This is a genomic window from Streptococcus oralis (genome assembly GCF_019929345.1).
Classification (GTDB): Bacteria; Bacillota; Bacilli; order Lactobacillales; family Streptococcaceae; genus Streptococcus.
Genome location: NZ_JAHZPJ010000003.1, coordinates 57,672 through 115,342, shown reverse-complemented (window position 1 = coordinate 115,342; position 57,671 = coordinate 57,672). Strand labels below are relative to the sequence as shown.

The window sequence follows — 57,671 nt, the reverse complement described above, 5'->3', positions numbered from 1 at the left end:
AAGCGATTGTTTCCTTCACAATCGCCTCTTTCATTATTGGACCCATTCGCCATTATAGTTGACGTAGTAGCCATCTACTCTTGTACTAACTGCTAAAGCACCTGAACTATAAGCATAGTACCATTTGCCATTGACCTGGAACCAACCAGTCTTCATATCACCATTACTTGCATTTAGATAATACCAAGTCGAACCTTCCTGATACCAACCGGTATCCATGGCTCCTGATGAACGGAGATAGTACCACTTGTTACCAACATAAGCCCAGCCTGTCTTCATATCTCCATTTTGAGCATCTAGATAATACCAAGTTGAACCATCTTGATACCAGCCAGTCTCCATAGCTCCTGAGGAACGGAGGTAGTACCACTTATTACTTAGATATTTCCAACCAGTTTGCATAATGCCAGTTGCTGGATCTAAGTAGTACCAAGTCGAATCATCGTTTATCCAGCCTGCACGTCTTTCACCACCAATATAGTTTTCTCCATTAATTTCCGTTTTAGCTAGATAATACCAATTAGATTGATCATAAAGCCAACCTGTCTCTAAAGAATGATTTTGATTAAAGTAATAGTTCGTGTAAAAACTCTTCTCTTCTTTATCTTCCGGATTTGTACGTTTTTCCCCGTACTTTCTTCCAACACTGTCTTTAGTTTTAATCTCTAATGCTTTCCAACCAACAAACTCTTGTAGCACTCCATTTTTATCGAAGTAGTACCACTCTGACATCGGGAAACCTTCTAATCTGATACCATTTGGGTAAGGACCAATTGTACTACCTTTAGATGGAAACGGAATATATTGCCAGCCGACAACCATCTCTCCAGATAAAGGATCAAAGTAATAGTACTTCCCATCAATCACTCGCCAGTAGGTTTCTTTGAGGTCCCCCTTCTTGTAGTAAGTTCTACCATTTTCTTGGACAAATTGCCAGCCTTCTGAATCAGAATCATCTGCCAATACGGTACTTGTCGCTAGCAAAGCAAAGAAAAAGACTGCGAGTAGAACTTGCATCATTTTTTTCAAAAATTTCATTTTAGTATCCTCCATGATTAATTGTAGCAAAGACCTGACTGTATGTCAATATAGAGGAATTCACAAAAAAGCAGTTACACAACTGCAACTGCTTTTCTATTCTTGCATGGTGTACCCAACACCACGCACGGTTTTAATGTAGCTTTTTTGACCTTTTACATCAAGCTTGCTACGTAGATAACGGATATAAACATCCACGATATTGGTTTCTGTCGCACTTTCGTACTTCCAAACACTTTCCAACAACTGCTCACGAGTCAAGACCTTCTTGCTTCCCATGAGAGTGGCCAAAAGGTCATACTCACGGCGCGTCAGAGCAATCATCTCCTCGCCACGATAAACGGTATGATGTTCTACATCCATACGCAAATTGCGGTAAGACGTTGGGACCTTCATCTGACTACAGTGTTGGTCGATAAAGTCCCGACCTCGGAAAATCGCTGAAATACGAGCCACCAGCTGATCAATAATCACTGGCTTATAGATGTAAGAAACGGCGAAGCGCTGGATTGTCTCAATCTGGTCTTGCAATTCTTCGCGATGGTCCAAGACCATGATTACTGAGGCAGGTTTTGTCCGACTTAGCCTCTCTGCAAAATCCTGGGCCGTCATATCCCCCAGACGAGCATTCAGTAAAATCAAGTCATAATCTGTCTGGAGAGCCATGGAGAGGGCTTTTTGCCCCTCCTCTACCAGATCAACACGGTATTGCTCTTTTTGGAGTTCCAGACTGAGAAAATGAGCGAGATTTCGTTCTTTCTCAAGTAATAAAATCCGTTTCCCCATGGCAGACCTACTTATTTTTCGTCATACCAAGAGTAGTGGAATGTTCCTTCTTTGTCTTTACGTTGGTAAGTGTGGGCACCAAAGTAGTCACGTTGCGCTTGGATCAAGTTAGCAGGAAGGTCAGCTGAACGGTAGCTATCAAAGTAAGTAATAGCTGCTGAGAAAGTTGGCACTGGTACACCAGCTTGAACAGCAAGAGCTACGATATCACGCACTGCTTGTTGGTACTTAGCAGTAACATCCAAGAAGTACTCATCCAAAAGAAGGTTAGGAAGATCTGCATCACGGTTGTATGCATCTGTAATCTTTTGCAAGAAACGAGAACGGATGATACAGCCATCACGCCAGATAGATGCGATGTCCGCAAATGGCAAGTTCCAGTTATTTTCTTTAGAAGCTACACGCAATTGCGCAAAACCTTGTGCATATGAGATGATTTTTGAGAAGTAAAGGGCTTGACGGATCTTTTCGATCAACTCAGCCTTGTCTCCTTCAAATTTGAAAGTAGCTGGTTTTGGTAGCACCTTGCTAGCATGTACACGCTCTTCTTTGTATGTAGAGATGTAACGCGCAAATACTGACTCAGTGATAAGTGACAATGGCACACCAAGGTCAAGTGCTGATTGGCTAGTCCATTTACCAGTTCCCTTGTTACCTGCAGCATCAAGGATGTAGTCTACGATTGGGCCATCTTGACCTTCATCGTCTTTACGGCTCAAGATATCAGCTGTGATTTCGATCAAGTAGCTGTCCAACTCACCCTTGTTCCACTCAGTAAAGATTTCGGCCATGTCTTCTGCAGAAAGGCCAAGCAAGTGTTGCATCAAGTCATAGCTTTCTGCGATCAATTGCATGTCACCATACTCGATACCGTTGTGGACCATTTTCACATAGTGACCAGCTCCGTCAGGACCGATGTAAGTCACACATGGTTTGCCATCTTCAGGTGCTTTAGCTGAGATTTCCTCAAGAACATCAGCAACCAATTCGTAGGCTTCTTTTTGGCCACCAGGCATGATAGAAGGACCTTCAAGGGCACCTTTTTCACCACCAGAAACACCAGTTCCGATAAAGTTGATACCTGAGTTTGCCAATTCTTCGTTACGACGGATCGTATCTTTGTAGAAAGTGTTTCCGCCGTCAATCAAGATATCACCCTTGTCAAGGTGTGGAAGAAGGGCTTGGATAGTTGCATCTGTACCAGGTCCGGCTTGAACCATCAGCATGATACGACGAGGTTTTTCGATAGATTGAACGAAAGACTCTACATCGTAGCTTGGAACAAAGTTCTTGTCTGGATGGCAAGCGATTACGTCTTCTGTTTTTTCTTTACTACGGTTGTAAATGGCAACTGTATAGCCACGAGATTCGATATTTAGGGCAAGGTTACGACCCATTACGGCCATACCAACGACACCAAAGTTAGCTTTTGTCATGTGACACTCCTCTTGTTTAATATGTTTTATTTTATCATTTTTACCTATGAAAGGAAAGAATTTTGTAACGGAGTCCTAGTAGTCCAAGTCATCTGCATGACCAGAAGCATTTCCTACAAAGTAACCAGTCTTACAGTTGAGGGTGAAGAGATAGGTTCCATCTGGTTTATAGAGGTTGTAATAACCATTTCCGTTTACGATATTGACTCGTTCTAGGATATATTGATTTCCAGTGATATAGCCACGAGCACGCGATGTTGCTAGGACTTGTTCCAATACACCATCTGCAAACGTCCAAGCAGGGTTGTTGCTATCGTCTACAGCTGATTGGTTGTACGGTACACGACTAGCACTTCTTTGAAGATTAACCCCATCGCCAGACAAACCACCATTTGTGTCATTGCTTGCTGGGGCAGTTGGAGCACTTGATGCAGAACTAGATGATGCAGACGAACTGCTCGTGCTACTATCAGTCGTTGCGCTTGAGCTTTCCTGACTACTGCTACTTGAACTTGAGCTAGAGGCGCTTGTTTGCTGACTCTTACCAAGACTAATGGCCTTATCTAACAGTTTGTCTAGCTCTGTATTTCCTGTTTTAATTTCTGTAAATTTAGCATCTGCCTTGATTTTTGCATTGGTATCTAAGACACCGTCAGTAATTGCTGGAGTCTCAAACTGGGCATTGACATCTTGGATAGCCTTAATTTGAGTTGCTAGGCTATCATACTTAGATTTTACAAGTGTATGCTCTCGGCTGCCTTCAAGTTTATCTAACAAGGTCTTTAGCTGATCCAACTTATCAAACTGACTATTTTTCAGAGCTGTTTTATTAGCATCCGTATAAAAAGCATCATAGAGGGTATTAAACTCTTGTAGGACCGTTTGTGTTTCTTGATTGTTAGAAGACGATTGAGAAGACTGGATGGCTTGGTTGGAACGAGTTACTTGGCGATAGACATAGTAACTTCCTGCCAATACAAGGGCTGCCATCAAGGCTGATCCCGCAACAACCCACTTTCTCTTCTTCGAATCACTTTCAGGCTCTGACTGGGCTAAACGAGAAAGAACAGGTGTCTCCTCTTCTTTCTCATCAGCAACCTCTGCTGGCTCTTGCTTTTCCAACACAAGCGATTCCAAGCCTTTGTTTTTCTCTCCTAAAGGAGCTAAAATCTCATCAGAATTTATTGACTCCACTGAGCTCGATATGGTTTCTTCCGAAACTGTCCCGGATGCCTCCACATTCAGAGCTGAATCTTCATTTGTCCCATTGACATCCTGTGTTAATTCCTCTTGGGTCTGAGTCGCTAGCAATTCTTCTTTTTTTAATTGACGTGTTTCAAACTTGTCCGCCTCGATTTCCTCGCGGTGCCGTTTGATATATTTGTCTAGAATACTGTCTTCTGGCAGTACGCCAGCTTCAACCTCTTCATTTTTACGGATGGCTTGACCAACTGTCAAATCTTTCGCCTCGCCAAAATCAAATTGGGCTTCGTGTTGCTCATTATTGCTCTTATTGCTCATTTCTCTCCCTTTCTACTTTACCTCTTGGCGTTTCACACGCTGACCAAAGTATTGATACAAATCTACTTTTAAGGTCCCATTATACAGTTTGCGTTTTTTATCAGCTAGACTTCCGTACTTGCTTTCAAAAGCCTCGTCACTCGTCAGGATAAACTTACTCCAGGTTTTCAGCGGTGCAAAGACCTGCCCCATCTCAGCATAGAGCTTTGTGACTCCTGCATCATCAGATAAACGCTCACCATATGGCGGATTGGAAATGATGACACCATTTACCTTGTCTGAGCGCAAATCCTGTACCCGCATTTGCTTAAAGGTGATATCACCTGCGACGCCTGCTGCTTGAGCATTTGTCTTGGCAATCTCCACCATGCGAGCATCAATATCACAGCCCATAATATCCAATTCTATCTCACGATTGATTTTCTTAGCCGCCTCTGTGCGAACTTCTTGGATTAACCGATCGCTAACCCAATTCCATTCCTCAAAAGCAAAGGAACGGCGAAGACCTGGCGCCATCTTTCTAGCAATCATAGCCGCCTCAATACAGAAAGTTCCTGAACCACAGGTCGGATCAATCAAGGGCTTATCTGGATACCAGTTAGAGAGTTGTAAAATGGCCGCTGCCATATTTTCCTTGATAGGAGCTCCACCTTTTTCCGTACGATATCCACGTTTAAAAAGGCTAGAACCTGTCGTGTCAATCATGACAGTTACCACATCTTTCAGGATGGACACCTCAATCTTAAACTCAGGACCAGTTTCCATCAAGGGAATTCCTTCTGGACGGGCATAGTGTTTTTGTAATTTCTTCACAACAGCCTTCTTAGAAATGGCCTGAACACTGGGCTCATTATGAAGTTTAGACTTAACACATTTTGCCTTTGAGATAGGGAAACGTGCCCCGAGCGGGAGATAGTTTTCCCAATCTAGAGCAAAAACGCCTTGAAAAAGCTCTTCAAAGGTCTTAGCTGGAAAACTCCCGACCACAATCTTGATGCGATCCGCTGCACGAAGCCAAAGATTGGTCTCGATGATTGCCTTCACATCTCCTTGAAAACGAACACGGCCATTTTCAACCTGGCAATCATAGCCTAACTCTCGCATCTCACGTCCAACGACAGCCTCGAGACCCGCAGCAGCAGTTGCGATTAAATTAAATTGTTCTTTCATTTCTAGTCTTGCAAGACCTTTCTCTTGTTCACTTTAAAAAATGAGGTTGAGAAAGATTTCTCAGCCCCAACCTATATGCAATTTTCTATAAGCCATGTTTTGTTCCAGAAGTGACTAGGACCACTTCCTTCGATAATCATCTGTCTACCGCTAACAGCCCACGACTGCTAGCAGTCAGAGTACTACGTTCGTTTCCGTGCACTCCATGCCCCGACCAAAATTTGGGTTGCTAGCTTGAGGGGTTTACCGCGTTCCACTCTCTCTGTTTCCAGAAAGACTCCGTCACTGTGGCACTTTCAAGCCTATTCTGACCTATCCTAAGACTTAGCCATTTCGACTGCCGTAACGATTTCTCGTTCCTAGGCTTATGGATTCGCCTAGCACAAACACTACAGGCATCACAGCCTGTGCTAGCATGGACTTTCCTCATGAAAAGAGATTCTCTTCACGCGATTATCCAAAAATTGCACACATCAGTCACTCAATTATCAATCTTGATTGTCTAAAATTTGCTTGCCAAAGACTTCTTTTTCGAGACGATTTAAGCGTTTCAAGATATCAAAATTTGTCATCGAGGTAGTGCTCGCCATTTCGATAGAATCTGGCTGAGTCGGCGTTGTCTGTGATTTATGAGACAACTCCTCCTTCAAATCAGCAATCTCCTGACGAAGAGATTTAACCAAAGCCGCATAGGTTTCATAGTCCTTAATCACATCGTCCAAGAACTCGTCCACCTCTGCCTTACTATACCCACGAACTTCACGTCCAAAGTCCTGTTCAAAAATGTCTTTCGCTGAAAAAATAATACTTGCCATCTCTATCTCCATTATCAGTTGCTAGTATTATTATATAAAAAAACAAACAAAAATCAAGGTCAAAGCCTCAATTTTCGGGAAAATTTTCTACCAATTCATTCAGGTCCTCAAACGTTAATCTTCTTGTAACATAGTTCTCTTGATTTTTCATCATTTGGTAAAAATAGCCTAACTTGCTTTCCTTTTCTTCGTCATAAAAGAGATAGCACCCATCCGTATTTTCCAGTAAAAATTTCTGATAATCACGCAGTTGCCTCTTATGTTCATAGTGTGGATAGGCATATTTAACGAAATCAACTTGTTTAAATTCACTTAATTTGACCTGATTGGCTTCATTCCAATTACTGCCATGAGTTTCAAAATCAAAAATCGTTGCTAACTGAAATCCATAGTCCGCCTTCATGTCCTGAGCTACTTGAAGTACCCAGTATTCAAAGCCCAAAGTTCCCGTAAAAACGAGCCAATTCAGCCCTTCCTCTGCTAGACGTTCTAGGTCTCTTCGAATGGCTGTTTTAATGATTCCAATGCGGATATCCTTATCATTAAATAAGCCCAGATCAAAGGCGGAATAGCCCAAAACTAAAACCGTTGCCATTTTTAACCTTTCTTTGTAATTTTATGATATAATAGAGTGATGTTATTGTACCAATAAGGAGAATTATGGTCAACTATCCATATAAAATTTCATCACAAAAAAGACAGACTCCCTTGTCACAAACAAAAAATTTCGCAAATCGGGGAATGTCTTTTGAAAAGATGATCAATGCTACTAACGACTACTATTTGTCGCATGGACTGGCTGTTATCCACAAGAAACCGACACCCATCCAAATCGTACGTGTTGATTATCCCCAACGAAGTCGTGCCAAGATTGTTGAAGCCTACTTTAGACAGGCCTCAACCACGGACTATTCAGGAGTTTATGATGGATACTACATCGACTTTGAAGCCAAGGAAACCAGACAAAAATATGCAATTCCAATGAAGAATTTTCATCCTCATCAGATTCAGCATATGGAACAAGTCCTTGCCCAGCAAGGAATCTGTTTTGTCCTCCTTCACTTTTCTTCTCAGCAAGAAACCTACTTATTGCCGGCTATTGATTTGATTCGTTTCTATCATCAAGATAGAGGACAAAAGTCAATGCCACTTGGATATATTCGAGAAAATGGATATAAGATTGAGCCTGGTGCTTTTCCTCAAATTCCCTATCTCGACGTTATCAAAGAACATTTACTAGGTGGTAAAACAAGATGAACAAACAAACTTTCCTGCGAATAGCTAAGTATGTCAGTATCTGCCTTTTGACCTTATTTATCGCAGCTATTATGCTAGGCGGAGGCCTCTTTCTCTACTATGTAAGCAAGGCTCCAGCTCTATCTGAAAGCAAGCTAGTCGCAACGACTTCTAGTAAGATTTATGACAGCAATGACGAGCTTATTGCCGACCTTGGATCAGAACGTCGTGTCAATGCACAAGCAAATGAGATTCCAACTGAGTTGGTCAATGCCATCGTCTCAATTGAGGATCATCGTTTCTTTAATCACCGTGGAGTAGATACTATTCGTATCCTCGGTGCTTCCTTACGAAATCTTCGTGGTGGCGGTGGCCTTCAAGGTGCTTCAACCCTGACACAGCAGTTGATTAAATTGACCTATTTCTCTACATCAACTTCTGATCAGACCCTTTCTCGTAAGGCTCAGGAAGCTTGGTTGGCCATTCAGCTAGAACAAAAAGCAACCAAACAAGAGATTCTAACTTACTACATCAATAAGGTCTACATGTCAAATGGTAACTACGGAATGCAGACAGCTGCTCAAAATTACTATGGCAAAGACCTCAAAGATTTAAGTTTGCCACAATTGGCCCTTCTAGCCGGAATGCCTCAGGCTCCAAATCAATATGATCCGTACTCCCATCCAGAAGCAGCACAAGAGCGTAGAAATCTAGTTCTCTCTGAGATGAAAGGGCAAGGCTACATTACAGCTGAGCAATACGAAAAAGCGATTAATACTCCGATTACAGACGGACTTCAAAGCTTGAAATCTGCCAATAGCTATCCTCCGTATATGGACAATTACCTCAAAGAAGTGATTGATCAAGTCGAACAAGAAACAGGCTACAACCTTTTGACAACGGGAATGGAAGTTTATACTAATGTTGATCCTAAAGTTCAACAACGTCTCTGGGATATCTACAATACTGACGAGTATGTCAACTATCCAGACGATGAATTGCAGGTAGCTTCAACTATCGTAGATGTGACAAACGGGAAAGTCATCGCTCAATTAGGTGCCCGTCACCAATCAAGCAATGTTTCCTTTGGAATCAATCAAGCCGTAGAAACCAATCGTGACTGGGGATCTACCATGAAGCCAATCACAGACTATGCTCCTGCTTTAGAGTATGGCATTTATGACTCAACTGCTGCGATTGTCCACGATGTTCCATACAATTATCCCGGAACCAACACCCCTGTCTACAACTGGGATAAGAGTTACTTTGGAAGTATTACACTCCAATATGCTCTACAGCAATCACGGAATGTGCCAGCTGTAGAAACACTTGATAAGGTGGGATTAGATCGTGCCAAGACGTTTCTAAATGGAATCGGTATTGACTACCCAAGCATACACTATGCTAATGCTATTTCAAGTAATACAACCGAATCTGACAAAAGGTATGGAGCTAGCAGTGAAAAAATGGCTGCTGCTTATGCTGCTTTTGCTAATGGCGGTATCTACCATAAACCGATGTATGTTAATAAGGTCGTCTTTAGTGATGGTAGCTTGAAAGTATTCTCCGATCCTGGTACTCGGGCAATGAAAGAAACTACTGCCTACATGATGACGGAAATGATGAAAACAGTCCTAACCTATGGAACCGGTCGTGGTGCCTACCTATCATGGCTACCACAAGCTGGTAAGACTGGTACATCAAACTATACAGATGACGAGATTGAAAAATACATTAAGAACTCTGGTTATGTAGCTCCAGACGAAATGTTTGTTGGCTATACGCGTAAATACTCGATGGCTGTCTGGACTGGTTATTCTAACCGCCTCACTCCAATCGTTGGTGACGGTTTCTATGTTGCGGCTAAGGTCTATCGTTCAATGATGACTTATCTTTCTGAAGATAACCATCCTGGTGACTGGACCATGCCTGAAGGTCTCTATAGAAGCGGGGACTTCATCTTTAAAAATGGAACACGCTCTACATGGACAAATCCATCTACCCAGCAGCGTTCTATACCTGAAACCTCAACTTCAACTTCTGGAAGCACATCTCAAACTACTACTCCAAATACAACCCCAAATACGGGGAACAGTCAGCAACCAAGCTCACCTCAACAAAATACAAATCCAAATCAACAAAACCAGGCTCCTCAAACAGGACAGCCATAATAACAAAATTAACCTCCTGAGAAATAAAATCTCAGGAGGTTTTACAATAGTAACTTATTACAGCTTAATATACTTCTGTGGTAATAAAACAATATTCAAAAATGGAATTTTTTTCAATATATAAGTTGCCAGTATGGATAAATACCAACCTAGCACAATTCCAACAACAACGTGAAGAAAAACTGAGTTTATTCCCATTTTCAACATTAGAATCCGAATCATACTACAAATTGGTGCATGAAGAATATAGATACCTAAACTATCTTTTCCGTATTTAGTGAAATATAGGAAAGTTTTAGGGAAATTTTTCTCCATTTTAGGAAAAATCACAAAAGCGGCTAAAACACAGACAATAAAAGCAACCCCCCACAAACCTGGGTTACTATAGCTTACATAATCCTTCTTAGATCCTAATTCATAAAACAAGAACCAAGCGAACATATAAATAAAATCAAATACTACAAAGAAAAAAAGAAATTTTTTCAGACTAATTTTATTAAATTGAATTTCACTCAATACACTTCCAAGAAAGAAACAAATGCCCCAAACTAACGTTCTTTGAATAATATAAATATCTGTTTGAACAAATAGGGTTAAACAATAAGCAGAAATACTTATAAAAAATAAAGTTCTACGATTTTTAATTAAAATAGACACTAATCCATAGATTATCAAAATAGCCCAGAGTGCGTATAAATACCATGAGACTCCAAGAGGATTTTTATAGATATTTAGTAAATCAGACATGGTTGTTGAAACACGAACAGATGCCCCCGCAATTTTTTGAAGACCAAAGTGAATGATCGAATAAAAAATATATGGCAGGCCAAAAATAATTGTCTTCTTTTTAGCATATTGCCAAAACTCTTTCAAATCAGATATGGGTTTGAAAAAGTATCCTGATAGGGCAAAAAATACTGGTATATGAAATATATAGACTTGTGCTACCAACAATGATAGTATGTTGTCTGCTGCGGGGAATTTTTCTGATTGATACAATCCAAGTAGCACGTGTCCTACTAAGACTAAAAAGATGGCAAAACCTTTTCCAAAATCTATCCAATTGATTCTACTTTTTGTCATAGCCAAACTCTTTCTCCACAACCTGCAATGCTCGCTCAATAACCACATGCATATCATAATATTTATAGTCCGCTAAACGCCCACAGAAGATAACCTTATCATTCTTTGAAGCCTCCTCTTGGTACTTAGCAAACATAGTATTATTTTTCTCATCGTTGATCGGATAGTAGGGCTCGTCCCCACGCTTCCATTCGGCTGGATATTCACGCGTGATAACTGTCTTTGGTTGCGTTCCATATTCGAAATGCTTATGTTCGATAATACGAGTATAAGGAATCTCACGCTCTGTATAGTTCACTACAGCGTTCCCTTGATAATTTTCCTCGTCCAAGGTTTCATGCTCAAAACGAAGGCTACGATATTCTAGCTCTCCGTGTTTGTAGTCAAAATACTGGTCGATCATTCCTGTGAAAACAACTTTGTTAGCAGATGCTTCCAACTCTTCACGATGAGCAAAGAAATCTACTCCAAGTTCAACTTCTACATCTTTCAGCATATTTTCGATGATGACATTGTAACCACCAATAGGAATTCCTTGGTAACGGTCGTTAAAATAGTTATTATCAAATGTTAGACGAACTGGAAGGCGTTTGATGATAAATGGTGGAAGGTCTGTCGCAGAACGTCCCCATTGTTTTTCAGTATAACCCTTGATCAATTTTTCATAGATATCCGGACCAATCAACTTGATAGCTTGTTCTTCCAGATTTTTCGGCTCAACATCCTTCATATCAGCTGTCTGCTCAGCAATCTTATCTTTCACTTCCTGTGGAGTTTTTGTCCCCCACATAGCATAGAAAGTATTCATATTGAAAGGAAGATTATAAAGACTTCCTTTATAGTTTGCGACAGGTGAGTTGATATAGTTGTTAAACTCAGCAAATTGATTGACATAGTCCCAAACTTTTTTATTAGACGTATGGAAAATATGAGCGCCATATTTATGAACATTGATACCTTCAACATTCTGACAGTAGATATTTCCACCGATGTGATCACGTTTATCAATCACTTTTACTTTTTTACCACGTTTTGTAGCTTCGTGTGCAAAGATTGCTCCAGACAAACCCGCACCGACGATTAGATAGTCGTACATTTTAAATCTCCCTTACTTTTTAATGATTCTCACCATTACATAGAAAAACTAGGGGGTTTTTCTTATCATAGAAATCTCTTTCTGAGTTATTGTTCTTGTCAGTAATAATAGAATACCATATATTACTGAATAAACTATTATCTTTAATAATAAACTAAGCAAGCTATCATAAATAGGCCAAATATAAGAAAACATCAAATGCACTATAATAACAGTCACTACACTCGTAACCAGTGGTTTAATTGCTATTCTGAGTAAAGCTAAAATATCTAAATATTTACGAGCATAATATGACATTAATGCGCATACAATAATCTCAACGAGTACATGTACAAGCGCCGCTCCTTTGTATCCCCCGAAAGGTATGACAATAAAATTTAATAAAATGCTAACTATCGCACCTGACATTACTGAAATCGTAAAGTATCTAACATTATCCGTCGGAATCAGAGTTTGACGCCCCACAATCTCTGAAAAAGCAATTGGAATTAGAGAGAAGACAACAATATTGAGAGCAATAAATGTTTCAGCATACTCTTTTCCCAAAAACATATGAACAAATTCTTGGCTAACAAGTAATATTCCAACTACTACCGGAAAGGTTAGTATGCTATTAAATAACATCGACGCGGACATTACCCTGCGAACTTCCTCCTTTTTACCTTGAGCATGCAAATTGGTCATTCTAGGTTGAAGTACAGCACTTAGAGTCACTACTAAACTAACTAAAACAGAGTTTATATTCACAGCTTGGGTATAAATTCCAACATCAAATACACTGCCTAAAGAGCCCAAAATTATTTTATCTAGCGTATTGTAAATCGAAATTGAAATTTGGGGAAGAAAGAAAGATAAGTTAGGTTTAAAGTTTGATAGTATCTCTTTTACTCCAACTCGAACCAAATTGACATAGTTCTTTACACTTAACCACATAATACCTTGCGAAATTAACGTAGAAAAACTAATGATAAATACATACAAATAGATATCTGACTGGGATTTTATCAATGTAAATATAGAAACGACACCAATTAGCTTGACTACTGTATTTCGCATAACAATTCGCTTAAAATCTTCTAATCCTTGGAATAGCCAACTAATATCAAACATTATTGCAATGAGAGAAAAGATTTGTACTATAAAATATTGTTGGTATTGACTTGGAAAGAGAAAGATATAAGCTAGATATACCAGTATCGTTAGAGTTGTTGAAAATAGCTGAAAATAATAGACTGAAGAAAAAACATGAGATATTTCTTCTTTTCCCTTATGACTCACTTTTGCAATTTGGTTACTTCCATAAATAACAATTCCTAACATACCAAATGTTGAAAAATAGGCGACTATAGAGGCGGTATAATTATATTCACCCATCAATGTTGGATTAAAAACTCTAGTTACATAGGGAACCGTTACAAAAGGAAGAATCATCGTTAAGATTTTATATGAAAAATTATATAAAAAATTTTTCAAAACTTTCATGATGATAACCTTTCTTTCATTTTAATTAAATAATACGCAACGACATATGACTCATGCTTTAGAAAAAACGCTAGTATTTTATGTGACAATTTTTTAGGATATCCTAATGAGTAGGCTCTGCGGAATCCTACATCACTACCAATTGTTTGAAGATACTCACTGCCCTCTCTAACAGAGCTTGCACCTCTACACCCTGCGAATGCATAAGAAATAACATCATTCATAATATGTTCATGAAAATCATTTTGTAGTTCTTCCTCACCCCATAGTTGTATATATTGTTCAATTACCTTATGATTTTCAATTGCTTGGAGATATCTATCTTTTCTTAATACTTTACTCCTTGTTGCTGAATCAGGATTGTAAACCATTATATAGATTCCCTCTATAATGTATAAAATCCTTTTTGCATGTGTCAACAAAGGAAGGCTTTGCAATAAATCCTCACCAAGCCAAATCTCTTTCAATTCATTAGCAATGTCATATTGCACAGCTAACTCTCTATTAATAGCAGCGCATCCAATTACAAAGTAACTATAACTTAAAAAGCCTTTATATAGTTCTTTTTTATCTTCCTCAAAGAGCATTTCCTTTGAGAAGTATGGATTCACATGTTTCACACCGTTTCTCTCCTTAATTTTAGGAAAAATTACAATGTCTGGATTTTGTGAATCAATTTTAGTAGCTAAAATTTTTAACGCTTCTGGAATTAGTTGATCATCTCCATCCAAATAAACAACGTAATCTCCTTTAGCATTTGCTAAGCCAGATGATCTTGCTAACGCCACACCTTCATTCTTCTCTTTGTCTATAATTACAATGCGTGAATCCTTTTCAGCTATTTTTGTAATAATATCAAGCGAATGATCTGGAGAGGCATCATTCACTAAAATAAGTTCAAAATTATTATATGTCTGTCTCAATACAGAATATACACATTCCTCAATATACTTTTCAACATTGTAAATAGGTACAATGACAGAAAACTTTAGCATTTACTTCCTCCATTTTATTAGTCTAAGTTTCATAGATATACTGGATAATCAAACTGAAAGTTCAACCTTAAATCTAAAAAAACTCATGAAGATCATTCTTACGAAAATTTCATAGACATTTTCATCATATAAAACATAGATTTATTTACTCTTTTTTAATAAATCCTTTACTTTTCCCATTGCTACAATAATACCGACTGCTATATATGAAATATGTAAATCTCTAGCTGTCTCTTGAACAGAATTCTGTTGGATCTGATGATACTTATAAATATGTCCAAATTTGTTTTTTAAAGGATAATCAATCTGTAATAACTCTTTTGTCATCATTTTATGAGCAATTGGATTTTTTTTTAAAATAGTCGTACTATTTTTCGTCAAGCCGTCCTCTAGGTAATCAGATATGTAAATAATCTCATTGAACCATCGTAATTTGTGTCCTCTCCTTGCTACTTCATTCCACAAAACTACTTCACTCATAAAATTTTCTCCCTCAATTTCTGGGAATTTTATTTCTTTTAAAATTTCTGTTCTGTAGACCTCAGCTTTATCACCAAGAATATTATATTTTACTCGATGCAAATTATCACAATCTATAAATTCCCCTTCAAACGTTTCCCCAACGATTACTGTCTCTGAATATCCTCGATTAAAAGCGACGCCTGCATATTTGGGATTATCTTGAATAGTTGTGAATCTATCAATAACGGTGGCTATAGCTTTCGGAAGGAGAGCATCATCTGAGTCGACTATAAAAAACAATTGTCCCTTAGCTCTGTCCAATCCCTCATTAACCGCTCTATGCTTCCCACCATTTTCTTGATAAATATAACTTATATCCAATTTATTTTCTGATAAAAATTTCTGAACTACCGTTGAGGTATCATCCGTTGAACCATCATCTACAATTATCCACTCAAAATCTTTACTAGTTTGCTTCACTAGAGAGTCATACAATTTTTTTAACAAGTTCATCCTATTATATGTAGCTGTAAATACTGTAACTTTTAAACTCATTATAATTCCTTTCTTTTACCTACAAAATCCACAAATAAAACTGGGAAAATAAAACCAGAAAACCCATAGGATTCAAACATTAATGAAATAAAGACACTGCTAATCAAGATTGCTTCCTTCAATAAAAAAATATTTTGTTTTATTCTTAACAACATAAACAACAAGTAGCCTATAAAAAATAATACACCTAAACGAAGAATTAAACCCACATAGCCACTATCAATAATTACATCTCCTGCTAAAGTAGGTAGTGTTCCCTCTATAAAATTCCCAAAAAGATTATATCCATATTCAGCTACAAAAACATTACCACTGTAAATTCTATTGGTAAAAAGTTTATTCAAAAAAATGAAAGGTTCCCTCACTTCAAAATAGGTAGTTGCTAAAATAATAAATAGCGAACTTACTACAATTACTATATAAATAAATGAATTTTTAACAACCTTGTATAGAATACCTCTAAAATCAAAAATAAAACAACTTAAAATAATCAATAAACTTATTAAGAAAGAAGTTCTAGAGTCCGTTATGGCAAATATAAAATAATTAAATATAAGAAGACCGCAGTAGAAAATAATTTTGTATCTATTGGGGTTAAAGACGTACAATGTATTTAATGTAATTGCATAAGCCATGAGACCTAGTGAATTCGGATGGACAAACCCTAATGTTCCTCTTACTAGCCCTCCAGTTCGAAAAATGAATACACTTTTAATAATTCCTGCATTAGCAAATAAAACTACTAATATAAAAAAAATAAAAAACACTAACCAATGAGTCTTGTTAAATTGAATATTACTCACTCTTAGAGTTGAGTAAATCAGAAAAAAATTAAGCAATTCCAGATAAACTAATCCTTGAAAATAAATTAGAAAACATAAAAATAATACGAAGGATAGACAAAATAGCTTCAATTTATTAAAGCCGTAAATCACTGTGTGAAGTAGCAATAAAAATACTGAACTAGCTAAAATTAAGATATTTAAACTACCACTTTTCGCAATATTTACAAATTTCAGCATATACAAAACTGTTGATACAGAGAACAATATATTAAAAATCAGATTATATACTCTATCATATTTCACAAATTATTTCTCCTTTATTTTTGAAAATATTGCTTCAAACTTATTTATTGCTTCCTCATTGAAATCCGTCTTTTTCTCAAAAATTTCCTTCTGGAGAATAAATTCCATTCCCTTAGCCAGTGCCGCACTATCATGATCAACTTCTATAACATCAAAATATTTCATCATTAATTCTGACCCTTGAGTTCTAGTAGAAATCGTGGGAACTCCCAATATTGACGCTTCAGCTAGAACATAACTAAATGATTCTGAAATTGAGCTTTGAATCAGCCCTTTGCTTTGTCTTATATAGGAGTATGGGTTACTTTGAAAACCGACTAATTGAATGTAATTTTGCTCACCTAGAATCTCAATCTGATTTTGCAGTGTTTGCCGTAGCTCTCCTTCACCTAAAATTAATAAATGAAATTCAGGATATTTTTTTCTAAATTGGTGAAATGCATTTATTAATAATGAATAATTTTTCACTTCTGCCAATCTTCCTACTGCACAAAAATAAGGAAATGTCTTTTGCACATTTGATTCTTTGCTTAATCTTTCTATTTCATTTAGATTGATTAAATTTGGAACTATATCCAATTTACATGATGGAAATATTTTTTCAAAACTTTCTTTCTGACCTAAAGAAACAGCTAAAATATCATGAAATTTTTGATAGCACATACTCTCATCCCTAATACTTCTAAACGATTTACGAGAGTACCAATTCTTAGAAAAATCACAATGAATATACGCTAATTTTAGACTATCTTCATTGTATGAGCCTGAAATAATTTTAGTTGGTTTTCCTTCTATATACGCAAATTCTATGTCGAATTTTTCTTTTTTAAACCTAGTTTTATTAAGAATAAATTTATATACCAATGTCCTAGGAAAAAATTTCACTACCTTATTCAAAAGTTTTTCAATAAGATATGGTGTGTCTTTTTTTATGAAATAATCTATTTTGATATCTTCAAGTTTTTGTGCATAATAATTATTCTTTTCGCTATATACGAGTAAAGAGATATCATACTTATACTTAAATTGCTGTATAAAATTTACCAGTGATTTTTCAGCTCCGCCTCCTGTTAAGCTAGTTATGCAAATTAACATTTTTTTCATTTTAACGATTATCCGCTCCTATTTCTTCTATTAAATATATCCACTGATTAAGAATTTTATTTTTATCAAATTTATCCATATTGTCTTTGGCATGTTCTGAGAAAGATTGTCGCAAATCATCATTTTTCATCAATTCAAGCAATTTCTCACTCATCTGATCCACGTCATAGCAATCAATCAAAAATCCATTGACTCCATCTTCAACAATCTCACTAGGTCCCGTTGGACATCTGAAGCTAACAATAGGAAGATTGTATTGTTGTGCTTCTAATAGGACTAAAGGTAAGCCCTCATAGCGAGAAGTCATGACATAAATTCCTTTATCTCCATAAATCAAATCCTGATTTTTTTCGAGTCCTTTTATGACTAACCTGTCTTGCAAATCATTTTCGTTGATTAAATCTCTGATTTTGTCTACTTCATCCTGATTGCCGGATCCATAGATTTCCCAAGTCCAGCCTGACTTCTCAGACAAAACCTTTTTCGCAACCTGAACAAGATAATCATATCCTTTTTGGTAATCAAAACGACCCACCGTAACAATTTTGGTTGATTCTTTATTATAACTTAAAGTGTCTGAAGGTATATTTTCTTTCCAATTATAGATATATTCGATAATTTCTTCAGAAATTCCATATTTTTTTATATAATTTTGACGATCTTCCTGAGTAAGAGTAATAATCTTGTCTGCCAACTTTGTCCCAACATATCTTTGGACTTTCTGAGAAAATTCTCTATTATCCGTAATTGAATTGGTATGATCACACAAAACTACTTTAGTAGAAATTCCTATTCCTGACAAAGATAAAAATACATTAGCGGATATCCCTATCCCAAAGGCGACCTCTATCTCATTATCTATGAAATATTTTTTTAACATTTTTGAGATTTTTAGAATATTCTTAGACAAGCGTACTCGATGGTCAAAAAAATTGGAGTATTTTACTTGAGAATTGATTTTAAAGAACAGGTCTGATTGTTTTGTAGTAATTCCAATCAAATGAACTTCATACTTTTTTGTAAGTTCGTTGGCCAAGGATACAGCCACTCGCTCCCCACCACCAGACTCATCCAAAATCCATTTCACTAAAGCAATTTTTTTCATATTTCAACTACTCTTATCCTTCTTTCTCACCAAGCGATATTATTTTATAGTGGTGCTGGACTCTCTTTTCTTCAGGAGGTAATTGCATGTAATTTTCTCCATAGATAGCTGTCAAATATTCTTTATATCTACGAGGACAACTCAAGTCAATTTCTTCAAATTTTAATAAGACTGGTTCTCCAAAATAATCAGAAGGCACAATCTCTCTTAATTTATATGCCCCTGTATAGTTTCCAGAAAAAGCCTCATTAAATGAATATCTTTTAATAGCCTTTAAATATCTTTTTTGCGCCCAATCAAAAGAAAGTACTTTCTCAATTTTAACTATGTTTGCAAAGATAATAATTAATTTTTCAACTAAGGGGCGATCTTCTTTCTTCTGATTCACTAGACTATTAAACTGAGAAAGTTGAACCATCATCCGTCTGTATAAGTATCTATACTCATGAATTTTTCTCTTAATTGGGGCAGCAGGCATCCCGTCAAGTGGAAAAATATCTATCCACAAACTCTCCACCAATTCTTCTTTACTATAATTCATTATGATTTTCGTTGAATCATCCCGGATTACAGAGAAAGCTTTTTTATAATTAGCGGTGTCTTCACTTAAAAATTTATAATTGTTCGGCAGGAAATTGGGAGCTACTTTCTTAAACTTTTCGTAATCTTCTCTTGGCATGCCAATATCAATATCATCATCCCAAGGGATAAATCCTTTGTGACGTACTGCTCCAAGCAATGTTCCCCCTAGAGCATAGTAAGTCAAATTATTTTCTTCACAAATGTTAATAAATTCTTTCAAGATAGACAGGATTTTATCTTGAATAATTTTTATATCTGACATACTTGTCCTCCTAAACTAAGGGTGAGTTCTTCGTTTCACAACGCCCAATGATAGTTAAATTAAATAATTTTAATATTAGTTTAAAACTTGAAAGTTACTTAGTAAGCTCTAAAAACTCTGTCCATATTTTTTTCCGAAATACTTCGCTTTCAAGAAGGATTTGCCCTTCTCAAATAAATTCACTTTTTCCATATACATAAATGGAATTTCTTTAACACGTAGATTTTGGTAGTCTAACCAAACATTAAAAAGGCGCTCACTGACACGTCCAAACAGTCTTGCATCAAAAGCAGAGTAGCCTGTGATATCCAATCTTCTGTACAACTCATCAATGATAGGGAACAACCACTCACAATAAGATGACACATTTTCTTTGGACATGATAAACATATTGAACATATGGCCACTACGGCCATCCATCACCTTATCAAATGTTTCTAGATACTCTGGTGCGATTTCTTTTATGATTTCACGCGTTGTATCTAAATGACTAGAATCATGAGTATGTGCATAATGTGAATAGAGAGTCTCTATATAATATTTTCTCTTTTTAGGAACAACGACGTCCGCTTCAGACATAAATTCCTTAACTTGATCTGCCGATAGGATCACTTCATTCATATTTATCTTATCCTGGTAAGGACGCTTTTTGTCTGTAAAATAACGTCGGTAATGAACTAATCCTAGGTAATCACAGTCCAAATTTTTCCAAGCCCAATATAGTCCTGTCAATTCACAATAATAAGGGTTGAGATGTGAAATATGATCACCTTGATTGTCTGGCTGATAGCCTAAATTTTCCTTTCCTTCACTGCCAACCTGAACAGGAATGTACAGCTCCTTATCCTCTGGCATTTGAAATCTTTTGTGTGTTGCAACTATAATTTTGTACTTTTTTGACATTTGTATACCCTAACTCCAATTTCTTAATTCCTGCCTCGTTGGCGTTGGACAATTTTTTCAATCGAATCTCCATCCATTTTTTCAAGTAAAGAGAATACTAGAATAAATTCGCTTACTCATCCTATTTCCTTCGCTTGAAAAAATGAATACGAATAGCCAAAAACTGTTATTCGTATTCAACCTTATCTCTCTATCAATTTCATGCTAGATGATTTGGCACATATATTAATGGGCACCTTCTCCAGACATTACTTTTTTTATCGTCAAAAAGAAAATTTTGATATCTAACAAAAAAGATTGATTTCTGGGATAGTACAACTCCATTTCACAACGTTCAGGATAATATACTTCGCTCCTACCAGAAACTTGCCACATTCCTGTAATCCCCGGTCGTACAGACAATAAAATTTGTTGCTCTTCCTTGGAGTACTCCTCTAACTCATTCTCCAAAATTGGTCTAGGTCCAATAAGACTCATATCACCCAGCAATAAGTTTATAAATTGAGGAATTTCATCAATGCTCGTTTTCCTGATAAAATCTCCGATATTGGTAAGACGAGGATCCTCATTTGGAGGTAATTTGTAACTATTATTTATATATTTTTCATAGAGTTCTTTATTTGAGGCCAAAACTTCCTCAGCATTTTCAACCATTGATCTAAATTTAATAATTTTAAATTTCTTTCCTCTTAGCCCTACTCTATATTGTGTAAAGAATATGCTTCCTTTATAACCTTTTATTTTATAGATTATATAAATTATAAAAGCGCTAGGTAGGACTATGAATATTGTTCCAAACAAACCAATAAGAACATCCATAACTCTTTTAAAGCCAATATAGACGATACTATTTTGTTTCACCTTAAACTCCCCCTCCCATAATAATCATCTAAAATAATCCTAGCACTGCAAGACTATTTATTTCTTTCCATAGTTCCCATATCCTCCATAAGAAGAATATTTCTCCGCTGAGATATTCAATTTATTTAAGACAACACCCAAAAATGGCTTTCCTGTTTGTTCCAATTGCTCTTTTGCTTTTTGAACATCGCGACGATTTGTTTCACCAACTGCTGTAACCAAAACAGATGCATCACATTTCTGCGTCACAATGACTGCATCAATGACGATACCTACAGGAGCTGTATCCACGATGATATAGTCAAAATATTTACGCAAGGTATCTAGCATTGTTCTAAAATTTTCACTTTGTAAAAGGGCTGTAGGATTCGGTGATATAGAACCCGCCTGAATCACAAAGAGATTTTCAACATTGGTATCACATAGCCCTTGTGATAAGTCTGTCGTACCTGATAAAAACTCGGTTAGGCCTGTAATCTTATCTCGTGATCTAAAGACCCCCGACATGACTGAATTACGAATATCCGCATCAATTAGGAGAGTTTTATAACCTGCACGCGCAAAGGCCCAAGCAAGATTGGTAGAAGTTGTAGACTTTCCTTCACCTGGTTTAACTGAAGTAATGGAGATGACTTTCAAATTATCTCCACTTAGTTGTATATTTGTACGCAGGGCATTATAATATTCTTCTGCTTTTTTTACAAGCTCCAATTTTTTCTGTGTAATTTCTAATGTTGGCATCATTCTCTCCTATTTCAATTTATCCAGATTTGGAATAACTCCTAAAAGTGGAATTTGCATGACGTCTTCGATATCTTCTGGTCGTTTGACACGAACATCAAGTAACTCAATCAACAGAACAACGACAACTACAACACCTAAGCCTCCGAGAAAGCCTACTAAAGTGTTACGGCGAATGTTAGGTGATGAAGGGGAGGTAGCTGGACGTGCTTCCTCAAGCGTTGTCACATCAGATACACGAGTTACGTTAATGATTTTTTGAGCAGCAACCTCACGCAGAGAGTTAGCGATACGGCTAGCTTCCTCTGGCTGTTTGTCTTTAACAGAAATAGATACGATACGTGTATCAACTGGCACAGTCACTTGTACTTTACTAGCAAGACCCTTTGTTGACATATTTAGTTTCAAGTCGGTTACAACCTTTTCTAGCACATCTTGGGAAAGGATGATCTCACGATAGTCTTTAACAAGATAAGACCCTGCCTGCAAATCCTGATTTGTCAATCCCGGCTTATCTCCCTGGTTTCGGTTGACCACATAAATACGCGTAGTGCTAGTATATTCTGGTTTTATAATAAATTTGCTATATGCAAAGGCAACTGTTCCTGTTACAATAGCCACCAAAGCAATAATCAATTTCCGTTTCCACAATGTATTTAGCAATTGAAATACATCAATTTCCATAGTATTTTGTTCTTTCATTACTTCTCCTAAATTAGTTGATCCATTACAATTTTTCGAGGGTTGTCTATAAAGAGTTCCTGAGCCTTCGCTTCTCCGTATTTTTGGGCAATAAGGTCATATGCTTCTGCCATGCGAGGAGGTCTGCCATCTAAATTGTGCATATCACTTGCAATCACATGAACCAAATCCTGCTCTAAAAAATACTGAGCTCTTTTTTTCATGAATTTATAGTGTTCTCCGAAAAGCTTAGGTTTGAGAACATGCGCGCTATTTACTTGCGTATAACAGCCCATATCAATCAACTCTCGAACACGTTTCTCATTATTTTCCAGAGCATCATAGCGCTCGATATGGGCAATGACTGGGGTAATACCCAACATCAAGATTTTGCTTAAGGCACTATGAATATCGCGATAAGGGGTATTCATACTAAACTCTATCAAAGCATAATGACTAGCATTAAGGGTAGGGACCTGTTTATTTTCAAGTTTATCCAGGACGTCTGGTGTATAATAAATCTCTGCACCATAGGCAATAACTAAATCATCTGCTACTTCCTTTGCAAGTTCCTGTACCTGACGAAAATTGATAGCTATTTTCTCTTCTGGAGTCTCAAACATTCCTTTGCGTCGGTGGGAGGTGGAAACAATCATCCGTACTCCCTGATGATAAGCTTCTGCCAAGAGAGCCTTGCTTTCTTCTCTTGATTTTGGTCCATCATCTACATCAAAGACTATGTGCGAATGAATATCAATCATCTCATCTACCCTCCATCACATCTTGAATTGCCGACTTGACAGCAGCTAAGCTACTATCATCAATTTCCATCATGTAGAGGTTACTATCTGGCATGGCATAAGAAGGAAGATCCATTCGACCTGTTCCTTTTAGGTCTTGAGAGTTGACCTTATAGTTGCCACCACTCTCCAACTGTGCATTGACCAAGTCCATCATGGTCTCAAGTGGCATATTGGTTTGGAGAGAGTCTTGTAGGCCTTGAATGATATGATCATAATTTTTCAAGGCTTCAGTTGAGGTCAATTTTTGAATAATGGCCACAATCACTTTTTGCTGATTGCGTCCACGATCTCGGTCACCATCTGCTAGAGAATAGCGTTCTCGAACAAAACCAAGAGCTTGTTCTGAGTCAAGATGCACATTGCCAACAGGATAATACTTTCCATTAGTGTGGGCTGTAAATTCTTGATCATTATAAACATCAATTCCACCTAAAAGGTCAATCAATTTCAGAAATGATGTAAAATTCAAGCGAACGTAATAGTTAATATCTAGACCATAGAGATTTTCCAAAGTGTGGATAGAAGCATCCACTCCATAGATTCCTGCGTGGGTCAACTTATCCTTTTGGTTGTTGCCCCCATCTGCAATCGGAACATAGGAATCACGTGGCGTTGTTGTCAAAAGGATTTTTTTGGTGTCGCGATTGACGGTCATCAGGATATTGACGTCTGATCGCGAAACCGAACTAATCGGACCGTAGGTATCAATTCCACTCACATAAATGTTAAACGATTGATTCTTGGTTGCCTTCGGAGCAGCCACTTTTTTAGTCAGCTCCTTGGTATAAATTTTTTTGATTTTTGCAGCATAGTCAGGATATTCTGATTCAATGATATTTTCAAAGACACTATTTAAAACAATCGCCTTTGTGTCACCTGCAAGCAGGCTCTTATAAGCCGCTAGATAAGAAGCACTCTGCTCTACTGTCAAATCCTTACCTTGATTTGATTTAATATCTGTAAGTAATTTTTGAATATTTTCATTATCCGTTTCGGTTGGAGCCATAACACTGTCTAACTGGCTAACATTATTGATATCGCTGTCTTTCAAAACCACAACACTAATCGAATACTCTGAATAATTAGATGTCGCATTCAAACGATTGGTTAAGCCAATAAATTGTTGGACTGTAAATAAAGAAACAGACCCTATAAGAATAGACAAAATCAATAGAAAAATGGTGAACTTCTCAGCTTTTTTATAAAAAATCAGAAGAAAACTGATAACAGCTACCATTAAAACTAAGACTGCTGCGACTAAATTAAGATATCTGAACGCAAGTATGTTGTGTCGAAAGATTAGAAACAACAAAAAACCACCCAAAATCAGATAAATGGTTAGCAAAAATATATTAATATTGCGCTTCATGTTGCCCGAACGAGCTCTCTTTGAAGGTCTACTCATGATACTCCTCTATACGTCAATAGTTAGAATCATTATATCATAGATACAAGATAAATTCCATTCATTCGGTCGAGTTAAGCGTTTTTATTTCTATGTGTAGCTTCCGATTAGACGATTCAATATAGAGAGTCTCGACAAGAAAAATAAGATCCCTTGCAAGAGATCTTATTTCAACTTTTTATTTGATATGATTTTCAAATTCTTTTTGACTCTTTTCAATAGTCTTTTTACTTTCTTCTTCCCACTTAGCCTTTGCTTCGTCAAATTGTTTCTTGGTAACAGGCTCTTTTTGGAGTCTCATGTACTTATAATTATTTCCGTCACCCTTGATTCCCACTAGAGAGTAGGCACGTGTAAAGGGAGTTACTTTGGTTACAGAGGCTGTCCCACCATTTGACATAGCAGACATAACTAGAGAATTGTCAATCATCCAAGCTTGAGCTTCAGCATATTTTTCATAACGCTTAGCGACATCTTTGTTCTCAGCGTCTGCTTCTTTCAGAAGTTTCGTATAGGTATCAAGTCCTAGACTCTTGATAAGTTCTTGGTCTTCCTTGGCATCAAGACCAAAAATCTTGAGATAGAAGCCACTTTCAGCATTGAAGGGATCTAGATAAGTTGATGGATCCTGGTAATCACCAACCCAGCCATCAAAGTTCAAATCGTAATCACGAGCTGCTGGATTTGGTGCTAGGAAAGCGACATTCCCAAAGTCATCCGTTGAAAGTTGCTGAACATCAATGACAACATTATCAGAACCTAATACTGTTTCAAGCGTCTGTTTAACCGAATTCATACCAGAAACTGCATTTTTATTGGTTTGGTCAACTGGGACGTCCAAATGAATCGGGAAGGTCACCCCTTGGGCTTCCAATTCCTTTTTAGCTTCTGCAAACTTGGCTTGGGCCTTTTCCTTGTTGAAGTAGGCATCTTGGGCATCCGCCAAGTTGATGCCTGACCACTCTGTTCCGTAGTTGACAAGCTTAGAAGCTGTCACTTCTCCAAAGGTCTTATCTCCAATCTGGACAAAAGTTGGGGGAACTAGAGTATTACGAAGGGTCTTGCTAGCCGCTTCTTCACCGTTAGATTGAGCCGAGTAGGCTGTACGATCAATACCAAAGTTGATAGCCTGACGGAAGTTTTTATTTAAAATCGCTGTTTGCGTTGATTTCTTTTGTTCATCCGTTGTTTTAGCAGTATGGTTATAGGCTTTACGGTTAACGTTAAAGTTGAAGTACCAAGACGTCTTGTCTTGTAAGCTATAAACGATATTATCTTGGTATTTTTCTTTTGTCTTGGCATAGTTGGAACTATTTGGATAGACTCCCGCAAGCGTATAGGCACCACTTTCAAAGTTACGAATGGTCATCTCCTGATCTGAGCCATCAAAGTAGGCTAACTTAACTTTTTCAATGGTCACTTTATCATGATCATAATAGTGCGGGTTCTTCACATACTCGATGGAAGATTTTGATGTGAAATCTTTTAACAAGTAAGGTCCATTGTAAAGGATACTGTTTGGTGTCAAGGTTCCAAATTCTTTATCCTTTGATTTCAAGAACTCTTCGTTAACCGGGAAAAGAATGCTGTTGGTTGTCTTTGAGTTCCAGTATGGCTCTGGTCGAGTCAAAGTGTACTCAACCGTATAGTCATCCAAGGCTTTCACACCAACTGTTGTGAAGTCATTGGTCGCACCTGTCACATAGTCATTCAATCCCTTGATAGAGTTTTGGATGAGATCCATGGCTTGACCCTTGTTGTCCGCAGCATACTTAATCCCAGTGACAAAGTCTTGAGCTTTTACTGGGGCGTACTCTTCTCCATCAGCAGTGTACCACTTGGCATCTTTTCTGAGTTTATAGGTATAGGTTAAACCATCCGCCGAAACTGACCAATCTTCAGCTAAAGCTGGCGTTAGATTTCCATAACTATCATTTTCTAGCAAACCATCCACAAGATTGGTAATAACGGCAGTATTATCTGCATAATAGTCTAAAAGATAGTTAAATGTCGTCGGATTTGCACTAAATGTTGATGAGAAGGTACTTGTATCTGAGTTGGACTGTCCACAAGCTGTCAGTAAAATCCCTGTAGCTAGGACAAGACCTGTCCCGATTAGTCTTTTTTTCATTTTGATCATCATCCACTCCTTTATGTCACTTTTTATAACATAACTATATTTTATCAAATTTATTCAAAAATGTAAAGTTACTACTTTTACGACGACTGGTGTCTCAAAAACAAAAAAGGAAGTAGAGATTTCCTACAACTTCCTTTTCTATTTATAGATTACTTGACATGTTTTTCAAGTTCTTTTTGGTATTTGGCATTTGTTTCAATTTTTTCTTTCTGCCATTTCTTGAGAGCTTCTTCGTATTCTTTTGTAGTCACAACATCATTTTGCAACTCCAAACCTTTGAAGACAAATGGATCTCCCTTGATTCCGACTTGAGAGTAAGCTTTTGTAAATGGTACAGTACGGCTAACAGTTGGAGAACCACCTGAAGAAGCAACTGGGATCAAGAGCGAACTATCAGATACCCAGGCTTGCGCTTTAGCGTATTTCTCATAACGCTTATTGAGATCACTTGTTTCAGCTGCGGCATCATCCAAGAGTTTCTTGTATTCATCCAGACCAACTTGAGCCATCACTTCTGGATCTTTGCCACGAGTGATACCCAAGTGCTTAAGGGCAGAACCCTTCTTGGCATCAAGAATATTGAGGTAGGTAGCTGGATCTTGATAGTCTGGTCCCCAACCAGTTCCATTCAAGTCATAGTCTTTTTGTGCTGGAACCTTAGCTTGAGAAGTGATACTCATTTTTTCATTATCGGTCATTTGAAGGACATCGACAATGACATTCTCCGTACCAAGTGATGATTCGATAGACTGTTTGAGTGAGTTGGTTTGTTGAACCGCGATTACATCTGTTTGTTCAACGGGAATGTCCAAATGGATTGGGAAGGTAACCCCCTTGGCTTGCAATTCTGTCTTGGCTTTAGCAAAGGCTGCCTTAGCTTTTTCAGGACTGTAAATCGTATCCTTGCCATCTGTAAGAGCTACATCTTTCCACTGGTCACCATAAGAAACGAGCTCTGCCTGAGCCAACTCTCCAAAGGTTTTTTCACCCACTTGAACGTAGTCATGAGGCACCAGGCTGTTACGGATAATCTTGTCCGCACCTTCTTCACCATTCAACTGAGCAGTGTAAGAGTGACGGTCAAGGGCAAAGTTCAGCGCCTGACGGAAGTTCTTGTTAAGAAGAGCTTCTTTCGTTGAAGTTTTTTGAGCTTCGTCTGTTTTAGCTGTTTTATTGTAAGATTGGCGGTTTACGTTAACAGTAAGGTAGTAGCTTGTCGCTTCTTGTGGACTGTAGACAATCTTATCGCCGTACTCTTTTTTAGTTGATTCAAAGTTTGAGCTTGTTGGGAAGAGACGAGCTGTTGTATAGGCACCTTGTGTAAAGCTGCGAATCAAAGATTCTTGGTCTGATCCATCGTAGAAGGTTAGTTTAATATTGTCGATCTTAACATTGTCCTTATCCCAGTAATTTGGATTCTTTTCATATTCAATGACTGATTTTGAAGTCAATGATTTCAAGAAATAAGGACCGTTATAAAGAATGCTTGATGGTGTTGGCGCACCGTAGTCGCTCCCTTTAGAATTCAAAAACTCTTCATTTACTGGGAGCATGGTTGCAGTTGTGACCTTAGAGTTCCAGAAACTTTCTGGTTTGTTGAGCGTATATTCTACCGTGTAATCATCAACAGCCTTAACTCCTACAGTAGAGAAATCATTGCTCTCACCACTAACATACTCTGCCAAACCTTTGATAGAGTCTTGAAGGAGGGATAAGCCATCTGATTTACCGTCAGCTGCGTGTTTCAGACCCGTAACAAAGTCTTGAGCCTTGACTTCAGCGTATTCTTCTCCATCAGAAGTATACCATTTTACACCCTTACGAAGTTTGTAGGTATAGGTCAAGCCATCTTTAGAAACAGACCAGTCTTCTGCAAGTGATGGAATTAAGTTTCCATACTTGTCATTTTCCAAAAGGCCATCGACAACGTTCGCTATAACGTCAGAGGTTGAGCTCTTGCTCGTCACACTGTAGTCCAAAGATGATGGATCCATAGCGTAGACATAAGAGAATGTCTTGGGAGCATCAGCCTTCTTTTCACTTTGCCCACAAGCAGTTAACAGTAGGGCTGCACTCAAAACAGCACCTGCTCCTAAGAGCCACTTTTTCGATTTCATAAGTAATCTCCTTAAAGATAGTGTTTTCACCATTATACCCTATTTTTTCATAAAAGCAAGGACTTTCGACAGATTTTTTAGAAAATTCTAACAAATATTTTTTAAAGACTTTTCTACATAATTTTTAGTAAAAAAACCTCAAGCATCAAAGACTTGAGGTTCCCTTATTTTAATCCGTTAGTTCCACACAGAAAGCATCCCATGGAGCCAAGACCTGTTTTTCAACTGCTTCTTTAGTAGTAGTGTTTTCAATCAAGATTGATTTAACTTTTCCTTCTACTGCAAAGTTTTGTTTTTCATTGGACAAGTTAGCCACAACTAAGAAACGGCGGTCACCGTCCTTACGGATATAAGCAAAGACCTTATCAGCCGTATCAAGCAATTCAAAATCAGCTCGAATCAGCCAGCTATTTTCCTTACGGATTTGAACCAGCTTCTGATAGGTATAGAAAATAGAATCTGGATTTTCCAGTGCTTCTTGAACGTTGATTTCTTGGTAGTTTGGATTAACTGCCAACCAAGGTTGACCTGTTGAGAAGCCAGCATTTTTGCTTTCATCCCATTGCATCGGAGTACGTGCATTATCACGACCGATGACACGGATGCTGTCCATAATCTCCTCTAGCGGAACGCCTTTTTCAAGAGCCTCACGCGCATAGTTGAGGGATTCAATATCTTCTACTTGATCCAGTGTTTCAAACGGATAGTTTGTCAGCCCAATCTCCTCACCTTGGTAAATATAAGGTGTCCCTCTCATGAGATGAAGCAAGATTGCAAAGGCTTTGGCGGATTTTTCACGGTATTCTTGGTCATTTCCCCAGATAGAGACAATACGAGGGAGGTCATGATTGTTCCAGAAGAGGGAATTCCAGCCGTCTTCAACTCCTAACTCTGTCTGCCATTTGTTGAAAATTTCTTTTAATTTCCCTACATTTAATTCTTTTTGATAATGCCACTTAGGTTGCCCTTCCTGATACTGAAGACAGATGTGTTCAAACTGGAAGACCATAGACAATTCTTGTCCCTTTGGATCCGAGTAGAGCTTAGCAATCTCTGGCGTTGCTCCCCAGGTCTCTCCTACTGTCAAGAGATTCTTATCTCCAAAGGTTGCCTGATTCATTTCCTTGAGATAAGGGTGGAGCATAGGACCATTATTGACTACCTTCTCATCAGGAATTTTCCCAATCATGTCAATGACATCCATACGGAAACCGCCAATGCCTTTATCAATCCAGAAGTTCATCATCTCATAAATTTTCTGGCGCAGTTTTTCATTCTCCCAGTTGAGATCAGGCTGTTTCTTGCTGAAAAAGTGGAGATAGTATTGACCAGATTTTTCATCGTATTCCCAAGCAGACCCACTAAAGATAGACTCCAAATCATTGGGCTCATCTCGCCAGATATAGTAGTCTCGTTCAGGGCTATCAGGATTTTCACGGGCCTCGACAAACCAGGCATGCTCATCTGAGGTATGATTGACCACCAAGTCCATGATAATTCGAATGTCTCGTTTCTTAGCTTCCGCGATCAATTGATCCATATCCTCCATGGTTCCGAAAATAGCTGCAATGGCTTGATAATCAGCAATATCATAGCCATTATCGTCCATAGGGCTGTCATAAACGGGAGAAAGCCAAATCGCTGTGATTCCTAACTTAGCTAGATAGTCTAATTTACTGGTAATTCCCGGTAAATCGCCAATCCCATCTCCGTTGCTGTCCATAAAACTCTTTGGATAGACTTGATAGACTACGGCATTGTGCCACCATTTTTCTTGCATCTTCTTACCTCATTATTTTAATATTCTATAGTCTATGATAGCGCTTTTTTAAACTTAGTGCAAGCGTTTGCCTAATCTTTTTGATTTCTTTTTTGACTCCGTAGTTTCCTATCTTCCAATTTTTTATTATAATAGAGGTCAGAGGTAAAAAAATGAAAAAACAAGCTTTTAGTTCTGAACAATATTTGAATCTGCAACGCGACCACATCTTGGAGCGCATCAACCAATTTGACGGCAAGCTCTATTTGGAGTTTGGTGGCAAAATGTTAGAAGATTTCCACGCTGCCCGAGTCCTTCCTGGTTATGAGCCTGACAACAAAATCAAGCTCTTGCAAGAATTGAAAGAGCAGGTTGAGGTTGTGATTGCCATTAACGCTAGCAATATCGAGCATTCCAAAGCACGTGGCGACCTAGGCATTTCTTATGACCAAGAAGTTCTTCGTTTGATTGACAAATTCAATGAGTTGGGAATTTTTGTTGGTTCGGTTGTCATCACACAGTACGCTGGTCAACCTGCTGCAGATGCCTTCCGCAACCAACTTGAAAAAAACGGGATTGATTCTTATCTTCATTATCCAATCAAAGGATATCCGACTGATATGGATCACATCATTTCTCCAGAAGGCATGGGAAAAAACGACTACATCAAAACCAGTCGCAACTTGATTGTCGTAACCGCTCCTGGACCTGGTTCTGGAAAATTGGCTACTTGTATGTCCAATATGTACCACGACCAACTCAATGGCATCAAGTCTGGTTACGCTAAATTTGAAACCTTCCCTGTCTGGAACCTGCCCCTTCATCATCCAGTCAACTTGGCCTATGAAGCTGCCACAGCAGACCTTGACGATGTCAACATGATTGACCCTTTCCATCTCCAAACCTACGGAGAAACAACGGTCAACTACAACCGTGATATTGAAATTTTCCCAGTGCTCAAGCGCATGTTAGAGCGCATTCTCGGTGAATCTCCATACGCTTCACCAACAGACATGGGTGTCAACATGGTTGGCTTCGCTATTACAGATAATGAGGCTGCTATCGAAGCTTCTAAACAAGAAATCATCCGTCGCTACTATCAAACTGTTCTTGATTTTAAAGCTGAAAAAGTTGGCGAATCTGCTGTCAAGAAGATTGAACTTCTCATGAACGACCTCGGTATCACACCTGCAGATCGTAAGGTTGCTGTTGCTGCACGCCAAAAAGCAGAAGAAACTGGTGGCCCTGCCCTAGCCCTTGAATTGCCAAATGAGGAAATCGTAACTGGTAAAAACTCTGAACTCTTTGGTCCTACAGCTGCCGCCTTGATCAATGCCATCAAGAAATCTGCTGCTATTGACAAGGAAGTAAAATTGATTGAGCCTGAAGTTGTCAAACCAATTCAAGGCCTTAAGATTAATCATCTAGGTAGCCGCAATCCTCGCCTCCACTCAAATGAAATTTTGATTGCACTTGCAATCACAGCTATGGAAAATCCTGATGCTGCGCGTGCCATGGAAGAACTTGGTAATCTTAAAGGAAGTGAAGCCCACTCAACCATCATCTTGACCGATGAAGATAAGAATGTCCTTCGCAAATTAGGTATCAACGTAACATTTGACCCTTACTACCAATATGATCGCTTGTATCGGAAGTAAATAAACGAGGCTGGATAAAACTCAATTTGAGTAAAAATCCAGTAGATCTTTACATGATAAAAGATAAAACGCATAATATCAAGGCTTTTGAACACTTGGTATTATGCGTTTTTATAATTTCCCATTCTCATTTATTTCAATGAAATTGTCAACTCGACATAGGCTCCTCCTTGGTCTGGATTGAGCAGAGTCAGACGACCACCGTGCAAGAGAGCTACCTGCTTAGAAAAGGCTAAACCGATACCATGATGAGGATTAGCTGAATTGCGGCTTTGGTCACTCTGGTAAAAGAGCTGTTCCGCTCCCAGCAGCATCTCCTCTGAAAATACAGGGCCATTGTTCCAGATAGCAAAAACTAACTGGTCCTGCTGCACTGATACCGTTAGCTTGACTTCCTTTTGATTCTGGTCTGCATGTTCAAGCGCATTCAGTAAAATATTGAGCAAAGCTCGCTTGAGATAGTCCAAATGAATGGACAAAATCAGACTAAGATCACAATCTTCTTGGAGGTAGAAACGATAGTTTTCTTGTTTGCTGAACAGTCCCCAGTCGTCCTGTAGAGAAGCCAAAAAGTCCTCCAAGGAAAGCTGACTGAACTGATTAGAATCAATCTGAAAAGTCTTAGCGTAATCAATCAAAGAGCCACAATACTCTTCCATCTTGTGACTGGCCTGCAAAATCTCAGCAGCATAGTCTGCCTGTGGCTGACTCAACTGTGCCAATTCCAAGAGCTCAGCATTACCCTTAACCACAGTTAGGGGCGTCTTCAAATCGTGCGATGTCGCTGATAGCTGTAAAATCAACTCCTGATTATGCTGCTGCTCTCTTTCTAGAAGACGAGCATTTTCTTGGTGGCTGCTCCGTAAATCGCTGTAGACTTCTAGCATTTCCTCGATCCGAAAAAGCTGACTTTGATTTTCTTCTAAAAGCTTCTCACTCGTTAGCATTTTTATTTCCCTGTCGATTTTTCGGAGCAATTTCAAAATATGATAAAAAGTAATCAGCAGCAAGCTCCCTGCCCAAAAGAACAAGGTAAAAAGAACGTGATTACTTCCTTGCGTAAATTCATAGCCTATAAGCACAAAAATCAAAACATGAAAAAAGACGATTTTTAAACTGGTTGTCCAGACTAGGCTTTTGAAATTTCGGGTTCTAATTGCCATCTATAGCCTACTCCTCTCACTGTTGCGATTGCTTGCAGCCCTTCTTGTTTGCATTTTTGGCGAATCTGATATACGTATTCTGAGATGGAGCGAAGCTGTGTTTCTGAGCTTTCTGGGTAAAGCAAGGTATGCAGGCGTTCAGCTGAGAAGGTCTGCTTGGGATTGCTAGCAAGTAAATGCAGTAACTTAAACTCACGCTCTGAAAATTTCAAGACTTTACCAAAACAGGCAACTTCATAGCGCTCTGGATAAAATTGACAAGAAGCAATTTCAGAGTATCGCTCCTCACGTCTTTCCTCCCGCCGAAGATGAGCTCTGACACGCGCCAGCAATTCTTTGGTCCCAAAAGGCTTAACAATATAGTCATCTGCTCCGCGAAAGAGCCCTTCCACCTTGTCCGCCTCCAATTCCTTAGCCGTCAAAAAGATGATCGGACACGAAAGATGAGGACGAATGTAGGAACACAGCTCAAAACCATTAACAGGCTCCATCATCACATCCAGCAGAATCAAGTCATATCCGACAAAATGCGTCAGCTCTAGCTCTTCTATCCGATCAAGCGTCGTCACATCATAAGCATCGAGCTCTAGGACGTTTTTTACTAGCTTCAAAATGCTCCGGTCGTCATCAACCACTAAAATACGATACTGTCTCATGATTTCCATTATAGCATACCTCTAGCGAACATCTCGTTTCAAGCTTAAGAATATAGCAGAGCTCCAAACCAAAGCTAGCCAGAACAGCTGTATCCCCAGACCTGATAAATCTATTGAATGCTGAATCCCTTCATACTCAAAAAGATTTAGGGTAGCCAGATCGGGCAGGTATTTTGCTTCCTTGATGAAAGTTGCCAACAAACGGCTGAGACCAATCAAGAGAGGAAAGAGCACTGACACCGGCACAACCCAAGATTGAAAGAGCAAAGCGAGGCCGGCAGTTAAAAAAGCCAGAAAAAGATTGCTGAGAAGCCCAAAAGAGCTGTAATAAAGGAATTTCCCCAGCAAGGACCAGCTAAAGTCTAGGTCAAATCGAGCCAGCATAACAAAGAAACAGCTACTTATAATGACACTATAGAGAACCAAGAGCAGCACGGCTAGAAAAAGGATTTTCCCAGCCAACCAAGCCCTTCTATTTGATACGGTTAGAAAATTCGTTCGCATCCCAGACTTGACAAACTCCTGGGCAAAATAGAGGGAAGTAAAGATGACGATGACAGGCTGTGCCAGATAGAGGGCATGCAAAGCCTCACTCAGAGCCTTTGTCTGGCCAACTGCTGTTTGACTGTAGTCAAGATTCATCAGAAAAAATGGAACGATTACCAGAGCCACCAAGGCTGCACCAAGAGCGAGATAGTAAGAACGGAACTTAATCCATTCACTTCTAAGCAGAGCTTTGATCATCAGTAGCGTCCTCCTAAATCCGTCTTCAAAAAGCGCAGAGAAGTCATACCGCCGATGACTAGTAACCATGCACCAAGTATCAATAGTCCTTGCAAGGGATTGTTGGCATATTGAGAAGTCGGCGTTGCCGCAAACAACTCTCCTGCTGGCTGTGGCAAATAAGCTCCCCAACTCGTGTGAACTGCCAGATAGTTTCCCAGATTATAGATCTGTGGCACGAGAAAAAGCAGAGGAACCAGCATGGTCCGAGCCAATAAACCTAACAAAAATGAAAGGATTCCTAATAAGGTTAGAGATAAGGTTTTCCACAAAATCAGACTCCAAGCAGCCTGATTGAGCAAAATTGGATTAAGCCCTTCCTTTCCTAAAGCCAGGTGCATGACCATATAACTAAAGTAGATTGATAAAAAGCTAGTGGCAAGAGAAAAGCAAGCAAAGGTCATGAGTTTCCCCACAAGCAACTTCAGACGGTTATTACAGGATAAAAGACTGGTTCTCAAGCTATGAGACTGAAATTCCATAGCCCCCAAAATTCCAGCTAAGATGACCAAAACCATGCCTGCCATAGAGGCTCCATTGAGTCCTAGATATTCCAACGGGTCAATGGCTTCTGCCAGACCGGGAACCGTCTCAGGGGTGGCATCCAAGCCAATAGATAAATACTGTCGGCCCTCCAGCCAGGATACGGCAGGCACCAATAGCAGCATGAAGGCCATACTCACTCTGAAAGCCTTGGTTGAACAGATTTTCAACCATTCTGAATGCAATAAAGACATCGTTTCTTTCATTTTAAACCTCCTCTGTCAAATCAAAGAAGAGATCTTCTAGGCTGTCTGAATCTTGCAACACCTCTTCCAATCGTCCCTGCTCAATAATTCGCCCATGATGAATCAAGACGACATCATCTGTCACCATTTGCACCTCTGATAGGATATGAGAAGATAGAAGTACCGTTTTCCCTAAGTCAGCCTGCTGACGGATGAACTTTCTAAACCACTTGATCCCACTTGGATCCAGTCCATTGGTCGGCTCATCCAATATAAGAAACTGAGGATCCCCCATCAAAGCTACGGCCAGACCCAGCCGCTGACCTTCCCCCAGAGACAGGCTCGACAGGAGGTCCTTTCTCTTATGAGCGATTCCAGTCATCTCCAAAACCTCATCGATTCGAGACTTGGGAATAGCATTGCTCGCCGCAATAATCCGCAGGTGGTCATAGACCTTTCGATTTGGCAGACCGCCAATGCCATCAAAGGCTGCGCCTACCGTTCTGAGCGGATAAGTCATTGACTGATAGGTTTGCCCATCAAAAGTCGCAGTCCCTGCCGTCGCCCGATCTAACCCCAAGAGAATCCTCAAGGTCGAACTTTTACCAGCACCATTCGGGCCTAGAAAAGCTGTAATCCGCCCGCTTCTAGCTGTAAAAGAAATATCTTCCAAAATCTGCTTACTGCCATGTTTTTTGCAGACGTCTTCTATTTTCACCATATGTTCCATACTGAACTCCTTTATCTTTATTTTCTCCAGTATACCCAATCTAGTTCAGAATTAGTTCAGAGATTAAACAGAAATTTCAGAAAAAGTTGATCCACTTTTCAAAAGTCACCTTAGTTCCACTAGAAAAACTAAACTTTTCTTTCACAAGGTATTCTTCTCTTCATTCTTTCTTTATAATTCTGAGGTTTATGTATAGAGACTTTATTATCATTTTAGTACCAAAAAGTCATTTATCAAACTCCATCAAGAGCAGGCTTTATGATATAATGAAAGAAGAAAACTGAAAGGATTTACCATGTCAAAAGAAGTTATTGTTGAAAGTTTTGAACTTGACCACACCATTGTTAAAGCACCTTATGTTCGCTTGATTGGGGAAGAAACAGGGCCAAAGGGAGACATCATCTCCAACTTTGATATTCGCTTGGTACAGCCAAATGAGGACTCTATCCCTACTGCTGGGCTTCACACTATCGAGCACCTCTTGGCCAAACTCATCCGTACCCGCATTGACGGTATGATTGACTGTTCGCCGTTTGGTTGCCGTACAGGTTTTCACATGATTATGTGGGGACGCCATACTAGCGCCGAAATTGCAGCTGTTATCAAAGATTCACTCAAGGAAATCGCTGAGACTACTACTTGGGAAGATGTCCCTGGAACAACCATTGAATCTTGCGGAAACTACAAGGACCACAGCCTCTTTTCTGCCAAAGAATGGGCGAAACTCATCTTGGAACAAGGAATCTCAGATGATGCCTTTGAGCGCCATATCATCTAAACACAAAAAGGAACCAGCTTTTTAGCTAGTTCCTTATTTTTTATTCTCAAAATCTTGAGTTAGGCTTTTTCACGAATGACCAAAACGCCATCTTCCATATCTGCTTCCAGATGTTTGGCATCTAGATGATCCAAGTGGAAGTCCGTCACCTTATCACGAATTTGTTGTTCAACCACGCGACGGAGAGGACGAACACCCATAACTTCATCATAACCTTCTTCTGTGATAAAGTCCTTAGCTGCTTGACTGACTTCCAAATCAATGTCTTTCTTAGCCAAGGTTTGGTTAACTTCAGCCAACATCAAGTCCACAATCTTAGAAAGGTCTTCCTTATTCAAGTGTGAGAACTCGATAACTGCGTTAAAGCGATTAAGGAATTCTGGACGGAAGAATGGTTTCAAGCGATCCATCAATTCTGGTTTATCCGCATCTTCCGTCAAGTTGGCTTCATAGCCAAATCCAGCATTTGATGTTGCGATAATGACAGTGTTTTTAAAGTTAACGGTATTTCCTTGACCATCAGTCAAACGACCATCATCCAAGACTTGGAGGAGAAGGGTAATTACTTGAGGATCAGCCTTTTCAATCTCGTCCAAGAGAATGATAGAGTATGGATTGCGACGAATACGTTCTGTCAAGGTATTGCTATTGTCATCATACCCTACATAACCGGCTGTTGTACCGATCAGCTTAGAAACAGCTGTGCGGTCACTATATTCGGACATATCCAAGCGGATAATTGCGTCCTTGGTTCCAAACATATCAAGCGCCAATTGTTTAGCAAGTTCTGTTTTACCAACCCCAGTTGGGCCTACAAAGAGGAAGCTACCGATTGGGCGATTGCCTTCATCAAAACCAGCACGGTTACGACGGATAGCACGAGCTACAGCTTCTACAGCCTTATCTTGGCCGATAACCTTGTGTTCCAAACGATGAGCCATATCTTTCAAACGTTCGATGTCTGATGCTCCCATTTGTGACACTGGAATACCAGTCATACGTTCCACAGACTCAGCCACATCGTTGATGCTAGCAGTCACTTTCATGTCTTCTGTGTGGTTTTCGACTTTTTTCTCTAATTCAGCAATGCGTGTTTTGGCATTGAGAGCTGCTTCAAAGTCTTCTGCTTCAACTGCTTTTTCTTGCTTGTCTTTTTCTGCCTCAATTTCCCGTTCAACAGCATGCACATCTGTTACAGGATGTTGAGCTGCCAAGTGAGCTGCCGTTACATCGACAAGGTCAATAGCCTTATCTGGCAAGCTACGTTGAGGAATGTATTGGATTGAATAATCCACTGCTGCTTTCAAGACTTCATCTGGCAAGATAACATTGTGGTGTTGTTGATAGAGGTCACGAATTCCTTGAAGGATTTTAAAGGTATCCTCTGCTGATGGAGCATTGACCTTGACTTCATTGAAACGACGAGCAAGAGCTGCATTCTTCAAGATGGTGTTACGGTATTCGTCTTGAGTCGTTGCCCCAATAACGGTCAATTCACCACGAGATAGAGCTGGCTTGAGAATGTCCGCAAGCCCTTTAGAACCACTGTCTCCACCGATTGAGCCAGCGCCAAGGATTTGGTGAATTTCATCAAAGAAGAGGATAATATTCCCTGCTTCTTTCACCTCGTTGACTAGGTTTTGAACGTTTTCTTCAAAGCTACCACGGTATTGAGTACCAGCCTCAAGACCTGAGATATCAATGGAAATGATTTCCTTGTTCTTGATGGCAGCCGGAACATCTCCATTCACAATCGCTTGTGCTAAACCTTCGACAACGGCTGTCTTACCAACACCTGCATCTCCAACCAGAACAGGATTGTTCTTAGTACGACGTGAGAGGATTTCAGATGTTTCTTGAATTTCCTTGTTTCGCCCAATAACAGGATCCAGCTTGCCCTCGCGAGCTTCTGCAGTCAAGTTACGACCTAGTTTAGCAAGGACACCGTCTTGCTTCATACCTGAAGCGTGTTGTTGCATTTGCGCATCAGTTTCTGCATTTCCTGGCAATTGACCAGTTGCACGATAGTGAGCAAATTCCTCAGGTGTCACTTCACGTCCATTAATCAAGTAGCGACGGTTTTCAGAACTATATCCTCGCATACTACCCATCAATTGGTTAAATAAATCATCCATATTGTTAAAGTTATTAAAGTTGTTATTCATATTCATTACCTCTTTTATTGTTAATTATTTGCGACCTCTGATATTGACTATCTTTGACCTTTTTTAAAAATTTTAGACTAGCTAACTAGCTAACTAGCTACCCTACGTATAATTTCTGGTTTTTCTTTCTTAAATAAGCCTTCTATCATCTTCTTTTCAAAATCTGTTAGATTTAACATAGGCCTCACCCCTTTCTAGGGTATCTATCGTACATTTTCAAGAAATAGAATCATTGAAAATGAAGTTTTCTAAGGAAGTCATTTTCCTTATGTTTTTACTATATCACATTGGTCAGTAAAAGTCAATAACTTTTTGACCAAATTTGACTATTTTTTTAAAATTTTTTAAGCACACAAAAAGCCAGTCAAATCGACTAGCTTTTCTCTATTCCAATTGAATCTTAGCTCAATGCGTCATCCATTGAAAGAACTTCGTGGAAGACACGTTGTGTCAATTCAGTTTTTTGTTCTGGAGTGAGGTATTTAGTGTTTACACAGTATCCAGAGATACGTACGATAACGTCTTCACCTGACATGATCTTTTCGTAAACATCGTTCAAGTCCATAACGTTCAAGTTAACGTGTTGTCCACCGTTTTCAAAGTAACCATCAAGGATTGTTACCAAGTTATCAACTTGTTCGTCACGAGTCTTACCAAGAGCTCGTGGAGAGACTTGAGTTGTCAATGAGATCCCGTCAGCTGCATAACCAAAGTCTAGGCTAGCAAGTGAGTTCAAGTTTTGTAACCATCCACCTTTAGCTTTGTTAGAAGGGTTAGCACCTGGTGAGAAGAATTCAAGTTTAGACAAGTTCACTGAACCATCTTCGTTGAGGTATACACCTTTGTGGACTGGTGAGTTACCAGTTTGTTTAGAGTAAGCAACGTTAGATGTGATTGTCAAAAGTGATACTGTAGCTTCTGCGTCTTTGTAAAGTTTGTGGCTACGTAGACGAGTTGTGTAAGCTTCGATCAACCATTCTGCCAATTCGTTTGAACGTGGGTCATCTTCACCCCAACGTGGGTACTCACCAATTGTTTCGTAATCGTAGATGTATCCATCTTCATCACGGATTGGTTTAACGGTAGCGTATTTAATCGCTGACAATGTATCAACAGTGTTAGCAAATCCACAGATACCGAATCCCATGTTAGCACGTTGTTTAGTTGGCAAGAAGGCCATTTGAACAGCTTCGTAGTTGTACTTGTCAGTCATGTAGTGGATGATGTTCAAAGCATCTACGTAAGTGTCAGTCAACCAGTCAAGAGATTTTTCAAAGTTGGCTTTAACTGATTCGAATTCAAGAACTTCGTCACGGATAGGATCGATGTCAAATACCTTGTAGTCTTTGTGAACATCGTCGTAACCACCGTTCAAACCAGTAAGAAGGGCTTTCAATACGTTTACACGAGCACCGAAGTACTGGATGTTGTGGCGTTGATCTTCGTTTTCTGGGTCAAGTGGTGACACACAGCATGAGATACAGCTCATTTCTCCGTATCCGTCTTTAGCCATTGTCGTTACACCTTCGTATTGGATAGAAGAGTGTTTGTGGCTCATATGCATACAGTAGCGACGGAAGTTGTATGGCAATTTATCAGTCCAAAGAACTGTCAAGTTTGGTTCTGGTGAGTTACCGATATTGTCAAGAGTGTTCAAGAAACGGTAGTCCATCTTAGTAACACGGTGACGACCATCGTTACCCATACCAGCCATAGAAGTTGTGATGAAAGTTGGGTCACCTGAGTACAATTGGTCATAAGCTTTTGTACGAGCAAATTTAACTGTACGAAGTTTCATAACGAAATCATCAACGAATTCTTGGATTTCTGATTCAGTAAATGTACCACGAGCAAGGTCACGTTCTGCAAAGATGTCGAGTACAATTGGCACACGTCCTAGAGATGTAGCAGCACCGTTGATAACACGGCAGACAGCCATGAAAGCGATGTTAACCCATTGGATAGCTTCTTTCGTATTCATCGCTGGTTTACGAACATCAACTCCGTAAAGGTCACCCAAGCGAACAACTTGTTGCAATGCTTGGTATTGAAGGTTTACTTCTTCACGAAGACGGATTGTTTCTTCATCAATTTCTTTGATTGCATTCCAGTCGTTTACTTTTTCTTGCATCAAGTAGTCTGCACCATAGAGAGCAAGACGTGCGTAAACACCGATGATACGTCCACGTGAATAGGCATCTGGAAGACCAGTTACAGTGTGTGCGTGACGAGCACGACGGATGTTTGAAGTGTAGGCACGGAAGATACCGTCGTTAACTGTTGTTACATATTTAGTGAAGATTTCGTGAACAGCTGGATCTGGTTCGTATCCATTTTCTTTCAAAGTAGTTTCAGCCATACGGATACCACCTTTTGGCATGAAGTTCAATTTGAAGAGTTCATCATTTTGGATACCGAAGATCAATTCGTTTTCTTTGTCGATAAATCCAGCAGGAATATCAGCAATAGATGTTGGACGAGTGTCCATTGGGAAACGAGTTTCTTCGTAGTGAGCCTTCGTTTCTTCTACAATCTTTTTGATGTGAAGCGAACGTTCTGTTGGTCCAGCAAGGAAACTTTCATCACCATCATAAGGTGTGTAGTTAGCTTGAACAAAGCGAGAAATACTTGCTTTTTCTTTCCAATCTACGCCTTTGAAGCCTTCCCAAGCTTTATCAAAAATGTCTTGTGCTTCAACAACTGTCTTAACAACCATGTTAATGTCCTCATTTTTCTTTCTAGTAACAGTCATCTGTTACATTCATGAGTCAAGTATACCATACAGTAACCGATTTCAACAAGCTAAAAAAGGCTTTTCTGTCACTTTCTTTTCTAATACAGTCTGTTATTTGGCACTATCTGTATTATATATTTGAAAGTAAAATTACTCTTTTCCATTTTTTCAGAAAAAAGGGTATAATAAATAGAAAATGAATGATGGTAGAAAGGAACAAAAATGCTCATATTTCCATTGATAAATGATTTGTCCAGAAAAATCATCCATATCGATATGGATGCCTTTTTTGCTGCAGTGGAAATAAGAGACAATCCTAAGTTAAAAGGAAAACCTGTCATCATTGGAAGTGACCCTAGACAAACAGGCGGACGGGGTGTTGTTTCTACTTGTAGCTACGAGGCACGGGCCTTTGGTATTCACTCTGCCATGAGTTCTAAAGAAGCTTATGAGCGTTGTCCCCAAGCCGTCTTCATCTCAGGAAATTATGAAAAATACAAGACTGTGGGACTTGAGATTCGAGCTATTTTTAAACGCTACACTGATTTGATTGAACCTATGAGTATTGACGAGGCTTACTTGGATGTGACGGAAAATAAACTTGGTATCAAGTCAGCTGTCAAAATAGCTCGTCTCATCCAACAGGATATCTGGCAGGAACTACACCTGACTGCTTCTGCAGGTGTCTCTTATAACAAATTCTTAGCTAAAATGGCCAGTGATTATCAGAAGCCGCATGGTTTGACAGTAATTCTACCTGACCAAGCCCAAGACTTTCTCAAACAAATGGATATTGCTAAATTTCACGGTGTGGGCAAAAAAACAGTTGAACGCCTTCATGAAATGGGCATTTATACTGGTTCAGACTTATTGGACGTCTCAGAAGTCACTTTAATCGATCGATTTGGCAGACTCGGTTTTGACCTTTATAGAAAGGTTCGTGGTATTCACAATTCTCCAGTCAAGTCCAATCGCATTCGTAAGTCCATCGGCAAGGAGAAAACTTATGGTAAGATTCTCCAGGCTGAAGAAGACATCAAAAAAGAGCTGACTCTTCTCTCTGAGAAAGTAGCTCACAATCTCAGCAGGCAGAACAAAGCTGGAAAAATCATTATCCTTAAAATACGATATGCTGACTTCTCCACTCTAACTAGACGAAAAAGCCTCCCACAAGCTACACAGGACGCTAGTCAGATTTCTCAAACTGCCCTTCAACTCTACGAAGAACTAGCTGAAAAAGAAAAAGGCGTTCGTCTACTAGGAATTACAGTGACAGGATTTTAAAAAGCTTAAGGGGAGTTTCATTAGTTTGAATCAAATGAAGTTGGAACAACAGTGTTTCAGCCTCATTCTATTTTAGAAATAATGTTCAGAGCGTGATAGCTAATCACTAAAATAGTTCGAGGAACTATCTTAAATCGCTGGCCAGCATTCAACAGGCTGTTATTCACATTATAGATTCTAAAAAATCCTAATTCAAGAAAACTTCTTTCCCTTAGTTCCCACACTCTTTTGCTAGAAAACTGAATGTTTTTGGAAAATATAGTTTAGTTTGAATCCCTACCGCATTTGTACTAGGATAAATTCTATAATTTTCAGGAAATGTTTCATCACTTTTCTAAAAAAATAATATCTATGAGATAAGGAGCATCCTCACACATATACTTGGACTATGCTGTTTTTTGACATTTTATTAATAAAAAAGCCCACTTGATTTTAATTATGTATTATTTACAGCACTTAAAATAAAAACGGTGAGATTGATTTCAAATAGTTGATAGTAAAAATATTTTTCCGCAAGTGTTAGAAGTTGACACCTTCATTTATATTTGTTAAACTAGAAAATATAAAAATACCGTCTGGTCGGTTTTTGCAGAAGGGACTTAACATGAAAAAATCTATGCTAGAAAAAACAATTGATTATATTGCAAAACAAGAGCAACGAGTACGTCAACATCAAATACGTCATCACGAAGCCATTAAAAAGCAAATAATGCAGCAAAAAGAACAGTTTTATCGATTAACACAAGGAGAGAGCGGTATCCGACATTCTCGTTTGGGAGTGAAATGTGGGTATGCTACAATTACTGGCGGGATCATCACTACTTTGTTTAGTCCTTGGAATGGTTTAGGAATAATGACCATCGGTGGAATTACAGTTCTCTCAAACTTGTATCACATCAAACGTATGGAAGCAAAATTAAAAAAGTAGAGTGGTTTTCTTAAGAATGAGACTTGTTAGACTGCTCAAATATTACCTTTTCTTCTTTTTTTGATAAAATAAATTTAATAAAACAGAGAGAAGGAACTCAATGGTCGCAAAAACAGAAAAATCTCAAGCAATGATTGAAAAGATTTTATCAACAGCTTCACAGCTTTTTATTCACAATGGCTATGAAAAAACAAGTGTACAGAACATAGCGCAAACAGCTAGCATTTCAAAAGGGGCGATTTATCACCATTTTCAATCAAAAGATGAAATTTTTTTTGCAGTTTTAAAACAGCGTTATCAATTGATGGAAAAGGAATTGCTAGACTGGCTTGAATCCACCAGTCATTTAACTGGAAGAGAACAGCTCAAAGAAACCTTTCAGTTTAGTTTAAAAAGTCAGAAAACTAACTACGAAATGTTGAATCACGCGCCTCTTGATGCGGAGTTCATGCTGACTATTATCCGTTACAATCTGCGTATAGGAACTCCCCTTATTGCAGATATTATAAAAAAAGGAATAGAAGATCAGTCCATCAAACCCATCCCCTTCCCTAATGAAGCGGCCGAGACAATCTTGCTTTTGACTAACTTTTGGGTAGAAGGAAGTATTTTTGAAAATTCTTCCGAAAAAATTGTCGATCGGATTTATTTTTTACAATTTATGCTTCAATCTATCGGACTGGATATTTTTGATGAATCTTTAATCCACGAAATTTTAAGTCAATCAAATTAAATACAATCTTTTAGTTTACGTTTAAAGCCACGGTCAAACGTCGAGCAAGACGACAGAATAACGTAATAAAAAATAAACTAAACAATTAAAAAAAATAGGATAGTTCCTCCCAAAATGTTTTTTGGCGAACTATCCTATTTTATTCTATTTTCAACTTATACAAATAAACCCACAAAACTATAGAGCAACAAGACACTACCAAGTACAATACGGTACTTACCAAAGAGTGTAAAGTCGTGCTTCTTCACATAGCTGGTCAAGAAACGAATAGCAACCATGCTGACCGCAAAGGCTACTCCCATAGCAACCAAGAGCAAGAATAGTTGACCAAAACTCAAAAGTTGACCGGCTTTAATAAATTTGAAAATCTTTAAAGCGCTAGCTCCAAACATAACAGGAATTCCGAGGTAGAAGGTAAACTCTGTTACAACAGAACGACTCGTTCCATTCAACAAACCACCAACGATAGTGGCACCTGAACGACTTGTTCCTGGGAAAAGGGCAAGGACTTGGAAGAGTCCAATGTAAAGGGCTGTTTTATAAGGCAACTTGTCTAGCTCTGTCACTGTTGGTTCAATAGCTTGCGCCTTATTTCTTTTTTCAAGATAGATAAAGGCAACCCCATAAATAATCAACATGATAGCAACTGAAACCATGTTGTGGAAGTTGGCATCAAACCAATCATCCAACTTAAAAACCAATAGCAAAGGCAAGGTTGCGACGAAAACTTTTGACCATAACTGCCAAGTTCGACGAACTTCGACCTTGGTTTTACCAGGTTTGAAGGGATTGAGCTTGTTAAAGTAAATTACCATAACGGCTAAAATAGCACCGAGCTGAATGACAACATTAAACATGGACATGAAGGCTTCATTTTGATCCTTGTATTGTACAAATTCTTCAACCAAAATCAAGTGACCTGTACTTGAAATTGGCAACCATTCAGTAATTCCTTCAACAATCCCAAAAAAGATTGACTTCAAAATTTCAATAAAATACATGCATTACTCCTTTTTCTGTCCTCTATTATAACATAATTTCGGATGTTGCGATAGATTTTTTAGAAGGCGCCGATGCTACCACCGCCTCCACCTCCTGAGAATCCCCCGCCAGAACTTCCACTTCCGGAAGATACGGAGTAAGTGCTAGCTGTATTCGCGACAGCAGTATATTGCTTGATTTGTGCAGTTGAGGTGTAGAACTGTGAGTGCCAACCATAGGCTACATAAAGATTCAAATCTGGATTTTCAAGCTGAATATGACGAACTTTCATTAACTTGCTCACCTTCTTAGCATAACCAAAGAGAGTCGCATAGACCAGTAGACGGTTCCAAAGGACGATGCTCTCTAGCTCGGCCTGATCCAGATGAGCGATATCCCGAAGCATATTTTCAAAACTGGTCCAAAGATAGAAAATCTCCGCCCCTTCCTCTGTTAGAACTCCATCACGATAGGCTCCTCGCGTGGCAAGATAAACCCAGAAACTGGCTCCTAATCCTGTCAATCCTAAAAGTAGAAACGGGATCGAAAAGAAGCCATGTGTTTGCCAGCTATAATAAAAGAAAAGCAATCCACCTAGAGCTGTTATGGCTGAACAGACCCGCATCCCAAGAGCAAGACGGCGTTCCTCACTTGTCAAAGGACGATAGTAGCTTGGGATACGGAGTACACGGACCTTATCCTTGACACAAGACTGAATGCGTTGAAGTCTTCCTTCAAAGGAGCGTTTAAGATGCGAGCCTGTTTCTCGGATATGTTTTTCATCTGACTCTTTGGCACCACGGTAAAGGGAAGATGAAACTTGGTAATCAGGGAAGAGCTCTGAAATAGCCAATTCTTTCTTATTTGACAAAGTCATGCGCAGACATTCCTTCTCAAAATTGGACAAACCCTTTTCACTGATAATGCGCACATAAGGTTCCTCATCCCTTTGAAAAATAGATAAATGACCTCGATCAACTAAATCCAACAAGGTTGCCTGAATCAAACGTTCAAAAGTAAATTTACCAAACCCTGATTTGTTTAGGGGATTGACTTCCTCTAAGGAAGTTGAATACACTGCTTCTGCTAAAACCATTGGAGGCAAATCCATCGGTGGTTCGTAAAGTCGATGATCTTTTGGAAAGACCTTTTTAATGCTTGTACTCTGACGAAACATCCTATAGAAGAGAGGAACTAAAAGTAAGAGACTCATAAAAATGACGGGGAACACCCATTTCATCAAAATCTCACTTTGAGCTTTTTCTGTCGCTATATTGCTTTCAATTCGGTTAAAATCGGTTAAACGTTCTTCCTCTAATCCTTGATCTGGAGCTCCTACAAAAGCACTTCTAGGCCAGTATGCGTGTAATTCGATCTGTCGCTTTCTAGGAAGGTCTTTCATTTTGACATGATAGAGATTATTTACTTTTTCAACACTAGAGTCCCTTAGGAGTTGACCTGCATGAAAATAGAGTTTCTCTGCTGAGGTATCAGAGCTGACCTTAAACTCAATCTCTTTGATATCTCCAGTACTATCTGTCAAGGGTTGCCAATTTAGCTCTGCGATATCCTGATATAAGAAGAGAAGGTTTGTTAGTTTCCAGGTAACCGTTACCCGAACAGTATCTCCGGCATATCCAGCATTGTAAATTTTTACCTTGTAGCCGTCCTCTTCCTCCATAGTATAGAAGGAAGCATTTTGAACAATTCTTCCATTTTTAGAGACCTGAACGGTCGGATCGGGATCAATGTCAAATCCTTCCGGCATTTTCCCAGCTTTCCCGAGTCCAACTAACTGACCATTATAATCATCTCCAAAGCGGTAGGTAATTGTTTCCTTAAAAATTGCAGTATTATCTGCATGAATATTCAAATCACCCTGATAGGATAAGATATCAAAGTCTACTGCAAAAACTAGGCTCGGTATAAATAATAAATAAGCAAATACCAAAGCCAACAGCCATCTTTTTTTCATAATCGGTTCCCTTTCAATCTTTTCACCATTATATCATTTTTTATAAGTAAAGGCTTACTTGTATTGAAAATCTCACTATTTTTAGATACAATAGAGAGAGTCATTTTTAGACTAGAAATAGGAGAAAACATGAAAAAATTATGCTTATCTATCCTTGCTAGCCTAGCCCTTACACTGGGACTAGTTAGCCAGGTCCAAGCTGACGAATATTTACGCATCGGGATGGAGGCAGCTTACGCCCCCTTCAACTGGACCCAAGACGATGATAGTAACGGCGCCGTCAAAATCGACGGTACCAACCAATATGCCAACGGCTACGATGTTCAAATTGCTAAAAAGATTGCCAAAGACTTAGGTAAGGAACCTTTGGTCGTGAAAACCAAATGGGAAGGGCTTGTTCCAGCCCTTACTTCTGGCAAAATCGATATGATCATTGCCGGTATGAGCCCAACCGCTGAACGCAAACAAGAAATTGCTTTTTCAAGCAGTTACTATACTAGCGAACCGGTTCTATTGGTCAAAAAGGACTCTGCCTATGCGAATGCTAAATCTTTAGAGGACTTTAGCGGAGCAAAAATCACTTCTCAACAGGGTGTTTACCTTTATGATCTGATTTCCCAAATTCCAGGTGCCAAAAAAGAAACAGCCATGGGGGATTTTGCTCAGATGCGTCAAGCTCTGGAGGCTGGTGTTATCGATGCCTATGTTTCAGAACGCCCTGAAGCCCTGACCGCTGAATCTGCCAACGCTAAGTTCAAAATGATTCAACCTCAACCAGGTTTCAAAACTGGCGAAGAAGATACAGCTATTGCCATTGGACTTCGTAAAGATGACAGCCGCATCAGCCAAATCAATGCCAGCATCGAAACCATCTCTAAGGATGAACAAGTAGCCCTCATGGATCGTATGATCAAAGAGCAACCTGTGGAATCTACAACAACGGAGGAAGAAAGTAGTTTCTTTAGCCAAGTCGCTAAGATCCTTTCTGAAAACTGGCAACAACTCTTGCGTGGTGCTGGTATCACACTCTTAATCTCCATTATCGGAACCATCACAGGTCTCCTTATCGGACTTGCAATCGGGGTCTTCCGTACCGCTCCACTATCTGAGAACAAGGCAATGTACGCCCTACAGAAATTAGTCGGTTGGATTCTCAATGTCTATATTGAGATTTTCCGTGGTACACCGATGATTGTTCAATCGATGGTTATCTACTACGGTACAGCACAAGCCTTCGGAATCAATCTCGATCGTACACTGGCTGCTATCTTTATCGTTTCAATCAATACTGGTGCCTACATGACAGAAATCGTTCGTGGTGGTATTCTAGCAGTTGACAAAGGACAGTTTGAAGCCGCAACCGCTCTTGGTATGACCCATAATCAGACCATGCGCAAGGTTGTCCTCCCTCAGGTCGTTCGCAATATCTTACCTGCGACTGGTAATGAGTTTGTCATCAATATCAAAGATACATCTGTATTGAACGTTATTTCAGTTGTTGAGCTTTATTTCTCAGGAAATACTGTAGCAACACAAACCTATCAATACTTCCAGACCTTTACCATCATCGCCGTGATTTACTTTGTCCTCACCTTTACTGTAACCCGTATCCTACGCTTCATCGAACGTCGTATGGACATGGATACTTACACTACAGGTGCTAACCAAATGCAAACGGAGGATTTGAAAAAATGACACAACCAATCCTTGAAATCAAACACCTCAAAAAATCCTATGGGCAAAACGAAGTGCTAAAAGATATTTCTCTCACCGTCCATAAAGGAGAGGTTATTTCCATCATCGGGAGCTCAGGAAGTGGAAAATCAACCTTCCTTCGTTCAATTAATTTACTCGAAACACCTACAGAGGGAGAGATTCTCTATCGCGGAGAAAACGTCTTAGAAAAAGGCTATAATCTCACCCATTATCGTGAAAAACTCGGTATGGTTTTCCAATCTTTCAATCTCTTTGAAAATCTGAATGTCCTTGAAAATACTATCGTTGCCCAAACGACTGTACTCAAACGCGACCACTCTGAAGCTGAAAAAATTGCCAAAGAGAATCTCGAAAAAGTCGGTATGGGAGAACGTTACTGGCAAGCCAAGCCCAAACAACTCTCAGGGGGACAAAAACAACGCGTGGCTATCGCCCGCGCACTCTCCATGAATCCTGACGCCATTCTCTTCGACGAACCAACATCTGCCCTCGATCCAGAAATGGTTGGAGAAGTCCTCAAAATTATGCAGGATTTGGCTCAAGAAGGCTTGACCATGATCGTCGTAACCCACGAAATGGAATTCGCTCGCGATGTCTCTCACCGTGTCATCTTTATGGATAAGGGCGTCATTGCTGAAGAAGGCAAACCAGAAGACCTCTTCACAACCCCTAAAGAAGAACGGACAAAAGAATTTCTTCAACGCTATCTCAAATAAAATAAAAAGAAAAGACTGCAGTCTTTATATAATCTCAGATTAAAGAAAAATCCATTTTGGACAATTTCTTTAATCTTTTTCTTTTACTAGAGAAAGTTTAAAAAACTCTAAAAAATAGTATTACATCAACATCCTTAGGAGTTTCTACTATATAGTATACAACCTTTAAAGGAGCAATTTTTTAATTACTGATAGATTTTGAAACAACTGACTTTGTCAACTTGCAACTACATTTGTAAGCGTCTAAAGGCGCGATAACTGTGTCAATTGCATCATTTTAGTATAAAAGCATCAAAAAAACATCCAAGAAAATATTCTTGGATGTCCGTAAAGATTGATAACTCCATTAACCTTATCAGTGGACTGGAAATGATGATATTATGGCCTCGTTATCTCAAATACTACTGTGTGAACCCACTCATTATGAATTTGTAAGTCATTTTCTATAATCCTACTAAAGGTGAAGCCATTTTTTATAAGCACCCTCTGAGAAGCTAGATTACCCGTTGCCGTTCCTGCAATAATTTTATTTAAACCATAAGTCGTAAAGGCCTTGTCTAAAACGAGTTTAACCGCTTCGCTAGCATAGCCTAAGTTGCTAACATTTTCCCCAATCCTATACCCGAGCTCTGCTGTTTTTCGATTATTCTCTAAAACACTTAAATTGATTCTTCCGACCATAACACCTTGCGAATCTCTGATAAGATGCATGTAGACATCCCGATTCGTTTGTTCCGCTAACAATTCCTTCATGATTTCTTTAAAACCTTCTAAATTAAAATAGTTAGCTGGTCTAGGAGGTAGATTTCGTTCAAAATACTCTCGATTTTCTTTCTCAAAAGAATAGACATCTAGACTATTTTCTTCAGACAACAGCTCCAAACTAATCATTACAAATCCTCACCCATCATTATCCACACTCAAGTTTCCCCTTCTCTTCTTAGTTAAAATATTGCTAGATAGAGTTTACATTCTCGCTTTAGGATCCCCTTTTTCCTTATTACGATAGTATGTAATAAACTCTTCCTGACTATTGACAATATGCTCCTGTCCATCTATTGAGTTTTCCGCAGGAATTTTCACATTTTCAAATAAATTCGTTCCTTCCTTATACAAAAGCTGATAAATTGGCACCCCGTAAAATGCCTCATTCACAACAAACTGGACTAGACCTAGCAACTCCTACTCTAATTTTTGCAACAGCTTTACAACTTGACGATTTTCAATCTTCACATAGTATACACCACTATCACTGACAAGTTTATCCTCTTTATACTTAGCAATTTTTACAGCATAAAGGCCTCGTGGTAGGGATTGGTTGGCAAAAAATTCCTTCATGAGCCTTTCAAGCTCTTTAAGATAGTCAGCATACAAGAGATCTCTTTTTTCCTTCGGAACGAAATACTGAAATTCAAACGTCGGTATAAAAATCTCTTTTTGGAAAAGATATTGAGCATCCATTGGATACATTCCTTGCAGAGCTTGGCCCTTGCTTTGATTTTCCTCTAATATTTCATTATAAAGATAGATATTATCAGATTGGTTATTAAATTCAAAACCAATACCTTGATACTTCAAATCAGGAAGTTTAGGATCTTTTATTGAACTGTCCAGTGTTTTTAAAAATTCGCTGGTGCCTGGACTAACCTCAATACCTAAATAGGCTAATTCTGGGAAAACATCATAAATTTTTTTATAATTCTTGTAATCAATCTCTGCATCTGTCTTTCTATATGTTTTATTTTCCGAAAAGCGAGTATAGTATTTAAATCGAGTTTTAACCTGATAGGTTTTTCCGGCTATATTTTCACTGTAGGTACCATGGATTATAAATCCTCCCACGCTTGTATAGTTTTTCTCGTATTTTTCTAACTCAAACTGTCCTGTAAGACCGTAATTTTGATAAGAACGATGCACAGCTTGCTCAAGTTCAGTTCGACTTGCATGGGCAAATAGCCCCCACATATCCATTAGAGCAAGAATAGGACTAAGCACTGTGAAGATTACGATTGGGATCACTATGGATAAGCAACCTATTAATAGCCAATTTCTTTTCTTGGAGTTTCCTTCAGATTTTTTAACAGTTTTCTGTTTCCTTTTTAAGATTAGAATGAGCAAAACCAAAATCCCTAATACCAATAAAACCAATCTACAATCTCCTTTTACTTTGGACAGCTGCTAACAGATATATAGGAGACTGACAGAAATACTCGTCTCACCCTGCTAACTTATCCTGAATTCCATAAACTCGTCTGAAATGAGGAACAATCCTTGTCTCATTATACCACATGGGCAATGCCGTGAGAAGATGAGAAAAATAAAAAACACCCCATGGTGTGAACCATGAAGTGTTTCGAAACGTTGATATAATCGTATTGATTAACGTTTTGAGAATTGTGATGCTTTACGAGCTTTCTTAAGACCTGGTTTGAACAACTTTTGTTTGAATAAATTTCAAAAGCTTTTAAAATCAACGTTTTCACAGATTTTCAAACCTCAAAATTTCATTAAATTTTAACTGATTTCATCTGAATGGTGTTAATTCTATCCAAAAAATACACGAATTGAGCTGATAAATACTAAAAGTTCACACCATTAGTTAAATTATTTTTTGTTACATACATTTTTTAGATGATAGACCTCCTAATTTATTTCTTATAGCATTTGAGCAAACCTCCGTTATCAGAAAACAACCAGAAAGAAAAACCGCAAAATTAATATTTGCTTTCTGGTTGTTTTTTTATAAATTGAATTTGCAGTAAAATACTTTACTCATTTACACTATCCCTTTCTTCTATGTACTTTCTTTCATCTAAAGAAAAACCTCGTATTCATCAATTTTATTTTGTTATAGGTGAGAAAGAAGAACAAACAAGAAAAACACGGCATAAAAACCTATTCAGTTCATCGTCCTCAATCCTTGTCTGCTTCATTTTCTTTTACGAGCTCTTTTTGTGAATCCTTTTCAGAGAGTTTTTGATCGATATACTTGTTAATGGTTTCATAAAATTCCTTGGTCATCTCACTATCTAATTTTGTCGAATTATGAACTTGATTGACTTTCAATTGAACAGATTGAATACCGTAAGAGGCTTGTTTTTGGTGGAGCGTTTCTAATTCTTCTTCTGAAATCGGATCTCCAACAACCGTCAAGACCAATTCATTGTTCCTTGACTTGTAGACTTGATTAATGACCGTATGATTGGCGAACTCTTTTCCTACAAACTGTTTGATTCCTTCTTTTCGCGCTTGATCTATCGTCAGAGTGACTGCTGAATAGCTGGCTGGAAGAATCAATAATACAATCAAGGATGTCAAGCCAATTTTCATTTTAATGTTTAGCTCTTTAAATGAACTTAAGGGAGATTTCCTCATCAAAATTCTTGTTCCAACAATGTTGGTTAGCATGATAAAGACACAATTGATCAAGAAAAGATAGAGAGCCCCAAATAAAAATCGTACATTTCCATTAGCTAAACCATAACCTGCAGTACAGATAGGTGGCATCAGAGCTGTTGCAATGGCTACTCCTGGTACGATATTGTTTGCTTCTTTTTTCCTTGACCCAATTACACCTGCTATCCCACCAGCAATAGCAATGAGAACATCCCAAATGGTTGGAGAGGTTCGTGCAATCAATTCGCTACTTTCATAAGATAAGGGAGAAATCCAGAAATACAGAGCCGAGACAAGCAAGCTAACCAATACTTGAGTAAATAAAACCTCTAGAGATTGCTTGATTAAACGCGTATCAAAAATAGCTAAACCAAATCCGAGTCCAACAATCGATGTCATAAGAGGGGAAATCAGCATGGCTCCAATAATGACAGCTGTTGAATTCATATTTAAGCCGATAGAGGCAATAAAAATCGCACACATCAAAATCACTGTATCTCTTAATCGAACATGAAGATCATCATATAATTTCTCACGGTATTCACGTGTTGAATAGTTTCCGGTCATTGGTTGCTCCTTTTATTTCATATAATCTTGTTTCTGCTTGAATGATGGCAGAGAGACTTCTGTCTAATCTTACATATTTTTAATTCTCACCTGTTATTCTTTTGAAAATTATCTTTTAAATATCCATCAATCCATCCTACACACTATATCAAAAATTTTACAGTTTTTCAAGGAGAACTCAATCAATTTGAAAGATAGAGAAAGGAAGAAATTTTTGTATCCTTATCCGAAGATGAAAAAACGTTATCTCCTCTGAAAGAAGATGCCGTTTTAATCTTTAAACATGATGAGTGTGTTTGACAATCCATTGCTCCATTTTGATGTTCAACCAGAAGCCTTAGATTCCAAACGTGATGATGGTTAGAAGAAACTACTTGATCCAGTTACCGAACAGTTGTGCTCCATTCCCGTCAAAGTATAGACGTTGCCCATCCACTACTGTGTGTTTGGTTTTCCAATTTTGCATCATGCAAACCGCCCAAGGTGTTGCGATCCCCAAGATAAGCCCGCAAATTATGGCTACTAAGATAGAGTATCCAATATAATCTAGGATTCCTCCGTCAAAATAACTTTCAGATTTCATATTATCTCCTTTATTTTTATATGTTTATATTCTAGGCACTCTATTGCATTATTATTTTTTACATTTGAACAATCTTACGATAACTTCTTGAAGTAATCATAAAGATTAAAACATAGATGAGTGCAAAGATTCCACAGATTGATAAGGTTATAATCAACATCATGGTCGCATCGACTACTCCAATGACCTTTAGAATCAAGCTCAACATATGATAAGCAAAGGCCAGATGGAGGAAGGCAAAGATTACAGGAAGAAAGAAAACGGTCAAGATTTACTTGTTAATAGTTTGCTTGATCTGCTTTTGATCCAAACCAACCTTTTGCAAAATTACAAAGCGTTCGCGGTCTTCATATCCTTCAGAGATTTGTTTGTAGTAGATGACTAATACTGTACCGACCATAAAGATAATGGATAGGAAGATACCGATAAAGAAGAAGCCACCAAACATTGCATTGCCTTCTTGGCTATTATTTGCTTTACTAGATCCGTAAACAACGCTTTCCTGATTTTCAAAATGAAGCGATTGTTTATAAGGAGAGAACAAATCTTGTCCTCTCCAGAGTATGACTTTTTGGTAACCCACTACAGTTGACAAAGAGCCTGAATTTGGTGTGAAAAGTGGTGTGAATTTTGCTAAAAATCATCAAAAAAACACCCCATGGTGTGAACCATGAAGTGTTTCGAAACGTTGATATAATCGTATTGATTAACGTTTTGAGAATTGTGATGCTTTACGAGCTTTCTTAAGACCTGGTTTCTTACGTTCAACTTTACGTGAGTCACGTGTAAGAAGTCCTGCGCGTTTCAATGAATCGCGGAAGTCTGGGTCTACTTGAAGAAGGGCACGAGCGATACCATGACGGATAGCCCCTGATTGACCAGCGTATCCACCACCTACAACGTTAACGAAAACGTCGTATGAACCTACAGTTGAAGTAACTGCGAAGGGTTGGTTGATTACAAGACGAAGGTCAGCGTGTGGGATGTACTCTTCAACATCTTTTTTGTTAACAGTGATTTTACCAGTTCCTGGAACAAGGCGAACGCGTGCAACAGCGTTTTTACGACGTCCAGTACCTGCATATTGTGCTTGTGACATACTTTATTGTTCCTTTCCTTAGATAAGTCCTGAAATATCAAGAACTTCTGGTTGTTGTGCAGCGTGAGTGTGCTCAGCTCCAACAAATACTTTCAATTTCATACCTTGAGCGCGGCCAAGAGTATTGTGTGGAAGCATACCTTTAACTGATTTTTCGATCAAACGTACTGCATTTTTAGAACGAAGTTCACCAGCAGAGATTTGTTTCAATCCACCTGGGTGGTTTGAGTGAGTGTAGTAGATCTTATCAGTTGCTTTTTTACCAGTCAATTTAACTTTTTCAGCATTGATAACGATTACGAAGTCACCTGTATCAGTGTGTGGTGTGAATGTTGGTTTGTTTTTTCCGCGAAGTACGCTAGCAACAACTGCTGAAAGGCGTCCAAGAGGTACATCAGTTGCGTCAACAACGTACCATTTGCGTTCTACTTGGCCTGGTTTAGCCATGAATGTAGTTTTGTTCATGATTTCTCCTATATGAATATCGTTTTTGTTTACTGGGCGGATGTTCCGGTCCGCGGGGTATTTGAAAGGTTCCGGGGCCTTACAAATGGGGTAAACAATACCGTCTACTATCATACCAAATTTTACTACTAAAAGTCAATAGATATAAAAAATAATTTTATCTATTTTCCCGTTTAAAGTCTAGAAAAACCTCGCTTTCGCGAGGCTCTCCTATTTGTAAGCTAAGGCACGTTTAAAGCTTTTCCATAGGCCTAGATCATCTGTCTGAAGGACTAGGCTGGCATACATGCGGCCGATAAAGACCGTTGCAGTCACTGCAAAAACGACTGTAATCGCTAATGAAATCCAGGACTCTAAATCACTTGCATACCCATTAATGGCTCTAAATGGCATAAAGAAGGTCGAAATGAAAGGAATGTAGGAACCAATTTTCAGA

General features: G+C 38.7%; 49 protein-coding genes, 1 other RNA gene and 2 pseudogenes (1 of these 52 only partly in view). 9 read left to right on the top strand and 43 right to left on the bottom strand.

Annotation, left to right across the window (positions count from 1 at the left end; translation table 11 throughout):
* Positions 1-33: 33 nt before the first annotated feature.
* The 8 genes from cbpJ to K1I97_RS03680 form a co-directional block, all read right to left on the bottom strand.
* On the bottom strand, positions 34-1,038 hold the full coding sequence (gene cbpJ / locus K1I97_RS03715) for a choline-binding protein CbpJ (protein WP_223331323.1): 1,005 nt from the start codon (positions 1,036-1,038) through the stop codon (positions 34-36).
* Positions 1,039-1,134: 96 nt separating this feature from the next.
* Positions 1,135-1,824, bottom strand: coding sequence for a response regulator transcription factor (locus K1I97_RS03710; protein ID WP_000518005.1), 690 nt, complete (start codon positions 1,822-1,824; stop codon positions 1,135-1,137).
* Positions 1,825-1,835: 11 nt separating this feature from the next.
* Positions 1,836-3,260: an NADP-dependent phosphogluconate dehydrogenase gene (gene gndA, locus K1I97_RS03705; RefSeq protein WP_223331322.1), complete on the bottom strand. Its 1,425-nt coding sequence runs from the start codon at positions 3,258-3,260 to the stop codon at positions 1,836-1,838.
* Between the two features lie 75 nt (positions 3,261-3,335).
* On the bottom strand, positions 3,336-4,781 hold the full coding sequence (gene mapZ / locus K1I97_RS03700; RefSeq protein WP_223331321.1) for a cell division site-positioning protein MapZ: 1,446 nt from the start codon (positions 4,779-4,781) through the stop codon (positions 3,336-3,338).
* 12 nt (positions 4,782-4,793) lie between these two features.
* Positions 4,794-5,951 carry a THUMP domain-containing class I SAM-dependent RNA methyltransferase gene (locus K1I97_RS03695; protein WP_223331320.1) on the bottom strand — a complete coding sequence of 386 codons (1,158 nt, stop codon included), beginning with the start codon at positions 5,949-5,951 and terminating at the stop codon, positions 4,794-4,796.
* 83 nt (positions 5,952-6,034) lie between these two features.
* An RNA gene (gene rnpB / locus K1I97_RS03690) (RNase P RNA component class B) lies at positions 6,035-6,416 on the bottom strand.
* Between the two features lie 23 nt (positions 6,417-6,439).
* Positions 6,440-6,766, bottom strand: coding sequence for a cell division regulator GpsB (gpsB, locus tag K1I97_RS03685; protein ID WP_223331319.1), 327 nt, complete (start codon positions 6,764-6,766; stop codon positions 6,440-6,442).
* Positions 6,767-6,833: 67 nt separating this feature from the next.
* The gene (locus tag K1I97_RS03680) at positions 6,834-7,361 is read right to left on the bottom strand and encodes a DUF1273 domain-containing protein (RefSeq protein ID WP_223331318.1); all 528 of its coding nucleotides are present in this window, start codon (positions 7,359-7,361) and stop codon (positions 6,834-6,836) included.
* Between the two features lie 65 nt (positions 7,362-7,426).
* Here K1I97_RS03680 and recU point away from each other — a divergent pair, with 65 nt between their 5' ends.
* A complete protein-coding gene (recU, locus tag K1I97_RS03675; RefSeq protein ID WP_223331317.1) occupies positions 7,427-8,023 on the top strand; it encodes a Holliday junction resolvase RecU in 597 nt (198 codons plus the stop codon).
* On the top strand, positions 8,020-10,173 hold the full coding sequence (gene pbp1a, locus K1I97_RS03670; RefSeq protein ID WP_223331316.1) for a penicillin-binding protein PBP1A: 2,154 nt from the start codon (positions 8,020-8,022) through the stop codon (positions 10,171-10,173). Before recU ends, pbp1a begins: the two co-directional genes overlap by 4 nt.
* 57 nt (positions 10,174-10,230) lie before the next feature.
* On the opposite strand, the gene K1I97_RS03665 is transcribed toward pbp1a, so the two are convergent.
* The 18 genes from K1I97_RS03665 to K1I97_RS03580 all read right to left on the bottom strand — a co-directional run bounded on the left by K1I97_RS03665 (position 10,231) and on the right by K1I97_RS03580 (position 31,418).
* Complete coding sequence (locus K1I97_RS03665) at positions 10,231-11,256, bottom strand: acyltransferase family protein (protein WP_223331315.1); 1,026 nt, start codon at positions 11,254-11,256, stop codon at positions 10,231-10,233.
* On the bottom strand, positions 11,243-12,352 hold the full coding sequence (gene glf, locus K1I97_RS03660; RefSeq protein ID WP_223331314.1) for a UDP-galactopyranose mutase: 1,110 nt from the start codon (positions 12,350-12,352) through the stop codon (positions 11,243-11,245). The genes K1I97_RS03665 and glf overlap by 14 nt, the downstream gene beginning before the upstream one ends.
* Before the next feature lie 48 nt (positions 12,353-12,400).
* A complete protein-coding gene (locus K1I97_RS03655) occupies positions 12,401-13,834 on the bottom strand; it encodes a flippase (protein WP_223331313.1) in 1,434 nt (477 codons plus the stop codon).
* Entirely contained in the window at positions 13,831-14,829 is a 999-nt protein-coding gene (locus K1I97_RS03650) for a glycosyltransferase family 2 protein (protein ID WP_223331312.1), read from the bottom strand. Before K1I97_RS03650 ends, K1I97_RS03655 begins: the two co-directional genes overlap by 4 nt.
* 141 nt (positions 14,830-14,970) lie before the next feature.
* On the bottom strand, positions 14,971-15,846 hold the full coding sequence (locus K1I97_RS03645; protein ID WP_223331311.1) for a glycosyltransferase family 2 protein: 876 nt from the start codon (positions 15,844-15,846) through the stop codon (positions 14,971-14,973).
* Positions 15,846-16,934 carry a hypothetical protein gene (locus K1I97_RS03640; RefSeq protein ID WP_223331310.1) on the bottom strand — a complete coding sequence of 363 codons (1,089 nt, stop codon included), beginning with the start codon at positions 16,932-16,934 and terminating at the stop codon, positions 15,846-15,848. Before K1I97_RS03640 ends, K1I97_RS03645 begins: the two co-directional genes overlap by 1 nt.
* A 3-nt stretch (positions 16,935-16,937) precedes the next feature.
* Positions 16,938-18,038, bottom strand: a complete 1,101-nt coding sequence (locus tag K1I97_RS03635; protein ID WP_223331309.1) for a glycosyltransferase — start codon at positions 18,036-18,038, stop codon at positions 16,938-16,940.
* A 1-nt stretch (position 18,039) separates the two neighbouring features.
* Positions 18,040-19,143, bottom strand: coding sequence for a glycosyltransferase family 4 protein (locus K1I97_RS03630; protein WP_223331308.1), 1,104 nt, complete (start codon positions 19,141-19,143; stop codon positions 18,040-18,042).
* A 13-nt stretch (positions 19,144-19,156) separates the two neighbouring features.
* Positions 19,157-19,987 (bottom strand): LicD family protein, encoded by an 831-nt coding sequence (locus K1I97_RS03625; RefSeq protein WP_223331307.1) that lies wholly within the window; start codon positions 19,985-19,987, stop codon positions 19,157-19,159.
* A 108-nt stretch (positions 19,988-20,095) separates the two neighbouring features.
* A complete protein-coding gene (locus K1I97_RS03620) occupies positions 20,096-20,890 on the bottom strand; it encodes a DUF4422 domain-containing protein (protein ID WP_223331306.1) in 795 nt (264 codons plus the stop codon).
* Between the two features lie 225 nt (positions 20,891-21,115).
* A complete protein-coding gene (locus tag K1I97_RS03615) occupies positions 21,116-21,709 on the bottom strand; it encodes a sugar transferase (RefSeq protein ID WP_263284060.1) in 594 nt (197 codons plus the stop codon).
* A gap of 99 nt (positions 21,710-21,808) precedes the next feature.
* A complete protein-coding gene (locus K1I97_RS03610; protein WP_223331304.1) occupies positions 21,809-22,492 on the bottom strand; it encodes a tyrosine-protein kinase in 684 nt (227 codons plus the stop codon).
* A 9-nt stretch (positions 22,493-22,501) separates the two neighbouring features.
* The gene (locus tag K1I97_RS03605) at positions 22,502-23,194 is read right to left on the bottom strand and encodes a capsular polysaccharide biosynthesis protein (RefSeq protein WP_223331303.1); all 693 of its coding nucleotides are present in this window, start codon (positions 23,192-23,194) and stop codon (positions 22,502-22,504) included.
* A gap of 8 nt (positions 23,195-23,202) precedes the next feature.
* Complete coding sequence (gene cps4B / locus K1I97_RS03600; protein ID WP_223331302.1) at positions 23,203-23,934, bottom strand: capsular polysaccharide biosynthesis protein Cps4B; 732 nt, start codon at positions 23,932-23,934, stop codon at positions 23,203-23,205.
* 1 nt (position 23,935) lies between these two features.
* Positions 23,936-25,381, bottom strand: a complete 1,446-nt coding sequence (cpsA, locus tag K1I97_RS03595; protein WP_223331301.1) for an LCP family glycopolymer transferase CpsA — start codon at positions 25,379-25,381, stop codon at positions 23,936-23,938.
* A gap of 178 nt (positions 25,382-25,559) precedes the next feature.
* Positions 25,560-27,521 carry a peptide ABC transporter substrate-binding protein gene (locus K1I97_RS03590; RefSeq protein WP_223331300.1) on the bottom strand — a complete coding sequence of 654 codons (1,962 nt, stop codon included), beginning with the start codon at positions 27,519-27,521 and terminating at the stop codon, positions 25,560-25,562.
* A 149-nt stretch (positions 27,522-27,670) separates the two neighbouring features.
* On the bottom strand, positions 27,671-29,638 hold the full coding sequence (locus tag K1I97_RS03585) for a peptide ABC transporter substrate-binding protein (RefSeq protein WP_223331299.1): 1,968 nt from the start codon (positions 29,636-29,638) through the stop codon (positions 27,671-27,673).
* A gap of 169 nt (positions 29,639-29,807) precedes the next feature.
* Positions 29,808-31,418: a glycoside hydrolase family 13 protein gene (locus K1I97_RS03580; protein WP_223331298.1), complete on the bottom strand. Its 1,611-nt coding sequence runs from the start codon at positions 31,416-31,418 to the stop codon at positions 29,808-29,810.
* A 152-nt stretch (positions 31,419-31,570) separates the two neighbouring features.
* On the opposite strand from K1I97_RS03580, the gene K1I97_RS03575 reads away from it, so the two are divergent.
* Positions 31,571-33,055: a DUF1846 domain-containing protein gene (locus K1I97_RS03575; RefSeq protein WP_223331297.1), complete on the top strand. Its 1,485-nt coding sequence runs from the start codon at positions 31,571-31,573 to the stop codon at positions 33,053-33,055.
* 131 nt (positions 33,056-33,186) lie between these two features.
* Here K1I97_RS03575 and K1I97_RS03570 read toward each other — a convergent pair whose 3' ends face one another.
* The 5 genes from K1I97_RS03570 to K1I97_RS03550 are packed head-to-tail and all read right to left on the bottom strand — an operon-like array spanning position 33,187 to position 37,115.
* Positions 33,187-34,218 (bottom strand): sensor histidine kinase, encoded by a 1,032-nt coding sequence (locus K1I97_RS03570; protein WP_223331296.1) that lies wholly within the window; start codon positions 34,216-34,218, stop codon positions 33,187-33,189.
* The gene (locus K1I97_RS03565; RefSeq protein WP_048777255.1) at positions 34,185-34,883 is read right to left on the bottom strand and encodes a response regulator transcription factor; all 699 of its coding nucleotides are present in this window, start codon (positions 34,881-34,883) and stop codon (positions 34,185-34,187) included. The genes K1I97_RS03570 and K1I97_RS03565 overlap by 34 nt, the downstream gene beginning before the upstream one ends.
* A 12-nt stretch (positions 34,884-34,895) precedes the next feature.
* A complete protein-coding gene (locus K1I97_RS03560) occupies positions 34,896-35,618 on the bottom strand; it encodes a lantibiotic ABC transporter permease (protein WP_223331295.1) in 723 nt (240 codons plus the stop codon).
* Entirely contained in the window at positions 35,618-36,406 is a 789-nt protein-coding gene (locus K1I97_RS03555) for a lantibiotic ABC transporter permease (protein ID WP_223331294.1), read from the bottom strand. Before K1I97_RS03555 ends, K1I97_RS03560 begins: the two co-directional genes overlap by 1 nt.
* A gap of 1 nt (position 36,407) precedes the next feature.
* Positions 36,408-37,115: an ABC transporter ATP-binding protein gene (locus K1I97_RS03550; protein WP_223331293.1), complete on the bottom strand. Its 708-nt coding sequence runs from the start codon at positions 37,113-37,115 to the stop codon at positions 36,408-36,410.
* 295 nt (positions 37,116-37,410) lie between these two features.
* Here K1I97_RS03550 and K1I97_RS03545 point away from each other — a divergent pair, with 295 nt between their 5' ends.
* Positions 37,411-37,893, top strand: coding sequence for an S-ribosylhomocysteine lyase (locus K1I97_RS03545; protein WP_061428359.1), 483 nt, complete (start codon positions 37,411-37,413; stop codon positions 37,891-37,893).
* Between the two features lie 59 nt (positions 37,894-37,952).
* Here the strand turns inward: K1I97_RS03545 and K1I97_RS03540 are convergent, their stop codons facing one another.
* Both K1I97_RS03540 and pflB read right to left on the bottom strand, forming a co-directional pair.
* The gene (locus tag K1I97_RS03540; RefSeq protein ID WP_223331292.1) at positions 37,953-40,058 is read right to left on the bottom strand and encodes an ATP-dependent Clp protease ATP-binding subunit; all 2,106 of its coding nucleotides are present in this window, start codon (positions 40,056-40,058) and stop codon (positions 37,953-37,955) included.
* Between the two features lie 400 nt (positions 40,059-40,458).
* Positions 40,459-42,774, bottom strand: a complete 2,316-nt coding sequence (pflB, locus tag K1I97_RS03535) for a formate C-acetyltransferase (RefSeq protein ID WP_000260613.1) — start codon at positions 42,772-42,774, stop codon at positions 40,459-40,461.
* Positions 42,775-43,014: 240 nt separating this feature from the next.
* On the opposite strand from pflB, the gene dinB reads away from it, so the two are divergent.
* The 3 genes from dinB to K1I97_RS03520 all read left to right on the top strand — a co-directional run bounded on the left by dinB (position 43,015) and on the right by K1I97_RS03520 (position 45,737).
* Positions 43,015-44,076, top strand: coding sequence for a DNA polymerase IV (gene dinB / locus K1I97_RS03530; RefSeq protein WP_223331291.1), 1,062 nt, complete (start codon positions 43,015-43,017; stop codon positions 44,074-44,076).
* Between the two features lie 604 nt (positions 44,077-44,680).
* Positions 44,681-45,004 carry a hypothetical protein gene (locus K1I97_RS03525; protein ID WP_084971845.1) on the top strand — a complete coding sequence of 108 codons (324 nt, stop codon included), beginning with the start codon at positions 44,681-44,683 and terminating at the stop codon, positions 45,002-45,004.
* Positions 45,005-45,104: 100 nt separating this feature from the next.
* Positions 45,105-45,737: a TetR/AcrR family transcriptional regulator gene (locus K1I97_RS03520; RefSeq protein ID WP_223331290.1), complete on the top strand. Its 633-nt coding sequence runs from the start codon at positions 45,105-45,107 to the stop codon at positions 45,735-45,737.
* A 155-nt stretch (positions 45,738-45,892) separates the two neighbouring features.
* On the opposite strand, the gene K1I97_RS03515 is transcribed toward K1I97_RS03520, so the two are convergent.
* Together K1I97_RS03515 and K1I97_RS03510 are read right to left on the bottom strand one after the other, a co-directional pair.
* Positions 45,893-46,738: an undecaprenyl-diphosphate phosphatase gene (locus K1I97_RS03515; protein WP_223331289.1), complete on the bottom strand. Its 846-nt coding sequence runs from the start codon at positions 46,736-46,738 to the stop codon at positions 45,893-45,895.
* A gap of 59 nt (positions 46,739-46,797) precedes the next feature.
* Positions 46,798-48,693 carry a DUF2207 domain-containing protein gene (locus K1I97_RS03510; protein WP_223331288.1) on the bottom strand — a complete coding sequence of 632 codons (1,896 nt, stop codon included), beginning with the start codon at positions 48,691-48,693 and terminating at the stop codon, positions 46,798-46,800.
* A gap of 129 nt (positions 48,694-48,822) precedes the next feature.
* Here K1I97_RS03510 and K1I97_RS03505 point away from each other — a divergent pair, with 129 nt between their 5' ends.
* Both K1I97_RS03505 and K1I97_RS03500 read left to right on the top strand, forming a co-directional pair.
* A complete protein-coding gene (locus tag K1I97_RS03505; RefSeq protein ID WP_223331287.1) occupies positions 48,823-50,388 on the top strand; it encodes an ABC transporter substrate-binding protein/permease in 1,566 nt (521 codons plus the stop codon).
* Positions 50,385-51,125 (top strand): amino acid ABC transporter ATP-binding protein, encoded by a 741-nt coding sequence (locus tag K1I97_RS03500; RefSeq protein WP_223331286.1) that lies wholly within the window; start codon positions 50,385-50,387, stop codon positions 51,123-51,125. The genes K1I97_RS03505 and K1I97_RS03500 overlap by 4 nt, the downstream gene beginning before the upstream one ends.
* Positions 51,126-51,503: 378 nt before the next feature.
* Here K1I97_RS03500 and K1I97_RS03495 read toward each other — a convergent pair whose 3' ends face one another.
* From K1I97_RS03495 to K1I97_RS03460, 8 genes and pseudogenes are all read right to left on the bottom strand, one after another.
* On the bottom strand, positions 51,504-52,016 hold the full coding sequence (locus K1I97_RS03495) for a GNAT family N-acetyltransferase (RefSeq protein WP_223331285.1): 513 nt from the start codon (positions 52,014-52,016) through the stop codon (positions 51,504-51,506).
* Positions 52,017-52,307: 291 nt separating this feature from the next.
* Entirely contained in the window at positions 52,308-53,273 is a 966-nt protein-coding gene (locus K1I97_RS03490) for a hypothetical protein (RefSeq protein WP_223331284.1), read from the bottom strand.
* A 765-nt stretch (positions 53,274-54,038) separates the two neighbouring features.
* Entirely contained in the window at positions 54,039-55,088 is a 1,050-nt protein-coding gene (locus K1I97_RS03485; protein WP_223331283.1) for a DUF389 domain-containing protein, read from the bottom strand.
* A gap of 337 nt (positions 55,089-55,425) precedes the next feature.
* Positions 55,426-55,671 (bottom strand): annotated as a pseudogene (locus K1I97_RS03480) (hypothetical protein).
* A 58-nt stretch (positions 55,672-55,729) separates the two neighbouring features.
* A pseudogene (locus K1I97_RS03475) lies at positions 55,730-56,170 on the bottom strand (FtsX-like permease family protein); the annotation flags it as partial.
* A 207-nt stretch (positions 56,171-56,377) separates the two neighbouring features.
* Positions 56,378-56,770, bottom strand: coding sequence for a 30S ribosomal protein S9 (rpsI, locus tag K1I97_RS03470; RefSeq protein ID WP_000075973.1), 393 nt, complete (start codon positions 56,768-56,770; stop codon positions 56,378-56,380).
* 18 nt (positions 56,771-56,788) lie between these two features.
* The gene (gene rplM, locus K1I97_RS03465; protein WP_001044624.1) at positions 56,789-57,235 is read right to left on the bottom strand and encodes a 50S ribosomal protein L13; all 447 of its coding nucleotides are present in this window, start codon (positions 57,233-57,235) and stop codon (positions 56,789-56,791) included.
* A gap of 210 nt (positions 57,236-57,445) precedes the next feature.
* Positions 57,446-57,671, bottom strand: partial view of an ABC transporter permease gene (locus K1I97_RS03460; protein ID WP_223331282.1) — the end only. 974 nt of this gene lie beyond the right edge of the window; the window shows 226 of its 1,200 coding nt (coding positions 975-1,200); its start codon lies off the right edge, out of view — the gene reads right to left on this strand; the stop codon is at positions 57,446-57,448.

Excerpts from the sequence above, each read along its gene's own strand:
- cbpJ (WP_223331323.1), bottom strand. The coding sequence starts at position 1,038 with ATGAAATTTTTGAAAAAAATGATGCAAGTTCTACTCGCAGTCTTTTTC.
- K1I97_RS03710 (WP_000518005.1), bottom strand. The coding sequence starts at position 1,824 with ATGGGGAAACGGATTTTATTACTTGAGAAAGAACGAAATCTCGCTCAT.
- gndA (WP_223331322.1), bottom strand. The coding sequence starts at position 3,260 with ATGACAAAAGCTAACTTTGGTGTCGTTGGTATGGCCGTAATGGGTCGT.
- mapZ (WP_223331321.1), bottom strand. The coding sequence starts at position 4,781 with ATGAGCAATAAGAGCAATAATGAGCAACACGAAGCCCAATTTGATTTT.
- K1I97_RS03695 (WP_223331320.1), bottom strand. The coding sequence starts at position 5,951 with ATGAAAGAACAATTTAATTTAATCGCAACTGCTGCTGCGGGTCTCGAG.
- gpsB (WP_223331319.1), bottom strand. The coding sequence starts at position 6,766 with ATGGCAAGTATTATTTTTTCAGCGAAAGACATTTTTGAACAGGACTTT.
- K1I97_RS03680 (WP_223331318.1), bottom strand. The coding sequence starts at position 7,361 with ATGGCAACGGTTTTAGTTTTGGGCTATTCCGCCTTTGATCTGGGCTTA.
- recU (WP_223331317.1), top strand. The coding sequence starts at position 7,427 with ATGGTCAACTATCCATATAAAATTTCATCACAAAAAAGACAGACTCCC.
- pbp1a (WP_223331316.1), top strand. The coding sequence starts at position 8,020 with ATGAACAAACAAACTTTCCTGCGAATAGCTAAGTATGTCAGTATCTGC.
- K1I97_RS03665 (WP_223331315.1), bottom strand. The coding sequence starts at position 11,256 with ATGACAAAAAGTAGAATCAATTGGATAGATTTTGGAAAAGGTTTTGCC.
- glf (WP_223331314.1), bottom strand. The coding sequence starts at position 12,352 with ATGTACGACTATCTAATCGTCGGTGCGGGTTTGTCTGGAGCAATCTTT.
- K1I97_RS03655 (WP_223331313.1), bottom strand. The coding sequence starts at position 13,834 with ATGAAAGTTTTGAAAAATTTTTTATATAATTTTTCATATAAAATCTTA.
- K1I97_RS03650 (WP_223331312.1), bottom strand. The coding sequence starts at position 14,829 with ATGCTAAAGTTTTCTGTCATTGTACCTATTTACAATGTTGAAAAGTAT.
- K1I97_RS03645 (WP_223331311.1), bottom strand. The coding sequence starts at position 15,846 with ATGAGTTTAAAAGTTACAGTATTTACAGCTACATATAATAGGATGAAC.
- K1I97_RS03635 (WP_223331309.1), bottom strand. The coding sequence starts at position 18,038 with ATGAAAAAAATGTTAATTTGCATAACTAGCTTAACAGGAGGCGGAGCT.
- K1I97_RS03630 (WP_223331308.1), bottom strand. The coding sequence starts at position 19,143 with ATGAAAAAAATTGCTTTAGTGAAATGGATTTTGGATGAGTCTGGTGGT.
- K1I97_RS03625 (WP_223331307.1), bottom strand. The coding sequence starts at position 19,987 with ATGTCAGATATAAAAATTATTCAAGATAAAATCCTGTCTATCTTGAAA.
- K1I97_RS03620 (WP_223331306.1), bottom strand. The coding sequence starts at position 20,890 with ATGTCAAAAAAGTACAAAATTATAGTTGCAACACACAAAAGATTTCAA.
- K1I97_RS03615 (WP_263284060.1), bottom strand. The coding sequence starts at position 21,709 with ATGGATGTTCTTATTGGTTTGTTTGGAACAATATTCATAGTCCTACCT.
- K1I97_RS03610 (WP_223331304.1), bottom strand. The coding sequence starts at position 22,492 with ATGCCAACATTAGAAATTACACAGAAAAAATTGGAGCTTGTAAAAAAA.
- K1I97_RS03605 (WP_223331303.1), bottom strand. The coding sequence starts at position 23,194 with ATGAAAGAACAAAATACTATGGAAATTGATGTATTTCAATTGCTAAAT.
- cps4B (WP_223331302.1), bottom strand. The coding sequence starts at position 23,934 with ATGATTGATATTCATTCGCACATAGTCTTTGATGTAGATGATGGACCA.
- cpsA (WP_223331301.1), bottom strand. The coding sequence starts at position 25,381 with ATGAGTAGACCTTCAAAGAGAGCTCGTTCGGGCAACATGAAGCGCAAT.
- K1I97_RS03590 (WP_223331300.1), bottom strand. The coding sequence starts at position 27,521 with ATGATCAAAATGAAAAAAAGACTAATCGGGACAGGTCTTGTCCTAGCT.
- K1I97_RS03585 (WP_223331299.1), bottom strand. The coding sequence starts at position 29,638 with ATGAAATCGAAAAAGTGGCTCTTAGGAGCAGGTGCTGTTTTGAGTGCA.
- K1I97_RS03580 (WP_223331298.1), bottom strand. The coding sequence starts at position 31,418 with ATGCAAGAAAAATGGTGGCACAATGCCGTAGTCTATCAAGTCTATCCA.
- K1I97_RS03575 (WP_223331297.1), top strand. The coding sequence starts at position 31,571 with ATGAAAAAACAAGCTTTTAGTTCTGAACAATATTTGAATCTGCAACGC.
- K1I97_RS03570 (WP_223331296.1), bottom strand. The coding sequence starts at position 34,218 with ATGGCAATTAGAACCCGAAATTTCAAAAGCCTAGTCTGGACAACCAGT.
- K1I97_RS03565 (WP_048777255.1), bottom strand. The coding sequence starts at position 34,883 with ATGGAAATCATGAGACAGTATCGTATTTTAGTGGTTGATGACGACCGG.
- K1I97_RS03560 (WP_223331295.1), bottom strand. The coding sequence starts at position 35,618 with ATGATCAAAGCTCTGCTTAGAAGTGAATGGATTAAGTTCCGTTCTTAC.
- K1I97_RS03555 (WP_223331294.1), bottom strand. The coding sequence starts at position 36,406 with ATGAAAGAAACGATGTCTTTATTGCATTCAGAATGGTTGAAAATCTGT.
- K1I97_RS03550 (WP_223331293.1), bottom strand. The coding sequence starts at position 37,115 with ATGGAACATATGGTGAAAATAGAAGACGTCTGCAAAAAACATGGCAGT.
- K1I97_RS03545 (WP_061428359.1), top strand. The coding sequence starts at position 37,411 with ATGTCAAAAGAAGTTATTGTTGAAAGTTTTGAACTTGACCACACCATT.
- K1I97_RS03540 (WP_223331292.1), bottom strand. The coding sequence starts at position 40,058 with ATGAATAACAACTTTAATAACTTTAACAATATGGATGATTTATTTAAC.
- pflB (WP_000260613.1), bottom strand. The coding sequence starts at position 42,774 with ATGGTTGTTAAGACAGTTGTTGAAGCACAAGACATTTTTGATAAAGCT.
- dinB (WP_223331291.1), top strand. The coding sequence starts at position 43,015 with ATGCTCATATTTCCATTGATAAATGATTTGTCCAGAAAAATCATCCAT.
- K1I97_RS03525 (WP_084971845.1), top strand. The coding sequence starts at position 44,681 with ATGAAAAAATCTATGCTAGAAAAAACAATTGATTATATTGCAAAACAA.
- K1I97_RS03520 (WP_223331290.1), top strand. The coding sequence starts at position 45,105 with ATGGTCGCAAAAACAGAAAAATCTCAAGCAATGATTGAAAAGATTTTA.
- K1I97_RS03515 (WP_223331289.1), bottom strand. The coding sequence starts at position 46,738 with ATGTATTTTATTGAAATTTTGAAGTCAATCTTTTTTGGGATTGTTGAA.
- K1I97_RS03510 (WP_223331288.1), bottom strand. The coding sequence starts at position 48,693 with ATGAAAAAAAGATGGCTGTTGGCTTTGGTATTTGCTTATTTATTATTT.
- K1I97_RS03505 (WP_223331287.1), top strand. The coding sequence starts at position 48,823 with ATGAAAAAATTATGCTTATCTATCCTTGCTAGCCTAGCCCTTACACTG.
- K1I97_RS03500 (WP_223331286.1), top strand. The coding sequence starts at position 50,385 with ATGACACAACCAATCCTTGAAATCAAACACCTCAAAAAATCCTATGGG.
- K1I97_RS03495 (WP_223331285.1), bottom strand. The coding sequence starts at position 52,016 with ATGATTAGTTTGGAGCTGTTGTCTGAAGAAAATAGTCTAGATGTCTAT.
- K1I97_RS03485 (WP_223331283.1), bottom strand. The coding sequence starts at position 55,088 with ATGACCGGAAACTATTCAACACGTGAATACCGTGAGAAATTATATGAT.
- rpsI (WP_000075973.1), bottom strand. The coding sequence starts at position 56,770 with ATGTCACAAGCACAATATGCAGGTACTGGACGTCGTAAAAACGCTGTT.
- rplM (WP_001044624.1), bottom strand. The coding sequence starts at position 57,235 with ATGAACAAAACTACATTCATGGCTAAACCAGGCCAAGTAGAACGCAAA.